A 57,671-nucleotide genomic window follows, 5' to 3' on the forward strand; every position below is an offset into this window, starting at 1 on the left:
ATATTTTCCATCTACACAAATCTGCAGCGAATGCGGTGAGAAAAACGAAAACATAGCAGGAATAGGAAATATTGGAATACGGGAATGGGACTGTCCACATTGCAATGCTCATCATGATCGTGATGTTAATGCTTCAAAAAACATCCTTAAAAAAGGATTAGAAATGGCCGTAGGGACTACGGTGCAGTAAAATACCCTAAAAAACATTGATATGTTTTTAGGTTTGCGAATCCCCGACCTCTAAAAGGTCGGGGAGGTTCAAAATGTTGCAGACCATTTGAAAGATTATTCTGAAGAGGAAGAATATCAAAGGTCTGCTTCAGGCAGATATTATTATTCCTGTTTTGGTTTGCTTCGATATTATTATAGGAAAACTACTCATAGGCATCTTCCTTTCTCAAATGCACATTCTGTTCTAATAGAACATTTAGAAAATTCTAATTTTGTTGAAGAACAAAAATTAGGTTTTAAACTAAATGCATTACGTTTAAATAGAATCCATGCCGATTATAAAGGTAATTTTGATAAGAAAACTGTTGTTGAATCTAAAGATTTGGCTACTGAAATCATTGATTCAACTAATAAATTAATTAAAAATCCTTTATATTCTATTTTTTAATTAATTCTTTTTATTTTTTTACTCATCACTGAAAAAAGACCTTTAATTAATTAACCATTGGAGCCGTATTAATATGCAAAAAGAAAAGTTCAATCAATTGTATAATTTATATGAAATACCTAATCCTAAAGAAATCTACGATTTTTGTAATATCCATGAAGGTTTGGTTGAAGGTTTAATCACCGTCAAGCCAATGATTGAAAAGTATTTTCCTGATTTCGATTGTGTTCTGGAATTATTTATAGATCCGGAAGAACCTTTAGACCACATTCAAATCATTGTCCAGACTGGTGAAGAGGAGTTCAATCCGGAAACTTTTCAAAAAATTAAAGATTTGGATTGCGATATCATTGACAGTAAAGATTTGCCGGTAAGTGTTCATTCATTATTTTTAGTTGTTGATTGAATCTTTGATAACTAATTTAATATACTTGTTTTAATATATTATTCTAATAAGGGATATAATGTCAGACGATAAAATAAATATGAATCATGGTGCTGGTGGAGAGGTAATGGCTAATCTGATTGCCTCCACAGTATTGGACAACATTACAAAAAAGAGCGTTAATGGCGGAATCAGTTTAGATGCTTTAGATGACGGTGCATCTATTCCTATTGGCGATTATGAAATTGTTATGACTACAGACGGTCATACGATTGATCCTTTATTCTTCCCCGGTGGAGATATCGGTAGAATTTCAGCAGCAGGAACGATAAATGACGTTTCTGTTATGGGCGCAAAGCCGCTGGCTATTTCAAACGCAATAATCATGCAGGAAGGATTTCCAATAGAAGATTTGGACAGGATAATGAAATCCTTAAATGAAACCTGCGAGGAAGTTGACGTTGCAGTAATTACCGGCGATACAAAGGTAATGCCTCAGGACAAGCTTGAAGGCATTGTCATGGTCACGACAGGTATCGGAATAGCCAAAAAAGGTGAGGTAATCCGGGATTCTACCCTTGAAGTTGGGGATAAAATCATTGTTACTGGTAGCTTGGGCGACCATGGAATGAGCCTTATGTCTTTCAGGGAAGGCTTCGGCTTCGATACCGACTTGAAGTCTGATGTGGCTCCGATGTGGAACATAATCAAAAAGGCATTGGATGTCGGCGGAGTTACGGCCATGAAAGACCCTACTCGTGGTGGTTTTGCCAACGCAATTAATGAAATGGCTTCCAAATCCGGAAACGGAATCGTTCTCGAACAGGACGCAATTCCAATAAGGGAGGAAGTGCATGCGGTTTCTGAAATGCTGGGCATCGATCCGTTTGAAGTGGCCAATGAAGGAAAGGTTGTAATGGGCGTAAAGGCCGACAAGGCCGAAGAAGTCCTTGAAGCAATCAAAGGCGAAAAGTATGGTGAAAATGCAGCCATCATTGGCGAGGTTGTTGAGGGAGAGTATGTTATTGTCAATACTCCAATCGGCGGAGAACGTATTTTAGAGGCTCCTATTGCCGATCCAGTTCCTAGAGTTTGTTGAGGTGTTAAAAAATGGCGACTGTATTTACAAGAAGGGTAATTGCATATGTTATAGATTTCTTTGTCGTATCCGCATTCATGTGGATTATTTCTTATCTGTTATCTTTATTCGTAAATCCGAACAATTACTATTCGGTTTATATGTATTTCCCATTTGTTGTTCCTGTTTTAGGTTTAATCTATTTCATATGTCTTGAAAAGATGAAAGGAGCTACCGTCGGAAAGGCTTTAATGTATCTGCGTGTCATTTCCAGAAACGGTAATAGAATTTCATGGATTCAGGCCATAATCAGAAACCTGACCAAGGTTTTCTGGTTCCCGGTAATCTTTGACTGGGCTATAGGCAGAATTTTAGGACGCAAAGACAGGATTTTAGGGTTGTTTACCAAGACAATCGTTGTAAACGAAATTGAATAGCTGATTAAAATGATTAAAAGAGTTCAAGTTTTATGGTATTTAAACAAGGACGATTTGGAAAACTACTGCCTTGACTTCAAGCCCTACCAGTCACACAAGCTGGACGGTTATGAAATCTATGATGTTGACGAAGATTTGATATACGATTTGTGTGACAGGGACCCTGACAGGCTTGAGCCTCTAGGTTACTTTAAAAACAGGAAGGAAGTTGAAAACTACATCAGAGACTACATTACCAACAACGAGTTCGATTTGGAAATAGGTTCACCGGAACTTAACTCAAAAATAGACGATGCCATAAAAACCATCGATTTTACAGAAGAGGGCTATTACATTTCAGTAGGCGACGGGGATATCGGCGACGGTGAAAACAAAATTACCCACTGGTACGATACCCTCAAAAAGGTATATAACAGCTCATCAAAGGATAACGTCTGGGTATTGATGGTTACAGGTTATGATCCTTATGAACTGTCACTTACCGGAAGAACCCTAGCCCACATTTTATCCGATATCTTAAATCTCAATGAGGCTTCACTTGACTCTTTAATTCCGAATAAGGGAAGAATCAGCGTCGAGGAATGGAATGAAATCTTGGATAAGATGTATAAGAAAAACAAGCTCTATCTGGGATTGAATAGAGCTATCTGAATTCTTCTTCCAAATCTGCTAATAAAAGGGGATTAATCATCATTATTTTAGCCATGCACTCTTCAAAATCGTCCTCTCTGTCAAGCTGTGCCAGAGCCATTGATTTATGCAATAATGCATCTACATTTTTACTATCTATTTCCAGGCATTTATCATAACATTCAATGGCCTCTTCGAATCTTTCTTCCATTAAGAAATATTCTCCTTTTTCACATAATAGTCCTATGTCTTTGGGATTTATCTTTTCAGCTTCACTGAAACATTTTTCCACTTTTTCATTATCATCTAAATCCATATACATATTTGCTAAATTAGTATATAGGATTATTTCTTCAGGATCAATCTCAATAGCTTTATCATAGCATTTAATTGCACTTTTATACTGATTTCTTTCAAAATAGATTATTCCTTTTTGTGACAATGCGGTACTATTATTTGGATTAATCTTTAATGCTTTATCTAAACATTTCATTGATTTTTTATTTTTATGTAATTGATATAAAGTAATGCCTTTTGTAGTCCATAATTCATCATTTTTCGAATCAATTTTCAATGCTTTATCAATGACATCTAATGCTTCTTTATATTCTTTTAATTCAATTAAAACGTTGGCTTTTTTATTCAATACTTCAGTTTGATTAGGCAAAATTTTCAAATATAAATCATAGTAGTGAATAGCCTTATCATAATTGCCGATATTATTATGGAATAAAGCTTCCTGAAACAGCTCTTCCGGATTATTCTCATCAATTTCTCCATTTACTATGCTTTTTATGTCCACATTTTCATTAAATTCAGACAAAAAGGCATTGAATGCTTCTGAAGATTTATCTTTAGTCCCAGAGGCATTTAGGAAGAAGGATTTGAAGAATAATGCTTTTTCATATTCATGATTGTCCTTATCAATATCATCCAGCATTGAGATGGCTTCATCGATTTTTCCATCATCAAACAATTCATAGGCTTCATCCAAATAGTCATCCATCGGGGTATGGGCAACCATGAAACCGTTTTCATCAAATGTGAATGTAGGCAGGCTTTCCATGGTATCACAGGTTGAAAACTCCTCATCGAAATGTCCTAAATCACACATTTCCCTAATATCATGTGCTTTGTTTGAAACGGTTGACTTCTTGGTGTTGAAATAGCTGCAGATGTCATCGGGAGTTTTATATGGCTCGAATGACTTGTCAAAAAGGAAATTGATTTGACCGATTGCATATACTATAGCACTTGCCCAGATTTCCACTTTTCCCCTTTTGAAAGGTACATCATGCTTTCTTGCAAGTTTTTTAACCAGCTTGATGCATAATTCCTTATATTCATCATTTAAATTATCATCACAGAATGATGAGACCAGCTCGATAATATGTTCTTCTCTTTCCTTTGTATTTTCATCTTTCATAATTAGCACCGCTAAAGCTTTGATTTTTTGCATAAACTTTTATATCTGCAGGATCTGCATTTGTTGGGGTTTTTGGTGGCCATGAAAGGCTTTATGCCATCAATCAGTGAATGCATTCTTTTAATCGTGAATATGATTTCCTTTTCTGTGTTTTCATCGAATTCTTCAATCCAGAAAATGTTGTCCGTTCCCCTCTCCCGCAGACAGCATTTAATCTTTCTTTTATCCATTGTCATGTCCTTGAATGCAAGAGAGTATGCCCTTACCTGATTAATCGTTGATGGATAGGCTTTTGTGCCAGGTTTGTCATCTATAATCACAATTTCATCAGGCGTCATCCATATTTCATCGATAAATCCTCTAATTCCGTATTTTTGAGACATTACAAAGCATTCCCTGGTGAGTGTGGCTTCTGACTTTGACATTTCAACAACTTCATCGAAGCTTGCAGGCGTTGAATCCTTTCTGAAATCTCTTTCAAGCCTTTCGTGAACCTCGGTTCCCTCAAGCATTGCACCGGTAGATTGAGTTTTTATGCCTTTTATACTTTGGAGATATCTGGTATTCACAATATCCCTGCATGTTTAACCAGCTAATTGGGAAATTGTTTTTTCCTTCAATTATTTGAATACCTTTAATGGAAGGATGTATTTTGTGAGAGTATTCCTTTAAGATAATTGACTTGTTTTCCATCATGTTTTATCCTTATTTTCTTGATGGTCTCTTCAGGATAAGTCCGGTCAGCTTGGTAATTTCATCTAAAGGATAATTGTCCTTGTACATGGTTCTTGCAACTCTCTCAAGGCCCTGTTTTCTTCCGTCCTCAAGACCCTTCTGATATGAGACTTCTCCGGCTTCCTTAAGTCCTTTTTCATATCCTGCTTCACGGCCGATTTCGATTCCTTCCTTTTTTCCCTGTTCGATGCCCTGCTTCAGGCCTATTTCAATGCCTTCCTGGCGTCCCTGGGCAAGTCCGATGTCGATTCCACGTTCGTTAATGGTTTCGCCATCTTCACGGGTGTATAGAATCTCGTCAACGTCTTCAATTACCTGCTCGGCCATCTCTTCAGCCAGCTTGACTTTAATCTGGTCTTCAACCTGTTTTTGAATGATTTTTTTCACTTCGTCGCTGCGCATTCTTCGCTCAACTTCACGGTTGATGTAATCGTCATAGTTGCCAGATTCGATTCTTCTGTCTATTTCAGCTGAAATCTTGGCTTCAAGTTTTTCTTTAATTAATTCTTCGGTATTTATCTCATTAACCATGTTTTCAAGTGATGACTTATCCATAAAAATATCTCCATTAAGTAATTATTATATTTGTTTTGGTGATATTTAAAATTTTAAATATGAATTTTTTCAAATATTTAATTAATGAATTTTGATGATTTAAATATAAATGAGGATATAAAATCAGCCATTGATAAAATGGGTTTCAAAGAACTGACTCCCATTCAAAGCAAGGCCATTCCTGATACCTTAAAGGGCAGGGATGTTATAGGCCAGGCTCAGACAGGTTCGGGAAAGACGCTGGCCTTTGCAATACCGATATTGAACAAGATTTTCATACCTGATACATCACCTCAGGCCATTGTCCTTTGTCCGACAAGGGAGCTGTGCGTTCAGGTCGCCGAAGAGATAAAGAAACTGTCTAAGGATATGGATAAGGTAAAGGTGCTTGCAGTCTACGGCGGGCAGGCAATAGGAAGACAGATTCGCGCTCTGAACAAGGGAGTCCATATAGTTGTCGGAACCCCGGGCCGTGTAATAGACCACATCAACAGGGGAACGCTTGATTTAATCGGCGTTGAAACGGTGGTTTTAGATGAAGCCGATGAGATGCTTGACATGGGATTTCGTGAAGACATTGAGCTGATATTAAGGTATACTCCAAAGCAAAGGCAGACCTTGCTTTATTCGGCTACGATGCCCGGCGAGATCAAGAAATTAACTAAGTTATATCAGAAAAATCCCCGATTCATCAAGATTTCAGATACGAAAGAAACCATCCCCAAAATCAAGCAGTTCTACTTTAAAAGCGATGACAGAGATAAAATCGATGACTTGTGTAAGATAATCGAGTACTGGGATTTCAGCTTATGGCTTATCTTCTGCAATACGAGGCGCAGAGTCGATTTCGTCTACAGGAATTTAAAGCGTGAGGGCTTTCAGGTGGACAGCATTCACGGCGACATGACCCAGAAGGTTCGTGACAAGGTAATGAACAAGTTCAGAAACGGAAACATCAATATTCTGGTTGCAAGCGACATTGCAGCCCGTGGAATCGACGTAAGCGAAGTGGAGGTTGTCGTAAACTATGACATTCCCCAGAATCCTGAAGACTACATTCACAGAATCGGGCGCACAGCACGTGCCGGAAGTTCAGGATATGCCTTCAACATTGTGGCCAGCTACGAATCCCATGACCTGGTCAAGATAAGAAAAAAGTACAATTTATACATTAAGGAAAAGAAGGTTCCCACTTTCGCTGAAATCGAAAGGAAAAAGAATAAAAAGGTAATGGATGAAGTTAAAAATTTAATAGAAAACAATGATTTGAGCGATTACGTTTCCGTAGTTGAGTCATCCAAAATGGACTGCATTGAAATCGCCGCCGCACTGCTTAAAATGATGAGAGAAAAATGATTATTTTCTTCCATCTATAATGTTGTATTTGATTTTTTCGGCTTCAAGCTCGCGAACGAATGACTTTGTCATGTCTCCGACGCACAATGCAAGGACATTCAATCCTTTTCTTGCGGCATTTGCGGTTGCCTGAGGAGCTGCAAATTCAATGTCAACGGTCAAGCCGAGCTTATCTGCAATGACTCTTGAAATTGTACCTGCAACAGCTATCTTGTCGATTTTCGCTCCGCTTTTAGTGCCGTTTTCATAGACGTCCTTAATCAGTGCGAAATCAGCCACTTTGGATCCGCCTTCCTTGATGGTCGGCAGGTTAATGACCGTGGCCTCTCCGACAGTCATGTCAATCAGACCGGTGAGATTGGTCAATGCAACGTCATATCCGCTTTCGGCATCCTCCAAAACAATGCCTGTTGCGTTTTCTTCTTTTTTGTGTGCGTATAAAATACCGTCTTCCATGTAAAGACCGACATCATCATCCTTTTTCAAGTCTTCACCAGCTATTGCCGGCCAAATTGTCTTGTAATGATTCATGGTCTCCAGAACGGAATCTGAATATTTTCTTAAGCTTATCGCATCCCTTTTGACTTTGTCAATACCCGCTTGGGTAATCTTATACGGTGATCTACCGTCTTTTGAAGTGATATAGCCTAACTCGATTAAAGTTTTGATATTTTCTGAAACAGCCTGTATTGTGATTCCTAAAGTCTGAGCCAAATCTTTCTGTTTAAGATGAGGGTCATTTTTTGAGATTTCACTGAGAATTTGAAAGTGAGTCAGGGCACCTCTTTTTTTAAAAGCTTTCATATCATTCATCTCTCTAAAATTATTTTGATAAATTTATAAATTTACATTGATATTTTTCCATTTAATGATATATTAAACTTTTGGATAAACTCATCCTTTTTTGCAAGAGGTATGTATGCGCCGCATGCCATGGCGTGTCCCCCTCCGCTTCCTCCGACTTCACCTGAAACTTCCCGGATAATCTTTCCGAAGTGAATTCCGTCATAAGAAAGGAAACGTGAACATCTTAAAGACACCTTAAGCCCGTCTGAGTCCTCAATCTGTGTAAATCCGATAATCGGCTTTCTCCAGTTGCAGAATCCTAAAATCATTCCGGTAATGGTTCCGACTATTTCAGGTTTTATGCCCGTTCCGTCAAAGTACTGGAGGTTTTCAAGCTCTATGATGTTGTTTCCGTCTGCAACTTTCTCCATTGAGGTTGCGAGGTTGTAGCGGTGCCTTCTGCTTATTTCCTCAAGCTCAACGAGCGCCCAGTCACGGTCGCCTTTCAATACTTCCATGGCAATTCTTTCCTCATGGTTTCTTCCGCATGCGTTCATCGCCGTTGAAAACTCGGAACCGTCCCTTAAAAAGCTCGCAGGATCTTCCATCAGGAACGTATATGAGTCACCGATTAGTATTTTTGGAATGTGCTCGTGATACCTTGGAGGAACCTCGTTTAAAATCATCCTGTTCAAGGCGTTGTAAAGCTTTCCCTTTTCAGCGTCCGTTAATTCGGATAAGGTTTTTCTTCTGATTCTCTGCTGAATCTGGTATAAAATCATGAATTCGTCCTTGTCCAGATAGCTCGGCAGTGCCTGAGCCTTTCTGATTGCGTCAATTTCGCCGTTCAATATTGCCCTGTCCTGTCTTGTTAAGGTATAGTTTTTGGATTCCTCACATAAAATTCCGATTTTTTCCAAAACGTCCTTTTCTTCAGGGCTTACCCTTTCAAGAGTTGAGTCAATGCCCAGTTCATCAAGAAGGGCCTTTGCCTCATTCTGGTTGTTTGTAATCGGCAGCTTGACGTCGCTGAAGTATGATAACGCGATGAAGAGTTCCCTGGTGTTTCGCCCGTAAATGTTTAAGTCATTTTCGATTAATTCCAAATAGCCTTCGTTTATTGCGTCATCCTGAATGATTCTGTTCAATCCTTCAAAGTGTCCCGTGCTTGTGTTCTGCATGTCTCCGATTGCTGATAAAACCCCAATCCAGCTTAAATCACTATATCCAAATTCTTTTGCAAGAAAATAGCACAAACCTCCGCCGCATACGTAATATGACCCGTCGATGCCGTGATGAATCGGATTGATTTCAAGGTAAGTGTAGTCCTTGTCGTCTTTATAATCTAAGTCTCTTAAGGGAGGATGATGGTCTAAAATCAGAATGCTGTTGTTTTCAGTGGCTTTGGTATCAATCAACTGGCCTGAACCCAAATCGGAAAAAATCGTCAGTTCATGATTTAATTCAATGTTGTCTAAAACGTCCAAGTTGACGAATTCGATTTCATGGGGCTTGCTTAATCGATCAAGAATCGTTGAAAGGATTGCTCCAGAACAGATTCCGTCACAGTCGATGTGTGAATATACTTTAATGCTTTTAGAATTTTCAATCAGCTCTTTTGCCTGCCTGTACTGCTTTTGCATCAGCTCAGGAATTTCCATTTCAATCATTTCCTGATTTCAGCAATCTTCAAGCTGACCTCTTTTAGAAGCTCAAGCTTTGTGCCTTCATACTCCACAAGGGCACGGCCTGATTTCTCATACCATTTGCCAGGATACGCTCTTTCCTTATCGAGAGTGTATGTAAAGCCCAGTCTTTTTAAGGCTCTTTCGATTTCGGATAGCGTAGGGCTTGAAACGGCAATTTCCTTTGATACTTTTCTTCCCTGGGATAAACTCAGGTCCTTATCTAAATATTGTGGCCATATAGTAATCATTATTTAATCTCCTTTTCAAATATTTCCAGTGCGTCCTTTACAACCAAATCCATATTATAGTATTTGTATTTGGCCAGACGGCCTGCAAAGATAACGTTTTCCTCTTTTTCCATTTCTGCTTCGTATAATTTAAACTTATCCAGATATTCCTGTGTAGGATAAGGATAACATTTCTCACCGTTAAAACCGGGATATTCACGCATGATAGCGGTTTTGCCGTCAATCTTTTGTGAGGTGAGCTTTTTAAACTCGGTAATGCGCGTAAAGTACGGGTCATTCGGATAGTTGACGACTGCAACTTCCTGATAGGAATCCTCATCAACGATTTCCCAGACAAAGTTCAGGCATCTGTATAAGAGCTCTCCATACTTGTAATCGTAAAAGTAATCGATAGGACCGGTGTAGATTAATTTCTTATCGTATTTGATTCTATCGATGTAGTCTTTATAGTCTGACTTGAGCCCGACATGGATATTGTCCGATTCGATCATGCGCTCGCACATTTTTGTAAATCCGTCTTTGGGCATTCCCTGATAGGCGTCTTCAAAATACCTGTCGTCATGATTGAACCTGAAGGGAATCCTTGATATAACGTCAGAGCTTAGGTTGGCCGCTGATGTTCCCCACTGCTTTTCAGTGTAGTTTTTAAACAATTTATTGTAAATGTCCCTTCCGGCATTTGCTAAAACGACGTCTTCAGATGACTTAATCTCTTTAATGTCTTCCTTGTGCTCGTCAATCCATTCCTGCATGGAGTTTTCATCCAAATCCAAATCATATAATGCATTTAAAGTATCAATACAGATTGGCATAGGGACGAGCTTTCCGTCAACGCAGCTTAAGACCCTGTGCTCATAGTCGATCCATTCGGTAAACTGTGAGAGGTAATCGTAAACTTTCTTTTCTTTTGTGTGGAAGATGTGCGGTCCGTATTTTTGAATTAGAATATCATTTTGATAGTAATCATAAACGTTTCCGCCTATGTGGTCTCTTTTTTCGATTATAAGTACCTTTTCATCCAGTTCATTGGCAATCCTTTCGGCTAAGGTAAGGCCTGAAAGACCTGCTCCAACTATAACATAATCAAATTCCATTAGTATCACGCCTTTGAAGTGTAAATTGCAGTTTCCAGTGCAGTTGTCATTGAAGACAAAAGCATCTTTGTTTTCATATCGGTCTGGTGAATCTTTTTAAGCTTGTTTACTTTGCTTAAAAGCAGCCTGTTTTCATCCTTGGTAAACGGCGAATGCTTCCATGTATTCATCCAGTGCAGGAGATGGGGATTGACCGAAACGTTCTTGACATCCTTTGAAAAGCCTTCGGTTTTCTTTCTGCAGTAAATGTAGGATTCCATTAATTCATCAAGCAGCCTGACGTTGACGGTATTGGTAATTGACTTGTCGTCAGGCAGATCCCTAATGTAGTAATCGTAGCACATGAAATTGTTTAGATAAACGATTCCCTTTGCGTTTAGGAGGGCTTCCAGGGTAAATGCCATGTCGTCACCTGAAATGAAAGGCTGAAAACGGATGTTATTATCCATGATTAATTCTCTTTTATAGATTTTACTCCATACTGAAGGAGCCATTTTCAATAAATCAGGTTCCTGTTCTATATTGTCGATTATGATTCTGTCAATCGGACCGTCCCTTTTATAGGTCACTTCCAGGTCTTTACCGTAGAGAATCCTTTCGATGAAGTTGTCCCATACAAAGTCAGATACATTTAAGAAATTCGGGTTTTCAAAGGTCTCATCGGGATAGGCATGCTCCAAATCGTCCTCATACGGTGAATAGGACTTCTGGACGTATCCTCCGTATTCGAATATTCTTCTGAACCTTGCAAAGGCCATGTCCGCATCGTTTTCCTTGACCGCATTGTATAAGGTTTCACAGGAATCCGGAGTGTATCTGTCGTCCGGGTCTAAAAACATGATGTAATCGCCGGTGCACGCTTCAATTCCGGTATTTCTTGGCGTGTATGCCGCTCCAGAGTTTTGTTCATGATGTATTGCAATGCAGCAGTCGTATTTTTCTGCGTATTCGTCAATGATTTTATCTGATCCGTCCGTTGAGCAGTCATTGACCATTATTATTTCCAAGTTCTCATTTCCGATTGTCTGATTTATTAAAGAGTCGATTCCTCCTCTAAGGTGGTCTCCAACATTAAAAATTGGCAGGATTATGCTTATCTTATCCTCCATTAGAATCTCTCCAGCTATTGAATAGTAGTTCCATCATATCGGGAACAGTGTAAGTGTCAGGGTAAATGTGGGTAACGTTGTATTCATCAAGGACATTGGCAGTAATTGGGCCGATTGCAACGGTTAAAAGATTATCTGATAACAATTCAGCTATTTTTTCATTGTCGTCGGATATCTTAAAGAAGTTGTGAACCGTCAGAGGGCTTGTAAAAGTAATCGCATCGATTTTTCCGTTTTCGATTTTATTTATTAAATCCTTCACGCTTTCATCGTCCATCGGAAAGAGTGACTGATAGGCTTCAGCCAGAATCACTTCGTTTCCAAGTTCCTCTAATCCTTTAGGTAAAGTGTCCCTTGCAGAGGCAGTCCTTGGAATGCCAATTACTTTTCTTGTAATGTTTCTTTTCTTGAACTCCTCAAGAAGGCCTTCGGCGGTAAAGTCATCAGGCATCAAATCAGGTTCGATTCCCTCTTTTTTTAGCAAGGAACCTGTCTTATTTCCGATAACGGCAACTTTACATTCCAGTTCATTAAAGAAATCAGGGTAGAATTTGTTGAAGGAATCAATGGTTGTTGGAGAGGTGAAGACAATCCAGTCCAGTGAATCCTTGTTTTTAACCAGTTCTTTTAATGAATCGGTATTTACAGGCTTTAAATCCAATGTCGGTGCAAGCACTGCACTTCCACCTAAGTTTTCTACAATTTCACAAGCTTTTTTAGCTCTGTCAGCAGGTCTTGTAATTGCAACAACAGGTTTTTTCGTCATGATTTACCCTTTTTGATAATTTATTAATGTTATATATTTTAATTTTGTTTGCTTATATTATTTTTGCAATTTTTAATATTGGTTAATGATGAACGTTATTTTTATTAGGTGGAATGGTTTTAATTTGATGATATGGTTAATCAAGGCCTAAAGCTTCGTTAATTTCTTTTAATTCTTCTTCTGAGTGAAGCTCTTCTAATTGGTCTCGATCGAAACTATCTTCCATTAATCCTCTGTTAACATATCTCCAAATTAATTCATCAACATCAATTTTGAATTCTTCAGCCTTTCTTTCTGCCAATTCTTTAAGTTTTTTATTTTTGATTTCATATTTTAAATACATTTAAAGTCTCCTTTAAAGTGTGGATATTATCAATCACTTTAAACCCTTTAATTTTTTTAAAATCCCCGTCAAATGAAATGATTCTATTAAGATGTTCATTCAACATTGTGTTAATAATTGTACAATCGCTGTAATTAATGTTATTTCCATACCATCCATTAACTTTTAAAGATTCTAGATAATCCTTTTTTGATAATTCCACGAATTTATTGTCAGTTATAAGATTATTATAAAGTTGTTTTATGGATATGTCTGTTCCAGCAGTCCAGTTTATTGTTTCAATAAGAATAGTAGTATTAATTAAAGTACGTTCATCATGTTTTCTAAGATATTTTTCAATTTTTAATGCTTCTTTATGATGTCTGTCTCTATTATCCATCAAACCTTTGAAAAATCCTGTATCTAGAACTATCATTTAATCTCCTCCAGTTCAGTCATTGGAGTTGTGAATTAATCCAATGTATTTTTCAAAGTTATGTTTTCTTGGAAGAATTCCTCTTTTCTTATCTTTTTCTACTTCTTTTCTACTTTTTTCTAATAATTCTTCTTCACTTAGTTGCTTTGGTTCATAGTAGCCATAATCCACGTATAGTCCTCTTCGAATATAGTGATTGATTAATTCATCAAGGCTGATGTTTAATTCATTTGCCACTTCTTTTAATTGTGTTTCTAACATCTTATCACTTATTATTGTTTTTTTATCTGACATTAAAACACCTCTATTAGTTAATTATGTTTTTCAAATAATTAATATTTATGAGACGGTTTTTTCCAAGTTTTATACTTGAAATTATACTTTTTAATGCAGACAGTTAATTAGATAATATTATGTTTTAATGGTATATAAAATTTTTTAATTTATGTAATTATAAATAATGTTATATATTAGATTAAAATACTTAAATTATGCTAAATTATCCTATTTTCAATAAACTAATTGAAAATTGTATGGTTTCAAGTGTATTCATCCAGAATCAAATAATTGTTGCGATTGTAAACAATTATATATGATGAAAATCAATATCTATTCAGGTGATTATTATGGCAAATGTTTTAATTGCATATTTCTCAGCAAGCGGCGTTACAAAAGGCATCGCCGAAAAGATAGCTGATGAAAACGGTTATGATATCTTTGAAATCGTTCCAGAAGAGATATACACTCCGGCGGATTTGGATTGGACAGACAAGAACTCAAGGTCAACTAAGGAGATGAATGACAAGTCATTCCGCCCTCCAATCGCTGAAACAGTTGATGTAAGTGGCTATGATACTGTCGTAATCGGGTTTCCGGTATGGTGGTATACGGCACCTACAATCATCAATACTTTCATTGAAAGCGTTGACTTAAAGGGAAAAACGATAAAGCTTTTCTGCACTTCCGGAGGATCAGGAATAGATAAATGCGTAAGCGACCTGGCTGATGCATACCCGGAACTCAGCTTCGCAAAAGGAATGAGATTTACGGGTGACGTTTCAAGAGCAAAAGAATGGATTGAGGGATAATATGGCAAAAAAAGTAGTGGTAATCAGCTCTTCACCTAGAAAGGGCGGAAACTCAGACACGTTATGCGATGAATTCGTTAAAGGAGCAGTCGACGGCGGAAATGAAGCGGTCAAGTATTTCCTTGAAGACTTTGAATTCGGCTCATGCAAGGCGTGCATGGCCTGTAAAACCCCTGAAAGGGAATGTTTCCAGGAGGATGAACTGTCCATAATACTAGATGACATGATGGCGGCTGACGTTATAGTCTATGCCACGCCGATATATTACTATTCAATGACCGGAACACTGAAAAGGTTCTTTGACAGGTGTTATCCGATTTTCAATCATTTGAAGGACAAGGATTACTATATCATTACCTCAGCAGGTTCATCAAATGGAAATGCCTTAACTGGAATTCGTGATTTCATAGGCTTTTCTCAAAATCCGACAGAAAAAGCGGTATTCACGGTTATCGGGGACGTTTCATCACAGGATGATTTAAAATCTGAAGTGTATGATGCAGGTAAATCCTGCTGATTTTATTCACACCCAATGCACCCAATTTTTGATTGGGTGTATTGGCAATTTTATTGGGTGTGTTAAATTTGATTTTGTGATTAATTTTTTTGATAGTTATTTAATTATTTTATGTTTTATTTAATTATATTTTTAATTATTATTACTTTATATATAAATAAAAATTTAATTATTATTTTATGATTTTTTATGAATGTTATAAATAACATACCCAATTTTTTCTACATTTTATTGATTTGTATTTTACATTTGAAATATTTATTAAATTAATTTTTTTTATTAAATAAGTATTATAAAGATTTAATTTTTAATATAAATTATTTATATGATTTATTAAATATATATTTAATCAAAAATTTTATATACTTTAAAAATATATATTAAAATTGTTTTTATAAATTTTTATTAATTCAACCATTTCAAATGTAAATGTATTATTGAGGTTTTTTCATGAAATATAAAATTTTTCTAAGTAGTACCAGAGAATTTGAAAAAGAAAGGAATTTCATTAAACAGGAAATCGAAAATGATTATTTATTAAATCGATTTTTTGAAATTTTTGCATTTGAGCAAAAATCTGCATCAGGAGATTCTCCAGAAAAATTGTACTGTGAAGAGGTTGTTAATTCAGATATTTACGTTGGTTTAATTGGTTCGGATTATGGGAGTATATTGGAATCCGGAATATCTCCTACGGAACTTGAATATGATTTGTATAATAAAGCTCATAATGATGCTTTAATTTATATTAAAAATGCTAATTTCAGGGATGATAAAACAAATGAATTCATTAAAAAAGTTAGTAATGAGCACAGTTATCAAAGATTTAATGATCAATATGGATTATTTAAACAGGTTCGTAGAAGTTTAGGTGATTTCATCCTTAAAAATTTAAAAAACTATAAATCATTTGACTCAGAGATATTATCTAATTCATCATGTGATGATGTTGATGTGGAAGCATTAGAATTATTTTTTAATGTTTTAGATTATAATCCTATTGAAAAAATAAGGGATGAAAAAGGTTTAACAAAAGTATTATCAACTATCAAAGCAGGAGATTATGAAAATGGTGAGTTCAGATTAAATAATAGTGGCGCATTATTCTTTGCTAAAGATATATCTAAATTTAATATTGCTCATGAAGTTAAAATGGTTCGTTTTTTTGATAATGAAGGAATAAAAACGTTTGAAAAAACCGAATTAAATTCTTCATTATTAAAAATTTTGAAAGAAGCAGAAACATTTTTCTATAAGGTAACAATCAATATTTCTGAAATTAATGGATTTGAACGAGAAACTACTCATGAATATCCTTTTGAAGCTATTAGGGAAGCATTAGTCAATGCTTTAGCCCATAGGGATTATTCTATAACTACTGCTCCAATTACATTTTACATTTATAATGATAGGATTGAAATTACAAGTCCCGGACGTTTAGTATATCCATTAAAAGTTTCTGATTTGGAAGATAATGATCCAGTCCATAGAAATGAGCTTATATGCAATATATTTTCAAAAACAAAGTATATGGAACATGTAGGTACTGGTATTCGCAGAATGAAAGATGCAATGATTAATCATGGTTTAAATGAACCTGAATTCATTGAATCCGGTGAATTTTTTAAAGTAATTTTCTGGTTAAATTCGAGTGATAATATTCTTAATTCAAGACAAAAAATGCTTTTAAGATTGAATATTGATGAAATCAATAAAACGGAGTATATGAAATTATTTGATGTTTCTGTAAATACTGCATCTTCGGATTTAAATCAATTGGTTGGATACGGCTATTTTGATAGAATTAAAAATGGCCGTGCCGTTATTTTCAAAAGAAAATAAGGTAGGATAGAAAAATAATTCTATCCCTTATATTCCTGGCCGTTAACCAAAAGCTTATGGCCGTTTAAATCGATTTTTCCTGAGTTTTCAAGGCTTGAAACAGAACTGTCACCTGTAAGCGTCCAGGTTGAGCCGCTGTCAATGACGAGTGTTGTGTTTCCGGTTGAGTTGATTGCACCTTCGAATTTAGCGTTTTTCATGTTGAATGCAAGGGAGCTGATTGAATCGACGATGATGTTTCCTTTAAGCTCCTGATTGCTTGCCGTCAGGTTAACGTCTCCTCCGTTTGAGCCTTCAGTTCCCCACTGGTTCTGGCCTGAAATGTCAAAGAGTATTCCGCTTCCAAAGTCAAATGTGGAGGATTCAAGGATGATGTTTGCCTTTGTGTTTGTTACGTGAAACATCGGAACTTCCTTGTAATAGTTTGAAGACGGATCGACTGAGAGCTTGGAGTCTTTACAGTTAAAGACGGAGGTTCCCACATCAGCATCTCCGCTCATGCTCTGATAGATGAAGACTCCTGCAAGGTCAACGTAGTTATCGCCGTCCTTACGGTTTCCTTCACCGAAAGCGTTCAGCTGGCAATTTTCAAGGGTAATTGAGTTTTTACCTTCAATGCAGGCAATCTGTGAAACGTATGCCGTACCCATTGATTCTTTAACGGTGATGTTTCCCGTCGAATAGATTATCGGTGAGCCACGTCCGGACTCCTTGCTGACACCTGTGTTTATGATTGAATTTTTAACGGTAACGTTACCTTCTCCACGGTCGGTTGCAAGGCCTGCGCAGCTGTTTCCGTCAGTGTTTATTATCACGTTTTCGGCGTTGATGATTCCTCCGAAGGTTGAGTCAAGCCCACGGGATTTGTCCTGATGGGTCGTAATCTTTACGTTCTTGATGTTTGCTGTAGTCTGGTTTGTTCCCTCAGCGGTCTTTTGAAGCTGTTCCGGTGGCTTTTCAGGAGCTTCTCCGCTTCCTGCATCTGGTGGGGTTCCTCCTCCCATGCCTCCAGGTGAGCCCTGTCCGGTATCTGTATTGGTTACGAATATTCCGTTTGATCCCTTGGAGTTGGTATTTATTTCACAGTTTTCAATCGTCAATTGGCTTTTGTCCTTAACTAAAACGGCCGAATTGACACCGTAAAAGTCAGCGTCGTCACCTGAGCTTTGCGTGTCTCCGGTCTTGTTTATCATGGAGTTTGTTAACTTCAATATTCCTGAATTGTTTACAAAAATTGTGTTCTCGTCACTTTTGTCGGATTTGAAAAGTCCCTTGTCGGCGCTTTGGCTGTCGCTTTCCACCTTAAGGACTCCCTTTTCATCCAGAGCGTTCGCATCAACAATAACGCTGTCGGCAGTCATTGAGGATGTACCTGTTCCCGAAAATGTTAAATAGCCCGCTAGTATGATTAATACAACGGCTATCGCTGCAAGTATCAATATTTTTCTGTTCATGGTAATTAGTTTATTGTTCAATATTTTTAATTATTTTGAAATGCAATAGTTAACCATGAGTAAAAATTTCAGCTATCTTGATGAGATGATTCATGGCGGTGAAGAGGAGATTGTTCTGGAATGTGATATCATTTTGGACAATACTGAAGAGATGAAATATCTTGAGGGTATTGATTTAGACGTTGACGATATCGTAATTGACGGCAATGGCTTTAGCATTGATGCCCGTGGAAGGACACGGATATTCCTTTGTAGCGGTGAGAATCTTACTATTCGAAATATCGTGTTTAAAAACGGATTTGCCCGTGAAAGCGGCGGGGCGATAATGCTTGAAGGCGGTGAGGTGGTTCTTGAAGAAGCTAGATTTTCTTTTAATTCCTGCGGTGAGGATGGAGGAGCTATACACAATGATGAAGGTTCCTTGACTGTAAGGAAATGTGAGTTTAGTGATAATAATGCCGGAGACTTTGGCGGAGCTATCAACAACTGGGGCGATTTGGCTATAATTGGATCGGTGTTTAAGGAGAATAAGGCAAATTACGGTGGTGTTTTGTTTAATGCCGGTGATTTAAACGTAAAGGAGTCAGTATTTTCTTTAAATAATGCAAATCGTGGTGCGGTGATATACAATGAGGACGGTGATTTAACTATTTGTGAATCATCATTTAATGATAATGTTGCTAGTGAATGCGGAGGTGCTATAATTAACAGAAACTGTGACATGAGCATTTCCAAGTCTATTTTTAATGCTAACAGGGCAAATGACGGCGGTGCAGTGCATACTACCGGTGAAGTGAGGGTTATTGAATCTTCATTTGAGGATAATGTGGCTTCCAGTAATGGCGGAGCGATTTTTGCCGGCAGGGCTGATTTGGCCGTTAAGGATTGTGAGTTTTCAGGTAATGCGGCTGGTGGCAACGGCGGAAGTTTGTATGCATATGATGGTGAAGCAAGTGTTTTGAAATCTTTATTTAAGGCCAATAAGGCAGATTTTGGAGGAGCTTTCAGTAACGTTAAAAACGTGATTGATATTTCAGATTCTGAGTTTATTGATAATTTAGCTAATGAATCAGGAGGGGCAATTTATCTGGAGAAATCCGATTGTGAAGCTAGTGATTTAGCTTTTAGTGAAAACAAGCCCGATGATGTCTTTGAAAAATAGGATATTAGTATTTTTGGTTAATAATTAAGAGGTGTTGGTCATGAGATTAGGTGAGAGGATTAATGGCTTATTTAAAAAAAGGGATGATGAAATTAATGCAGATATTATGGAAGAGGATAACGGGGGTTTCGTATTCATTTCCCACTCCCACAAGGACATTAAAAAAGTCCGCAAGATTAGAAACATGATGGAGCATTCCGGATTTGAGCCGATATGCTTCTTTTTGAAATGCCTTACCGATGATGATGAGGTTGAAGATTTAATCAAGCGTGAAATCGATGCAAGGGAATGGTTCGTTTATGTCGACAGCCCAAATTCCCGGAAGTCCAAGTGGGTTAAAACGGAAAGGGACTACATAGAATCGATTGGAAGCAAAAAGGTCATAAACGTGAAACTGGATTCAAACGCACCGATGGAAAGCGTTTCAAAAATCCTATCTAAAGGATTGACGATTTTCATCAGTTATTGTGCTAAGGACGGTGAAATCGTATGGTCGCTATATCACAAGCTGGTTGAAAAGGAATTTCGGGTTTTCTGCGCTCCTCTTTCACTTGAAGAGGATTCTTATGTGGAGGAAATAATTGACAATATGGAGTGTGCATGTGAATTGGGACTGATTCTTGCGGTCTTTTCTAAGGATTCCGTTAATTCCTCATACTTTAAAAGGGAAATTGACACTGCTTTTGGCAGCAATGGATTAATAGTTCCCCTCTACATTGGTGATGTTACGGATAATCTGCCTGAGGAGTATGAATTATATCTTGGTGATGTGGATGGCATTGAGGTTGAAGGCGAGATTACAGAAGAGGTCCTTGATGATGTTGCAGAGCAAATTGCAGTCATTGCACGAGACCTAATTCAGTCACAGCTGGATGAGCTTGATTGATGTTTGTGTTTTTGGTATTGAATAATTGATTTTGGACTGAATTATTTTGATGGTTGGTTCTTTTTTGTTAATTTAATTAAAGTTACTTTTGATAATTTTGACACTTTATGTTCAATTGTAATTTTAATCATCATGTTATCTACATTAACATCAAAAATCATAATATAATGTTGGTTAAGGAGACCCGATTGAATACTATGACAATTTTAGGGTTCTTGCAATGTTTTTGTTTATGGTATGGATTTTAATCAAGATTCTTTTTGTTGGAAGTATTGCAGCTGATGGATTGGGGATAAATCAGATTAATCCATCATTATGATGCTTTTTGAAATTAATTTTCCCCTTTTGCATTTTGGACATTTGGATTTATGTATTAACTCTTTAATTTTATTCCTGCATGCAGGACACTTTTGCGGGATTTTTTCTGAAAACATTGTGTTGTCCGATTCATCAAATTCAATAATTTTTATGCTGTTATCATATTTTTCAATATCTTTAATAATGTCATCTTTTTTGAATCCTTCAATATTGTCCCAAATTCCTTTAATTATAAATATTTTAACAAATTTATTGCAATGGTAGCAATAACGTTCATAATAAAAACCATTTGCAGGATGGGCTCCCATTTGCATTGACGTTAACATTAAATGGGGAGTAACCTTAATGTTATGCTTTTCATCAATCATAAATATGTCATTTTCACGAATATATGTCCATCCGCAATTATTACATTCATAGTCTATTCTTTCACCCATAAAATCACCAATTAATTTAATTAAACACCGCTAACAATTTTTAAATACGGAATCTTGCTCATGATGTATGGTATTAGCCAGCTTAAAAATACTATTAACACGAACATCAAAGGGAAGAGCAGGTTTGATCCTGGATTATGGTAGGATAGTGCCTTAACGACTATTACGTGTGAAAAGTACATGCCGTAACTGCAGACACTTAAGGAAATGATTGCTTTTCCAATGAAATTGTCTTTTATTGTGTTAAACACGTTTAATTTATCAAGATACATGATGAATAGGAACATGCCGATTCCCATGAATATGTTTGTAATGTTGAGATATCTTGGTGACAACAAATCGATTTTTGAATAATTAAAGTATACGAAAACAGCCAGTGAAACTAATAGTATTAATAATCCCAGAATGCACATGCTTTTATCACTTAACTTGAATTTCTTGTTGGCCAGGTAATATCCGAGCAATGGGTATCCGACAAAGCCTGCAAACATGTCCAGGTTGAAATACATCCATAAGGGATAGCTGTGGAAAGTGTTTAAAATCATGATGAAAGACCAGATTGCTAAAAAGTATTCAACTCCTTTTAGCTTGTAATCCTTTACGAATGAGTTAATAATTGGAATGAAAAGGTAGATACCTATTAATGTCCAGAAATACCATGTGATTGAAGGCTCTCCGATGAAAACGTTCCAGATGAATTTTGAGTTGTATCCATGGAGATAAAGCTGGCCCAGAATTAATATTATCCAAAAGATGAATGGATAGATGATTCTGGCAAATCTCTTTTTCAGGAAAGCTCCCAGACTTGGATACTCTCTGTTTAATAGTAATGCTCCACTAATCATTAGGAAAATTGGCACACCGATGTCTCCAATGTCGTGGAAGGTTAATTGAGCTATTACCTGTGCTTGTGTTGTTAAAGGTCCAAAAAAGTGATCTACATGACAGATTATAACAGCTATTATTGCAAAAGCTCTTAGTAAATCGTAATAGAAGATTCTTTCTTTTTTGGTTTTCATAATATTTTATATGGTTAAGTATACTATTTATTAGTTTTTCAAGGAATTTGATGCAAAATTATATTTGTTTAGATTCAAAAAATTATATTTGGAAGATTATTTATCACACCCAATTTTGATAATTGTCTTCGGCTAATGATTATTAGGTGATTTTTTATGAGTAAAGTAAAGGATATGTCTCTTGCGCCGGAAGGTGTCAGGAAAATCGAATGGGTTCAAAAACACATGCCTGTTTTGGAACACATCAAAAAGGAATACGAAGAAACCCAACCATTTAAAGGGATTACTATTGGGTCATGTTTACACTTGGAACCTAAAACAATCAATTTGGGATTAACATTAATGGCTGGTGGAGCTGAAGTTGCTATGACCGGATGCAATCCACTGTCCACTCACGACGATGCAGTGGCAGGGGCTGCTGATTTAGGTTTAAATGTCTACGGGTGGAGAGAACAGGATGATGAAGAATATTATCAGACCATTAACATGGTGCTTGACCACAAGCCTGATATAATCATCGACGACGGAGCAGATATGATTATGGTTCTTCACAACGAAAGAAAAGAGCTGTTGAGCCATATTAAAGGAGCATGTGAAGAAACCACAACTGGTGTGCACAGATTGCAGGCAATGCATGCTGACGGGGCGTTAAAATTCCCTGTAATCGCAGTTAATGACGCTTACACAAAATACTTATTCGACAACAGATATGGTACTGGACAGTCCAGTTTTGACGCTATAATGGGAACCACCAACATGGTAATCGCAGGTAAAACCGTTGTGGTCTGTGGATATGGCTGGTGTGGCCGTGGACTTGCGTTAAGGGCAGCAGGGTTAGGTGCCGATGTCATCGTAACCGAAGTCGATCCAATCAGAGCTTTAGAAGCAAGAATGGATGGATACAGGGTAATGACCATCCGCGAAGCCGTAAAACAGGCTGACTTGATTATTACTGTAACTGGAAACGCAGACATTATCTGTGGTGATGACTTCAAATACATGAAAGATGGCTGTATGCTCGCAAACTCAGGACACTTCAACGTTGAAATTAATAGGTTTGATTTGGAAGCCATTTCAAGTGAAGTTAAAGAGGTAAGGGAAAGTATCGAAGAATTTACTACTAAAGACGGACGTAAGCTTTATTTATTGGCTGATGGCCGTTTGGTTAACTTGTCAGCAGCACGTGGACAGGGACACCCTGCTGAAATCATGGACATGAGCTTTGCCGTACAGGCATTGTCCGCAAAACATATTCTTGAAAATGATTTATCTGTTGGGGTAACCAAGGCTCCTGATGAAATTGATTACAATGTCGCAACCATGAAGTTAAAAGCAATGGGAATCGAAATCGATTCATTAACTGACAAACAGAAAGCTTATATGGCAAACTGGCAGGAAGGAACATAAATATTGGTGATAATATGAGTGAAGTACACAGAACATTCACATCAGAATCTGTAACCCAAGGGCATCCTGATAAGGTTGCTGACATTATTTCTGATGCAATATTGGACGCATACATGATGCAGGATAAAAATTCACACGTAGCATGTGAAACCTGTGTAACAACAGACTTTTGTATGGTATTTGGTGAAATAACATCCACTGCAGATATATCTGATGAAGAAATAGAAAAAATCATAAGGGACACAATCATTGAAATCGGATACGATAATCCTGATTTGGAATTTGATGGCCATAAATGTGAAGTCGTAAACAGACTCCATTCACAATCTCCTGATATTAATCAGGGCGTAGACCGTGGAGATGATGAATCAGGAGCCGGAGACCAGGGTATGATGTTCGGTTTCGCAACTAATGAAACGGAATCATTAATGCCTTATCCAATTGACTTAGCACGTAAATTAACTAATAAGTTAACAGAACTTAGAGAAAGCGGTGAAATCCCATATTTAAGGCCTGATGGTAAAGCACAGGTATCTGTTAATTATGATGGGGAAGGCAATGTCGTTTCATTGGATGCAGTAGTTTTGTCAACCCAGCATGATGAAACAATGTCAGACAATCAGGAACAATTAAAAGAAGACATTCGTGAAAAGCTCTTTAAAGCAGTCATTCCGAATGAATTAATGACTGAAGATACCAAAGAACACATTAATCCGACCGGAAAATTTGAAATAGGTGGTCCTCACGGAGATGCAGGCCTCACTGGCCGTAAAATCATCGTGGACACCTATGGTGGTTATGCTCGCCATGGGGGAGGAGCCTTCTCAGGAAAAGACTGCACTAAAGTGGACAGAAGTGCATGTTATATGGCAAGATACATTGCAAAAAATATTGTAGCAAGCGGTCTTGCTGAAAAATCTGAAATCCAGCTATCTTATGCAATAGGAGTAGCAGAACCGACTTCCATTATGGTAGATACCTTTGGAACCGGAGCAGATATTGGAGATAAGGCGATGGAAGAAATCGTACGTGAAAACTTTAAATTAACTCCTGATGGAATCATTGAAACTCTAAATTTAAGAGATACTGGCTATAAACAAACGGCTAAATATGGTCATTTCGGTATTGAAGGTCTTCCTTGGGAAGAAACGGATAAAATTGAAGATTTAAAGAAATATATTAAAGACTAAACTTACTTTTTAAAGTAAGTTTTCTATTTTTTTATTTATAACTATTTTTTGATTTAAAAAAGGAAATTGGTTCGAAATTTAGTCGTCTGCTAAATTATCGAAGTATCCTTGAATGAATATAACTGGTGTTCCCGTATCTCCAGAACCACAGGTCAAGTCACATAGAGAACTGATTAAATCTCTTAATTTTATTGGTGTCGTACCTTCTGTAATATTTTGTCAAGTTAAATCCTTATCTTAATGTCTGATTTATTCTTTAATTGCTTCTTTTAATTCATCATCTTTTAAATTGGTGAATTTATTATCAAAAATATTTAATTTGATTTTATTTGGAGTTCCTACTAATCCTGTGTATGTGCTAGGAAACAACAGGATTGGCTAATTCTCAAATCTGTCCTACAGAATCCTTAAATACTCTGTCACCATAAACCATTATTTTTGTCTTTCTATTACTCATGGTTAATGTTATCGGAAATGTAGTGAATTAACGTTTTTTAACTATTCTGAAAAGAATGGAGAATCTTAAAATTATTGTTAATAAAAAAGATTCTCCAATTCATAATATACTTTCATTTAATAAAAATTTTTGATTAAACACCCTAACAGTTTTACATAATAGATTCTGATTATAATGTATGGTAGCAAATAGTTTAAAATACATTAACACGAACAGGCAAAATAAAAAATTAGATTTTAAATCATATAAGGCAGTTCTTAATATAAATAAACTTTGTTTATCTAGTATTCTCCAAAATCAATTATTTTCCAGTTATGATTAAATCTTTCAGAAATAGGTGGGATTTCCATATAATTACCATAAAAAACTTTTAAAACTTCATCATATCCAACAGGAATATTTGCACATGTGTCTTCAAATTTAACTTTTAAAGCCTGATTAAAGCAAGATTTATGGAAATCTCTTTCTATCCAAACTCCTTCCCCCGGACTACAAAGCATTTCACATTTTCCCTGATATTTTTTTATTAATTTAGTAAATATTTTTAAAGCAATGTTTGGAATATTAAAATGTCCAAATAAAAATTTTATTCTGTGTCCTATAAATTCATTGGTTTTGGAAGTGTATACATCACATTCAACAGAATGAGTAAGGAATATTAAGAATTTTACAAAATAAACTGTTTTTATAAATAAAAATCTTTCAATCTTCTTTTCTGGAATTTCATCTAATACATTAATATCGATATATATTCCAAAATCATATAGAGTACATTCTTGTTCTTGTTGTTTTAATTTGGTATTTTTTAAACAGAGTAATGTTTTTGGAGTATAATTGTCATCATCAATTTTAAATCGTTTTTTCAAGTTTGATATATAATATTTTCCGTTTTCTTTATCTAAAATTTTTAATAATTTCTCATAATCCTCTCTAAGCATAGCTACATCAATTTCATCATCCCATGGGATAAATCCTCCATGACGTACTGCACCAATAGTTGTTCCCGCATGGAGAAAATACTGTATATCATTTTCATCACAAATTTCAATAAAATCTTTAAATATATCCATTATTACAGTTTGCAAGTGTTTTAATGTATCTGGGTCATAATCTTTATAGTTAGTGTTATTTTCATTCATGGACATTAAAAAAACACCTTATAATTTTAATTTAGGTAAATTTTTTCACATATGTATTATAAAGTTTAGAGCATTATTTTATTTAAAAGTTATTGTTAAATATTGTTTTTTATTTTTTAGGTTCTTTTAAAAATTATTTATGGATTCGGAAAAACTATTTTTTTTTATTTTAATTGATATTATGTGTTTAACCCCGTATTTTATCTAATATTGGTTTTTCAATTAAAAACCAACTTATCGTTGCAAAGATAATTGTTAAAATCATGCAAATGAATGAATATATCAGTAAATTGTGTGGAATTGAGTGTGTATTCCAAAAACATGCAACTACAACTTGAATTGGCCAAGCATATATGTAAATTCCGTAAGAAATATCATTTTCCTGTATCCATCGTGGTGACTTTAATTTTACTGAAATAAATAATAGTATATATATCATAGGAATTGCGCAGATTTCCATAGCAATAAAATAAGGCATAAATCTCATTATTATAAAACAAAAAATTAGCATTATACTTAATATCTTCCATGAAGTTTGTAGATTCTCACTTATTAGATAAACTGTTGATCCTCCTAGAAATATTGATAAGAAATAGATAGCATAAGTATATAAATGCTTATTAAAATAATTATCATTGTATTTTCCATTAATAGCAAAATCTAATATGGATAATATTGTTAATAGGATATATAATCCAAATATAATTTTAACATAATTTTTTTTTAAAATTTTTAACTTATTTAAAAGCAATATTATAATTGCAATTACAATGTAACATCCAAATTCATATTTTAATGTCCATGCAGAACCGTTCCATGTAGTTGCAGGAGTATTTATTAATGTTGTTCCTAAATTCTGAAAACCAAATGGAAGGGAGTATATGAAAAATTTAATTAAGTCTGAATCTTTAAGAAAAGAAATTATATCAAAAGTTCCACTATTATTTATTGAAAATGTTAGGGGAGCAAATAAAATCATTGTCATAATTATTGAACACAAAAATGCAGGATAAATTCTAGCAAAACGCTTTTTAAAGTAAGATTTAACATCATTTTTTATTGCAGATGAAATAATTAAATAACCAGAAATAACAAAGAAACAAGGAACTGCTAATCTTAGGATATATGCATAATTATTTGTTTCAAATCCCAAAAAAAAATAAGAATGATAAATCAGAACAAAAGACGCTAAAATTAATCTTATTAAATTCAATGAATTATTTCTATTTTTTAATCTCAACATAATTGTCACTTTTGATATTTCAGAGAAAGTATTAATTTAAAACTAATAAATTTATCCCAGATACTTATTTAATTAATTTATTTTTCTTATTTTAAAAAATTATCATATAGTACTTATTCATTTAATAAAACTTTTTTATAATATGTATCATTTTTATTTGTTTTTTCATCATCAAATTTATATGTTAATTTGTGGAAACAAACACTATTCTGAAGTGAATCCCAAATTGAATGGTCATATATTTCAAATAACTTACTCTGTAATATATGTGGTGTTGAATTGTCCACGGGAACAATTTTGTTCCAAGTTTCAGGATAAAACTCCAAGACGATAGTCATAAAATGATGTAAAATAAAATAATCAATTTGATAATCATTTTTTTCCCAATATTTATAAAGAAGATATCTGGTTGCTAGCAATACCTTGTTATTACTTTTAGCACTAATCAACCAACTTGAGTTAAATGTTGATCGAGCATATTTATTTAAAGTTAAATGTTGATAAAAAAATAAATTTGAATTATTTATATAATCTGGAATGTTTGAACTTGAACAAAATACAGTAGCATCTAACCATAATCCCCCATATTTTATTAATAATTCTAATCGAAGTAAATCAGAGATATGGGTATTTGATATGATTCCTTTTTTCCATTTTTCTATTATGAACTGTGGAAATGTAATATAGTCAAACATGTTTTCTTCTGTAATTAGAATTACTTCTTTATCTTTTAAGTTATCTTTTGCAGAAGTATAACAAATTTTAACAATTTCGGGTGCATTTTCAATCCCTTGAAACCAACAAAACCACACTTTATTGGATTTTTCATGAAAAACATTTTCATCGTAGTTTTCATCGAATTCAATTAAATTTGCATAATACTTATTTTTTAATTGTCTTTTAATTTTGTATTCAACACATAATCCCATTATTTCGTATGATTTCTGATTTTTACCTAATAATATTGTTTCAACAGCCATAGTAGTTATGGTGTGGTTTTTAATATGGTGTTTTATTAGATTTAAATAATGTATTGACATTTGTTTTAAAGAATTTTCCATTTTAATCATTTCCTATAATATTAATATAGCTAATTATTACACATAGATGATTAATTATAGTATAAATCAAATATTTCAATATTATTTATTTTCATTAGTTTTCCAGTATTTTAACTTTATTTATATGTTAAAAAGTATAAAAATTAAACTCTAAATTGTATTATATCAAATAAACAATATATATTTTAGGATTAATTATATATCTGATGAATATAATTTATAGTAATATTCTTTGGTATTATATTTAATTGTTAATTGTTTTTTACAAAGTTTGTGGGAATAATTCCTGTAAAATAATGCATAGAATAACTAAAGAATAAAAAAATTATTATGGTCTTATAATGGGATTATATATGACTTGATTCAGAATCATTTTTTTGGGTTGTTTTGATTACGCACAACAGTAAGAATCTATTTCTTCATTGTTTTGTCCATTGACATTTTAAAGATTATTCAAAAAAATATTTTTTCATTGAATTCTTAAACTTTAAGTTGGTGGAATATTAGTAAATTTTATTAAGTAATATGTTAAATATCTTTATGTATGTTAATGAAACTTAAATATCTTTTTGATTATTTTAAATATTTAGAAAATCCGTTTGAAGCTCTAAAATTTAAATTTGGGGTTTCTGAAAATTACACCATTAAAGTTAAAAATATTGATTCAACAGTTACTTTAAATAATGTAAAAGTACTTAATCATTTAATGGCTAATTTACCAAAGATAAAACCAGATAAAATTCCTAATTTTTTAATTTATATTAAAAATAGAGATAATGATGATAAATATTTGGAGATTGGGGATATTAAATTTATTAATATATATAATTCTGATTTTATTAAAAATCATGGGGATGAATTTTATAGTCATTTAATAGAATTTTTCACTGATGATGTTTTTGAAATATTAGATTATAAAGGTAGGCATGTTGTTGACATTGGAGGTAATATTGGAGACACTCCTTTATTTTTTGCTAAAGCAGGTGCAGACGTTATTAGCTTTGAACCAATTAAACATTTATATGACTTAGCTGTTGAAAATGTTGAACTAAATGGAGATGTTAAAAACAAAATTATATTAGTTAATAAAGCAATTGGTGGGAAAAGAGGCATACTTCATTTTGATGATTCCTCAATTATTGAGTATGTGGGAAATGATCAGAATCATGTCATGGAAGTGATAACTATATCTGATTTATTAGAACAATTTGATTTTACACCAGATATTTTAAAAATGGATTGTGAAGGTTGTGAATTTGAAATTATATTAAACAGTGATTTATCCATGTTTAATGATATAATTTTTGAACATCATCAAAGAATTGTTGATAAAGATTATAATCTTCTTGTAAATGAACTCAAAAAACAAGGTTTTGAAATACAACTCTTCGAATTAGAAGGAAGTGATTGTAAATTTGAAGAACAAGGTATGATATATGCCCACAAATAGTATTTTTCTTATTCTTTATTTTTTGTTATATAATTTTTATTATTATATGGATATTTCAAAAATTTATTTATATGTACCTTAATCGTGAATTGGAGGGCAAAACACATATACTTACCCAGGAATGTGGAAAATATTAGAGAAGTTTCTCTCTTTAAATATTTAAATTAATTTTTACCTAAAATTTCTTTTATTACATATTTATCATCCTTATCAAATAGTTTTAATAAGTAAAGAGTTGCAAAGTAAATAATTATTCCAACTGGTAGGGCTAGCCACATATTTAAGTTTAATAAGTGGAGTGCAATTGCTAGTATTGTTGAACCTATTATTATTTTTCCAATATCATAATATAATTTTTTATTTGGCTTTTGACCGGATTTATATATTACATAGAATTGAATAATTAAGATTAATAAATCACTTAATACTGTTGTAATTGCTGCACCGGTATATGTTAAATATGGAATCATGATGAGATTTAAAGTAAAATTAAATGCCGCTGCAATAAGATAAATTTTTGTAACGCTTACTTCTTTGTGTGATGCATTTAATAGACTATTACAAGGACCATTAATAAATAACAAACACACCGTCCAGATTAAAATAGATAATGGTGCAGAAGCAGCATCGTATTTATGACCATAAATTAATCGTATAATGTCCAATGAGTAGAGCACGGTTCCAACAGCTATTGGGACCATTATAAGTGTTAGATATTTGATAGATTTCTCAAAACTAACAATGAGTAACTTTTCATTATTTTTATAAAGTCTACTCATTACAGGGAAAATAACTGATCCATAAACTGAGTAAAATAATGTTAAAACTGAGATTAACTTATAAGTTGCATTATAAACTCCAGTTTCATAATTTCCAACAAGATGCGTTAACATTATCATATCAATGGAGTAATAAATTGAAAATAAAAGTCCAGTTACTGCGAAAGGGATGGATACTTTAGTAATTTTTTTACAAAAATTTTTATTTATTTCATATTTTGGTTTGGTAATATGTTTTACTAAAACATAATATGAATAGATGCATGTAATAACATTAGCCAGAAGATAAGCGAATGTAATTCCATAAATTCCCAAATCACTGAATATAGCAATGAGTATAAAAATTAATTGTAATAGATTTAATATTGTATTTCGAATTCCTTGATATTTTCCTTCTTCAAATGCTTGAAAACAACCGATTATTAATTCATTTAATGATAAAACAATTCTTTGAATTAAAAAAAGCAATGTTACACATATAGTTACTTCATCTGATTTCATTAAGATTAAAATAACTAGTGTTAAAAAGATTGTTCCAATACTAAAAATACCCTTTAATGGAATAGCATTGCCAACATATTTAGGAGCGGAAGAATGATCTGTTGAAATGTGCCGAACAATATGGGTACTAATCCCCCAATCCATTGTAAAACTTATTATTCCAGTTAATGAAATAGCAAAGCCTAAAATACCATATTCACTAACACTCATGTATCTGGCTATTAAAACAGTCCAAATAAATCCACAAATACATGCAATAATTTGTGAAACCAGTATCCAACTCATATTTTTAAATATTGTTTGCACTTGACTCATAAAATCATTTTATTATATTTATTTTATAAATATTTTTTTTTAAATTCACAGTTTATTTAAAACTTAATTAATATAAGTATGAATATTATGATAATTACATATAAAATTATTAATTAGTATTTCGTTTAATTTTTCTAATGAATGTTATTTTCCTAATTGTATTCAATGTTTTTAAACTTATAATTGCATATTTAAATTTTTTATCCAATATAAATTGATTAATAATATTCGCCCATTTTTCATCTAATTTAATTTTGAAATCAATTTCTATTTCAAACTCATGAATTTTTTTTAAGAGATCTATAAATTCTTTATTAGTTACATTAAGATAAGAACATTGAACTAATAGATAAACAATATTGTCTTTAAAAATGTCATTTGCTAAATGAAGTTTATTTTCATTTTTTAATATATTTATTATAATGTAATTTGCAGATAACATTTCTTCAACATATCCTATTGAACTAACATGAGATAATGAATCTGATTTAATATTCCAATAATATCCAAAATAGTTTTTTAAATAGATTAATTTTTTTGATTTTAAAAAGTATTGTATCATGAAAATAAAATCATCTGCTGATGTGTTTTCTTTGAATTTAAGTTCATTTTCTATTATAATTTGTTTTTTGTAGATTTTATTCCATACAGAAATATTGTTAAAAAGTAAAATGTCATCATTTTCAATGATTATATGGTCATTATTTTCAATTCCGTTAACATAATCAATATTGCTTTTTATCTCACTTAATGAATCTACAATGACTCTGTCACAGCATACTACATCAGCTTTTTCATTAATCATGGTTTCATATAATTTTTTACACATATCAACATCAATTTCATCATCATTATCCATAAACATTATATAATCGGCGGTTGCTTTTTCTAAACCAATATTTCTACCGAAACCTGGGAAACCATGATTTATTTCAGAATAATATGGGATAATATTATCGTATTTTTCAGCATACTGTTCAATAATTTTTTTAGATTCATCTTTTGAGTTATCATCAACTAAAATCAATTCAATATTATTAAATCCTATACTTTGATTAATTACTGAGTTAATTGTGTTATCTAAAAATTCCTCTGCATTGTAAATTGGAATAATTAATGAAATTAAATACATAAAACACCTCTATAATGATTTTCGATATAATGTTAATATAGGGCTATTTCTCAACATATTCAAAAAATTCATATAATAACTTGCGATTGTAAATTGTTTTTTCATTATTAATTTATTTAATATTTTTAACCATGTTTGCTCCATATTCAACTCAACATTTAAACTTTTTTCAAATTCATAAAATTTCTTTAAATATTTCTTTTTATCCCCATTATAATTCAATAAGCGCAAAAAGAATGGGACTGACCTTTTTGAAAATAAATGATACAAAATATCCGGCCGATTTTTACTTTCAATAACTTCTTTTGTTTTTATAAAAGAACATAATGCAGATTCAATGTTTTTTTCATTTGACTTCATGGAATGTGAAGTTTCTTCATTAGTATGATATTTATATCCATGATAATTATTTAAGTAAATCATTTTTTTAGCATTTAAAAATTCAGTAATTGAAAATAATATGTCTTCACCGGATGGGAGCTCTTCAAAATATAAATTATTGTTTTTTAAAAATTGATGGTTATGAATCACATTACATACAGAGACTTTATCACAAGGAAGATCTTTACTGCAGTCTAGTTCAAGTTCTTCAATATTTTTATCATAATGATAATCTAATCTTGAGAAGTTTGTACCTATCATTTGATGATTACATTTAACTAATTCAACATTTTTTTCTTCAATTTTATTAAATAATGTTTCACACATATCTTCTGCATATTCATCGTCAGGGTCTAAAAACATTATGTATTTGCCCGATGCTTTTTTAAGACCAGTATTTCTAGGTCTTGCAGCACCTCCTGAATTAACATCATGGTAGATTGCAATAAAATTGAAATATTTGTCTGCATATTCTTTAATAATATTTTTTGAATTATCTGTAGAACAATCATCAACCATTATTACCTCAATATCATCTAAATCCATAGTTTGATTCAATATTGAATTTAAAGCTCTTCTAAGATAGTTATCTACATTAAATATAGGGATTATTATTGAAATTTCATACATTAAATTACTTCCACCCAATAACTTTCCGTTTTTCAATAATTATTTCTTTAATTGGTTTTTCTGAATTCATAAATAAACTTGAAGTTCCAGAGACGAAAATTGTTGATCCTTGAGCATACAATTTTTCTGCATGTTCTATAGATACGTTACCATCAGATTCAATTTCTAAATCTAGATTAATTTCATTCAAATATTTTCTCAAATCACCCACTTTTTCTATTGTTTCTGGAATTAATTTTTTTCCAGCGAAACCTGGGGGGGTGTGCATAACTAAAATACCATCTATTTGTGGGAAATATTCATCTAATTCATGAAAATTAGTTTTAGGATTAATTGCAATAAATTTACGTGCACCAAGTCTTGTTAAATAATCAATGCACTCTTGAATTTTATCATTATTTTCAAAGTGAAATGATACTTGGTCTCCTTCACGTATGTCGAACCAACTCATTTTTTCTAATGGATTATTTACTAAAAAATGGTAATCAAAAGGGATTTCTGTAATTCTTCTCAAGCTTTTTACATAATCTGTTCCTAAAGCAAAGTTTGGAACAAATTGACCATCCATAATATCAATATGTAAATATTCCAAGTTCACTTCTTTAAATTCTGTTAAAAAGTAAAATAATTTGTCTAATCCAGCACACATCATTGATGCTGAAAGTTTTCCTTTTTTATTCATTTTTAAACATAACCTTTAATTTTTTTTCATTAGCATCTCTTAAATAATCAAATGCTTCAGCATATTCATTCATAGAGAACTCTTTACTTATCAAGGATTCAAATGAGATATTTCCTCTAACCATCAAATCTAAAATTTCTTTCCAATCATTAACACTAGTATTATAACTTGAATTCCAAATTCCTTTTAAAATAATTTGTTTTCTTAAAATTTTCCAATATATTTGTTTGTCTAAATAAACATCATCTTTTGGGTTTCCAACTAAAATAACAGTTCCAAAATTGCCTGTTAATCCAATTGATTGATTTATTGATTCATTGTTTCCAACAACTTCAAATACTTTATCAAAGTTTTTATCTTCAAGTTCATTTGTTAATAATGTATTTAATCCTAATTCTTTTGAAAATTCTAAACTTTTAGATGATCTTCCAATTACAGTAACAGTAGCTCCTTTACCTTGTGCAACTAATGCTATCATCATTCCAATTGTTCCAGTTCCACTGATAGCTATTTTTTCTCCTTTTTTAATGTTCCCTATGTTTACGGAGTGTATTGCAACTGCTCCAGGTTCGCAAAGTGCAGCAATTTTATAGTCAAGTGAATCATCAAATAAAACCAAGTTCCATTTTGGAACAAGCAAATATTCTGAATATCCTCCATCACATCTGGACCCAAAATAATTGTAATCAGAGCATTGTGCATATTGTCCTTCTTTACAAGCATCACATTCAAAACAAGGCATTAACGGAAATATTGCAGTCTTTTTACCTAACAAATCTTCATCTTCATCGTTCACTGCTACAATCTGACCAGACATTTCGTGACCAGGAATAGTTGGAAAATGATAAGTTCCATTTACAAATACCCTTTCAATGTCACTAGAACATATTCCACAATATTTAATTTTAACTAAAACATTATCTTTTTCAAGTTTATATGTTTCTTTTTTCTCAAACCTCAAATCTCCAATTCCGTATAAATTTAATACATCCATAGTTTTTGGAATCTCTTCAATTGTTTTCATAATCCACCTTTCTTTAGTATTATGTGTTCAGCAAGTTCTAAATCCGCATCAGTTGTTATTTTAAAGTTTATAGTATCTCCTTCAATCATTTTAATTGGATAATTATTTAAAGTACAAACCTGTGATGTTCCAGTAATAATTTCTTTTTGTTCTTCAGTTAATTTATTCTCAAGTTCAATAAATGTTTTTAGATTAAAGCTATCTGGGGATTGGCCATTAAATAACGTTTTTCTAATTGGAATTCTATCAACATAATCTCCATCTGTTGATAATAATATTGTATCATTAACAGGTACTGATGTTACAGTTGCACCATATTCTTTTGCCCCTTCAATATTATCTAAAATAATTTTTTCAGTAACAAATGGTCTTACACTGTCATGAATTACAATAATATCATTATCATAAATTTCATTTAACTCAATAAGTTTAATAACATTGTGAATTGAATCGATTCTTTCATTTCCTCCTTTTACAAGAGTAATTTTAGATATAACATCTTTATTAAAATATTTTTCAAGTAATGAATTCACATAATCTTTGTAACAATCATCTATGGCGATATAAATATAATCAAAGCAATTAATTTCCACAAAAGTTTTTAATGTATAGATTATTATGGGTGTTCCTTCGATTTCATAATATTGTTTTGGAACTTTGATACTCTTCATTCTGCTCCCAGTACCGCCCGCTAATATTACTGCATAATTCATATAAACATCTTCTAATTATATTTTAGTTTTACTAAAATTAGTTATATATTAATATTAATTATATTTACTTAAAAATGTTATTATTCCAAATACCCCATAATTAAATTTACAACTTTTTCAGTGGAATGACCATCACAAGATTCCATGTATTTATCTTTAAATTCTTTGTAATTCACTTCGTTTTCTAAATTATTCAATGTGTCTAAAAGTTCATTAAATGTTTTGCAGTAATGTCCTGGAAGGTCTTCTGGAAATTTAAGATATATTCCTGTTTTTGATATGTATTCTTCAGAATCAGTACAATAAAATATAATTGGTTTGTCTAAAAGTAAATAATCAAAAAATGCTGAGGAATAATCTGTTATAAATACATCTGCTCCCACCATTAATGAGAGGTAAGAAACATCGCCCAGATCTATTATTCGTTCATAATTTTTAGGTACAAATTCAATTTTATCATGTATCTGTAACGGATGTCTTTTAACTAAGAAAACAGAATGGGTTTCGGTTAAATACTGGTTTAATTGCTCCCAATCGATTCCATAATCAAAGTCTAATAACTCCATATGTTCATATCTTCTATAAGTTGGTAAATACAATATTATATTTTTATTTTCTAGTTCTGGAAATTTCTCTAAGAATTCATGTTTTAATTCGGTTTTGTTATTTATAAGTAAATCGGACAATGGATAACCTAATGGTTTAATACGATTTGGTGAAAGTTTAAAACAATTTTCAAAATGGTCTGAAACGTGAGGAGAACTAATAATAAATGCATCATACTGGGCATGAGTATATTCTTCAATAATTGGATGATTAGGTAACGCTAATGCAACTTTTTTAAATGCTCCTGGCCCATGCCATAATTGGACTAATTTTTGATTATTTTTTAATGGAATATATGCAAAATAACGATAATTATCATCCAGAACAATTACTTTGCTTGTCATTATAAAAAAAGATATATGAAAAATGTCTCTAAGAGTGTGGGGCATAGGTTTTATTATAACTTTTTTATCACAAGTTAAAGCATCATATACTAATTGATCGTTTTCCATTAATGTTGCATTTCTAGGACTTCCTAAAAATAAAACTCTTCTCTTTACAGGTAAAATTGAGCTAATTATTTTAAATATTGAATTAATTATTTTTAGTGAAAAAGGTTTACTCATAGTATCAATTTAGATTTTGTATTTTATATTATTTAATAATTATAATTTTTATGGTGTGAGTTAAATTTTTTAATTGAACAAAAAGATATATAGTAAATTAATAAAATATATTTATTAAACTACATAATGGAGAATATAAAGTAATAAGTTAGTTTTATTTATTATAATTAAAGTAGGAGACTTTGAAATGGCACGATTATATGGTGACAATGAAGATATTAACTCAGAAAAAGTAAAAGATTTTTTCAACGAAAGAGCTAATAAAAAAGTGGATAGTGATTTATCTATTGTTTTATTCCAAGATAAAGAAAATTCTGAAAGAAGAAACAGTGAAGAAAATGCATTGTTTTTAGAAAATATTGATTGTTCTGATAAAAAGGTTCTTGAAATCGGTTGTGGAATTGGCAGATGGGCCGAATTTTTTAAAGATAAATGCCAATGTTACTTAGGTTTGGATTATTCTGAAAATCTTGTTGGCATTGCTAAAAATTCTCATAATTTTGATAACTGTAATTTTCAGGTAATGTCTGCTTTTGATATTAAAATTGATGAATTGCTTGTTGAACCACCTTTTGATGTTATTTTAATTAGTCAAGTTTTAATGTATATCAATGATGATAATTTGAAAGTTTTGATAAATGAGATTAATACTGTAATTTCAGATGATACTCAATTATTTATAACTGAACCAATTTCATGTATGGATTCAAGATTAACCCTTAAAGACTTTTATTCTGATGAGTTAGAAGCAGATTATAATGCAATTTATAGGACAGAAAATGAATATCGAGAATTTTTCCAAAAGTTAAATTGCAATGAAATTAACTCTTTTGATATATTTATGGAATTGAATGAACGATCTGAAACTCAATATATGTCATTTGTCATTAAATAAACATGGGATGATTGAATGGACGCTATTATATTGGCTGCGGGAATGGGTAAACGTTTAAAAGGCCTAACAAAGGATAAAACAAAATGTATGATTACTGTAAATGATGTCACATTAATCGAAAGAATGCTTACTCAGCTGGATAATTTAAATCTTGAAAAAATTGTTTTAGTTGTAGGATATCATGCTGATAAATTAAAGGAGTTTATTTCTACTTTAGATATCAAAACAAAAATAGATTATGTTTCAAATGAAATTTTTGACAAAACGAATAACATCTATTCTCTATTTTTGGCAAAGGATTATTTGGAAAAATCAGACTGTTTGATATTGGAATCCGATTTGATTTTTGATGATGGAATTCTTGAAGATTTAGTTGGTGATGAAAGGCCTAATTTAGCTGTTGTGGCCAAATTTGAAAGCTGGATGGACGGAACTGTAGTTACAATTGATGATGAAGATAATATTGTAAATTTCTTGTCAAAAAATCAGTTTTCATTTGAAGAGATTACGGAGTATTATAAAACAGTAAACATTTACAAATTCTCAAAAGATTTTTCCAAAAATTTCTATATTCCATTTTTAGAAGCATATACTAAAGCTTTGGGATTAAATGAATACTATGAACAAGTTTTAAAAGTAATAGCTAATTTTAAAGAGTCTAATATTAAAGTTAAAAAATTGGATGATGAAAAATGGTATGAAATTGATGATATTCAGGATTTAAATATTGCAGAAAGCATTTTTGCAGATTATGATGAGAAATTAGAAAAATATTCATTAAGATATGGTGGATATTGGAGATATCCACACATGATTGATTATTGTTATCTTGTAAACCCTTATTATCCACCAAAATTTTTAATAGAGGAGTTAAAATCCAATTTTGAAGATTTACTTGTAAATTATCCTTCAGGCATGGATATTAATTCATTGCTTGTAGCCAAGTATTTCGGTTTGGATGTTGAGAATATATGTGTGGGTAATGGTGCATCAGAAATTATCAAATCATTAATTGAACATGTTTTGGGTGAAGATTCTAAATTAGGTGTTATAATACCTACTTTTGAAGAATATCCCAATAGGATGAATCCAAAAAATATCATAGCCTTTGATTCTTCTGTCAATGATTATAAATATGGTTCCGAAGACATTATTGATTTCTTTGATGATAAAGATATTTCCATGTTGGTGTTAATCAATCCAGATAATCCTTCGGGTAATTATATTTTTAAAGAAGATGTCTTTAAATTAATTGAATGGTCAGATGAAAAAGGTATTTTATTGGTAGTTGATGAATCTTTCATTGACTTTGCTGATGCAGAAGAGGATGCCACATTTTTAAATCAAGCAATTTTAGATGAAAACCCTAATTTTATTGTTGTTAAAAGTATATCTAAGTCATTCGGAGTTCCAGGATTAAGATTGGGAATTTTAGCATCTTCAAATTTAGAATTAATTGATTATATTAAGAAAGATTTATCTATTTGGAATATTAATTCTTTTGCAGAATATTATCTTCAGATATTTGAAAAATATAAATCAGATTATGAAATTGGTTTGGAAAAATTTAAAAATGCTAGAAATAAGTATGTTGATGATTTAAAAGCTATTTCTAATTTAAAAATCTATCCTTCACAAGCCAATTATATAATGTGCGAAGTTTTATGTGATATTAGTAGTTATGAACTAACAAATATCTTATTGAACGATTATAATTTATTTATAAAAGATTTATCAGATAAAAAAGGTTTTAATGGTGAATCATTCATTAGAATAGCTGTTCGTGATGAAGAAGATAATTTATTGTTAGTTAATGCATTAAAAGAGATTTTGAATTAAATAATTTCAATAAATTATTTAATTTTTAATATTTTAGATTTTTAAGATTTTAATTGAGTTCAATGAAATAAATCTCTTTGAAACTGCATTGTTTGTAAGTGAAAACTTGGTAAAAATGGCCAATGAATATGCAGACGAATTAATTGTTGACATAAGATGCTAAACCCTGAAAACGCTAAAAATGTCTTGGGCGGAAACATTATCCAGTTCCTCTCCAATCTGGATTTTCTGGATTTAAGCAAGGTCACTTTCAGAATTCTGGTTAATAAATACAGTCTTGCAGATACTAAAGAAATCAGTGATTTAATAAAACAATATTCCCCCAAAAAAATTGAAATTTTTAAACTTCACAATCTGGCTAAAAGAAAGTATGAACTTTTAGAAAAGGATTTCTACTCTGAAAGGGTCACGGATTCCCAAATCAGCGATTTTAAAAATCAGTTACAAAAAATCTTTGAAAATGTGGAAATCATTGAATTTTAACAAAATGCCAATCGCAAACATTATACCTACCAAAATATAACTAATAATTATGACAGATAAAAATGAGTGGGGAAGCAACCTGTCATTCGTTTTTGCAATGATAGGTTCGGCAGTCGGACTTGGAAACATTTGGAGATATCCTTACGTGCTCTATTCAAACGGGGGAGGAGCCTTTTACATCCCGTACATCGTAGCAATTCTCATAATGGGAATTCCATTCTTAATCCTTGAGTATGGCGTCGGATACAATTTCAAGTCTTCATTTGCAAAAGCGGCAAGAAAAATCAATTCCAAATGCGAATATCTGGGCTGGTTTCTGCCGGTTGCCGTATTCATGATAATGATTTACTACTCAGCCATTCTCGGATGGGACGGAATCTATATGATGCTAAGCTTCACCAAGGGCTGGGGAGCCGATCCTAACAATTTCTTTACCACAACGCTTCTTCAGTCTTCAGACTCATTCATGGGACTTTTGAACTTCATTCCGGTAATAGCTGTTGCAATGCTTGCCGGATGGATTATAATCTGGTTTATCTCACACAGGGATTTGGAGCAAGGTCTGGGAAAGGTATCAAAGATTTTAGTCCCATTATTATTCATAATAATGATTATAATTGTGGCATTTTCACTTACATTGCCCGGTGCGTCAATCGGCCTTGCAGAGCTTTTCAATCCGGACTGGTCGCTTCTGACTCATTTTGAAATCTGGATGGCTGCATTCGGCCAGATCGTGTTTTCCTTAAGCCTCGGCATGTCAATAGCGTTTACCTATGCAAGCTACGTTAAAGATGACGCCGATTTGATAACAAACACAATTTCAATAGCTCTTGCAAACTCATTATTTGAAAACTTCGCAGCTTTAGGGGTCTTTTCCATTCTGGGCTACATGTCACTTCAGTCAGGAACTCCGGTGGCGGATCTGGTTTCACAGGGAACCGGTCTGGTATTTATTGTCTATCCGACGGTTTTCAACGTTTTAGGCCAGTGGGCATACGTTTTAGGACCGCTATTCTTCCTGACAGTTTATCTGGCAGGCCTTACAAGCATCCTCTCCACAATCGAGCCTTTGTCATTTTCAATACAGAACAAGTTCGCATCTACAAGGTCAAGAACCATGACTGCGCTCATCATAGTCGCTGCGGCAATATCCATGATTTATGCAACCTCGTTCGGAGGGTCCCTTTTAGGCTTTGTCGATACCTTCATCAACCAGATTGCATTGCTTTTGGGTGTTGTCATTGAATGCATTGTCTTTGCCTGGATATTCAAGGTCGAAAAGCTAATCGATTTTTTAAATTCCAAAAGCAAAACAATAAAATTAGGCAAATGGTGGCTTATTATCGTCAAGTACATCCTTCCGATTTTCATTTCAATCATCTGGATTGGGGGAATGTTTGACGTTGCAAAAAGCGGTTCATATGAGCAGCTGACGTTCACGGTTATCTCAGCGGCAATACTTCTTTCGGCCACTTTAATCTTCACGATTCTTCCCGCAAAGAACCCCGACTGGGATGAGGCTGAAGAAAGGGTTTGATTTAAAAGTAAAATTAATTGATTTAGTGTTCAAATGGTTGAACACTAGTTTATAAATAACTGTTCAAATACTTGAACACTATATTCAAAAATTGATATTTCTAAAATTGAATGTCTATTTTGAATTTCTGTGTTTTAAGGATTTTTTCAAGTGGTATGTCGTATTGTGCGCTTATTTCTTCGGGTGTGTTTTTTTCAAGGAGTTTTAGCATGATGTTTTCTTCTCCTTGTTCTATTCCTCTTTTTTCGGCTTGGTCTAATTTGTTTGCAAGCAGTACGTTTGCAAATTGTTCTTCAAATGGCCTTAATTTTAATGCTGACATGTTGAAACCCTTTAATATGTTGAATATCTAAATTGGTGTATCTATTTAGATTCTTCTATTTTGCGAATTTTTTCAAGTGGTATGTCGTATTGTGCGCTTATTTCTTCGGGACTGTTTTTTTTAAGGAGTTTTAGTATGATGTTTTCTTCTCCTTGTTCTATTCCTTGTTCTTTTCCTTGTTCTTTTCCTCTTTTTTCGGCTTGGTCTAATTTGTTTGCAAGCAGTACGTTTGCAAATTGTTCTTCAAATGGTCTTAATTCTAATGCTGACATATCTAAACCTCCAACTGCTTCTATTAATTGTTCTTCATCTTCCACATGCCTTCCAACCCATAGTCTCAGGCATTTCTTTGCTACATATAATACCCATTCGTCGCCAATTACATGTTTGTATAATTTAACGCATTCAAGTATTGTATCAACAAAGTTTATATCATTTTGGTACTTTGGAAGCCAAATCAAATCAAGAATCTCAAATGCACTGCATTTTTCTTGTTTTTCTATTTTGTATTTGAGATTATTTAATCTTATGCTTCCACATCTTTCTTTTGATTTAATCCATTTTGGATTAAAAAACATTAAATCATTGGCGAAATCAACTTCTTTGATGGGTAAGTCTCCTGTGTAGAATATGAATGGTTCCACATATCTTTTTGTTGCTGCGTGTGTGCTGATGCAGTACTCATAATCCCTTCTCATCAAATCAGCATCAATGCTTGAATGATGTTCAATATTTATCAGATTCCCGTTTTTTCTTTGTCTGACGGAATCTAAATTCAGGTTCTTATATCTTTCGGATACAAATCTTGACTCATATCCTCCAACAATATCATCTAATTTCGTTAGATATTCCGGATATTCCTCTAATTGGGACATGCAAATGATATGAATCTCATCTTCAGCATCACTTCGAACAGGGACATATTTGCCTTTAATTTCTTTTGCCATATGTATTCCTCATTTTAATTTTACACATGTTTATATTGGATTTAAAGCCTTATAAACCTTTGTTTTTTCAATTAAATTATGTTGTGAGGTAAATATTGCTTTTACTGAGTAAAATTGTCCTGTGTTTGTAAAATTGACCTCATCGAGTAATATTTCATTAAATGGTAATTATTGTCATCACAAGTAAAAGTCATTTCAAGCAATAATTTAATAACATAGTAAAATCAAATTACTCATCAAGGATACTAATTATCTTGTTAAAGCATTCTATGGAGGTCTGTAATGAACGGTAAAAATCCAAATGATTCAAGCGTTTTAGTATCTAACTTGACAGATTACGATTCAGAAGATGAAAATATAGTTTCAGAAGAAATTAAATTCAATCATCAGGCCGGAAGCGGACATTATAGGGAAATCCAATATAAAGACGGCGGATTCAGACAATTCGACGTTGATACCGGCAAGCTGATTGGCTCGTCTTACGAATCAGACCAGAAATATCTGCCTAAAATGGAATAATCGAGGTGAAAATGTGAATAAAAAGATTATCTTTGCGCTATTGATATTTGTGTTTGCATGTTCCTTTGCATATGCCGCTCAGGCAAGCCAAATTGAGATTACAAGTCCGGATACCCTTAAAAACGGTGATTTCTTTAACTTAACCTTAACTGCAAAAGACGGTTCTCCAATTGCCGATCAGGTAGTTGACATTATCGTAATTGCAGAAAGCGGTGAGCAAAACCATATTAACTTCACCACTGATAAGGACGGTAAGTTAGGATTTGGTATTGCAGGCGTAAATCCTGGCCAATACACTTTCAACTGTACCTTCAACGGTACCGCTGACTTTGAAACCTGCAATGCATCTCAAAAATTAACTGTGACCGCATAGTTAATTTTTAAATTTTTTATTTTTTGATTTTTATGATTTTAAAGGACATATTGGATTATTTTGACATTAATGTCAAGCTGCCCGAATACCTGTACTGTGAGACGTTCAGCGACGTTTTCCTAAGGGGCGAGCTTAAAAAGGAGAATGGCAGATATATTATCGTTGCCGAAACCCGAAAGGATGTTATCCACACCATGATTATCGATTCAGGTGATGACTATCCCGTTGTAATATCATCCGAGCTTCCAAACGGCAAAACCAACGGCATCAAGTTTTCTAAAACCGAAGGCGATTTGACCTACATTTAACTTATTTTGCAAAAGCTTATTAAAGTGTAATTCGAATAATTAGAATTATGAGAAAATCTAGTTTATTTTTAATGTTTTTAATTTTCCTTCTGGCTTTGGGTTTTGCGGCCAGTGAGGAAGTTAAGGATGAAAAAATGTCTTTTGATTTGATTTTTAATACGAACGTCTTAAATGATACTTTAGAGATTCATGTTGTCCTGCCCCATGATGCGACAGGAAGCGTCCTCTATACAATCGACGGCAAGGATTACAGGGTCAACGTCAAAAACGGTGATGCACCATTGAACGTCAGCGATTTGAATCCGGGCAAATATGAGCTTAAGGCCAATTATTCCGGTAATGGAAACTACTCTGATATTGAAAATAAGACAATGGTTACGATTCCTGAAGTGGGTAAGCTTGCGCTGGGTGACAATTCCACAAATAACGATACCAATCCGGTAAAAAACGTTACAAATAAAACTAATAATGTAACCAATAAGACGGATTCCAAGAATGTCACGAATAACGTTACAAATAAGACTGATTCCAAAAATGTTACAAATAACGTTACTAATAAGACCAATACTAAAAATGCTACTAATCTGTTAAATAGCGTTACCAATAAGACTAAAAATACTACTAATCTGTTAAATAACGTTACCAATAAGACAGATTCCAAAAATAACACAAATCCGTTGAAAAACATTACAAACAACACTGCCAATCTCTTAAATAACGTTACCAACAAGACTAACAATACAGTTATAAACAATAATACGACTGTTGTTGTCACGGACAATCAGACCGCAAACAATACTGCAACCGGCAACGATAAAGGAGTTGATAATATTTCAGAAGTGGCCCATAATTCGCCAAAGAAACCTAAGATCAATCAAAATAATAACCCGTACAAGCTGGATGCTAAAACGGGTATTCCAATCGCATTAGTTATACTCGCTATAGCTATATTCTTAGGAGTTAAAAGATATAATTTGTAAAAAATGAATCGAAATTATCATATTAATTTCGATACTTCTTTTTTTATTTCAACAAAAAATGAGCCGGTGGGTGGTTTACTGATTTTACTTGCTTTTTAGAGTATTGATTTTGGAAGGTAATTTTTTGCTGATTTTTAAAGTTTCAACAGTTTGCTTTTAATAATTTTCAACATCTACATGTCTTAGATGAAAAATATTGATTTTACATGATGATGTTTTCAAATAGCATTTTGCTGTTATGATTATGGGTTATTTTTTTAGAGTATGCTATTTAATTGAAGCTAATTTGATTTAATTTGAGTGTTTTTCTTTTCGGATTTTCTAATGTATTATAATGTCTGTTTTGATTTGAAGTATTTTAATCTTTTTTTCCCTGCTGATTAAATTTTCACCTTTTCATTAGAATATTGATTTAAGGAGGTTATATTATCTGAAAAGAAACTAGCTACTTTATATACTACTTTGGAATTATATATTTTCGTAAATTTGATATTTGCTGGCATTTGCATCTTGACTTTTAATGGTCTTGATGTTTATCAAATCTTGATATTAATTAGTTTAAAAGCGTGATAATATGACATCAGAAGTGTTAACTATGAATAAAAGCGCTATTGCTATGGCGGCTGATAGTGCGGTGACGGTAAATGGAAGTAAAACATATAATGGAGTAAATAAATTATTCATGCTCTCTCAGGATAATCCTCCAATGGGCATGATGATTTACGGATCAGCGGATTTTGAAAAGATTCCGATGGAAACATTAATTAAAGAATATCGCAAAAGAACAGATTTTGAGGAAAAAGATATTATTTCAATTAAAGATGATTTCTTAGAATTTTTGGGCAAAAATACTCCAAATTCGGATTTCGAATCAATGATTGAATCAGGATTAGAATTATTCAAACCCCTTATTGTTCGTCAGATGGAAAATTATGAAGGTTCTTTGGTTGATTTTTTAAAATCCAGAGTTACTCAAGATTTGCCGGACTTTTTAAATGACTATAATCAGATTATAAAACAATACGATAATGAATTTGAAGAAATCATTCCTGATTATGTTGAAGATGAGCATCATGATGAAATTGTAACTTTATTGAAAAATATCTTTTTCAATTATTTAATGAGAATGGGCACTGGTATTGTTATTTCCGGTTTTAATACTCAAGATCTCTTTCCTTCAGTTGTAAAATTTAACATATGTCTAAATAATTCTGGGAAAATAGAAATTGTTGATTATGAAGAATTGATTAATTATGATGGAAGTGGAATATTTCCTTTTGCCCAAAAAGATGTTATAAATACCTTTTTAACAGGCATTGATTCAACTATGGAGAATGCAATTGTAGAACTATTTAGTAATTTTCTTGATAATCATCTGGAAAAAATACGTGTAGAGTTTAATTCAAATGATGAAATTAAAAATAATTATCTATCTCTAGTTAATCAAATTTTAGATAATTTTTCTATGAGTTCTGATATTGGGGTGGAGGAGTTTATAAGAGATATTGCAAAATTAAAAGATAATTATGCATATCCTATTTTAAATTCTGTGGCAGTATTACCAAAGGAGGAATTAGCTAACATGGTAGAATCTCTAATTCGCATTACATCTTTAAAGCGTAAAATGGATTCAAATTTGGAAACTGTTGGTGGGGATATAGATGTATCTATTATTTCTAAAGGAGATGGTTATATTTGGAAAAAGAAAAAACATTATTTTGATGTGGAGTTGAATCCGCAATTTTTTAATAAAAATAAGTAAATAATATAATTTAAATAATATTGTATTCATATAGAAACATAATGATATATATTTAAGGTGATTAAATGGTAATATATTATGCAAAAGAGGATCCTAAATATGAATTTTTTGATGAAATAGCTTTTATAAATTTAGCTATAAAATTATCTAATGAATCATTTGAGAAATTTATTGAAGAGTTTGATAAGAGGAAACATTGAGTATTTTAGTGTTTTTTTTAGAGTATGATATGTTATTTCATACTTTTTAATAATTTTTGCTTGTTTTTTTGTGTTTTAGTAAAGTATTAATATTGCTTGAAATATAATTTATTTGGTGATAATTTTCTTTTTTAAGAATTATGCCATTACCATAGATTTTGTGTTTAATTAATAGTTTTTAGGTGATTACATGGTAATATATTATGCGAAAGAGGATCCTAAGTATCAATTTTTTGATGAAATAGCATTTAGAAATTTAGCAATTAAAATATCTAATGAATCTATTGAAAATATTAGAAAAGAGTTGGATAAGAGGAAAGATTGAGTATTTTAGTGTTTTTTTAGAGTATGATTGTTATGTCATACTTGTTATCTATTTCATAAACAAGTGATATTGATAAAAAAATTAACAAGTCTGATTTAGCAATGCTCCCAAAAATGGACTCTTCACGACCTATCGTCAAATCAAAACTACACTTAATAATTTTGATACTTTTTTTATTATCTATTAATTTAATTAATCCTATATTTCAGTTACTTGATTTCAGCAGAAATTTCCAAAAGATGGGCTCTTTTTACAGCTTAAATGGATAATAATAAGCACTTAATTTAAACAAATAAGGATATATTTAATTTTATATGCTAATCAAGCAATAATTAAAATTGAATGGCTAAAACAACGAATATATCATCCATAAAAACGGAATTTTTTTTCAAAAATCAGATTTCAAATCAGCAAGTCCGAATTATCCATTAATTAATATTATATAAGATTTAAAACAAAGTTAATTGTATAATAATTCAAAAATTAATTTGTTGATATCATGGAGAAAAAAGAGTTAATTAACCAGGGTAAAGTGAAAAGTGTTTTCACCACGGATAATGCCGATGAGGTCATTATCGAGTTTCGTGACGATATGACTGCCGGTGACGGCGCTAGAAAAGAGGTCATGACCAATAAGGGCGCTTACAATGCAGTCATTTCAGCTAAAATCTTCAAGGTTTTGGAAAATGAAGGTGTTGAAACGCAGTTCATCGATTTACCAGAAAACAATGTAATGTTAGCTAAAAAGCTTGAAATGATTCCTATTGAAGTCATTGTAAGAAACATAGCTACCGGAAGTTTAGTTCGTAAATATCCGATTGAAGAAGGTAAAAAACTGGATCCTCCAATCGTGCAGATGGATTTCAAGGATGATGAGTACCACGATCCTATGCTTAACGATTCGCTGATTCAGGCATTGGGCATTGCCACTCCCGAAGAGGTCGACATCCTGACCGAAAAGGCATTGAAAATCAATGATGTCCTGACTGAATTTTTCAAGGATGCAGGCATCATTCTGGTCGATTTCAAGGTTGAATTCGGTAAGGATTCACAAGGTAACATCCTATTGGGTGATGAGATTTCCCCTGACGGATGCAGGCTCTGGGATGCTGAAACCCTGGAAATGCTTGATAAGGAACTGTTCAGAGAAGGCAAGGATTCAGAAGTCATGGATGCCTACGTTGAAGTTTACAATAGAATTATTCCCGATGATGAAAAGGTGATTTAAATGTTATTTGATATAGAAGTTAAAATTTCTCTTAAAAGCGGTATGTTGAACCCTGAAGCCAGTACAATCGAAAGGTCTTTAGCCTTATTGGGCTATGAAGTCAAAAACGCCAAGACCGTTGACATTATCAAGTTCCAGATGGAAGGCGAAGACAGGGAAGTAATCCGTGAAAACGTCGTTGACATGTGTGAAAGGCTTTTGTGCAATCCTGTAATTCACAATTATAAGATCAACGTTATCCCACAGAATATGGCCTGCGGTAAATAAGGTGGTTTAAGTGAAAATCGGAGTAATTAGATTTCCCGGAACCAATTGTGACAGGGACGTGGCCCACGCCATAGAACTGGTCGGCATGCAGGCAGAATACGTCTGGTGGAACAGCGACGATTTGACTGACTTTGACGGCGTTGTCATTCCCGGTGGATTTTCATACGGAGACTACTTAAGGGCCGGCGCAATGGCATCAATAACTCCCGTAATCGATGGAATCAAGGCGCTGGTTAAAGAGGAAAAGCCTGTTTTGGGAATCTGTAACGGAGCTCAGATATTGGGTGAAATCGGACTTGTTCCAGGAATTTTCATCACGAATGAAAACCCTAAATTCAACTGCGAATGGGTTGACCTGAAGGTTTCCTCAACAAGAACTCCCTTCACAAAGGATTTCAAGAAAGGACAGACCGTCAAGATTCCTATTGCCCATGCGGAAGGCAGGTTCTACACCGAAAACATTGACCTGTTAAAGGATCAGGACCAGATTGTATTGCAGTTCAAGGACAGAAACCCTAACGGTTCAATGGAAGCAATCACAAGCGTCTGTGACGAATCAGGACTTGTATGCGCAATGATGCCTCACCCTGAAAGGGCCTGTGAAGAGATTTTGGGCTCAACGGACGGATTGAATTTCTTTAAGGGATTTTTATAGACAAAAAGTGATTTAAATGGTAGTTTATTTAATCGGTGCCGGACCCGGAGATGCGGACCTGATAACTCTAAAGGCGGTAAAGGCTTTAAACAAGGCCGATGTTGTTTTATACGATTATCTGGCCAATGAGGAAATATTGGCACATGCTCCTGAAGACGCTGAAAGGATTTATGTCGGAAAGAAAGCCGGTGAACACTACAAGACCCAGGATGAAATCAACGAGTTAATTATCGATGAGGCCAAAAAGCATGAAAACGTTGTAAGGCTTAAGGGCGGTGACCCATTTGTCTTCGGCCGTGGCGGAGAAGAGATACTGGCATTAATGGAACATGATATCAAGTTTGAAGTTATTCCTGGCGTAACCTCAGCTATCGGTGCGCCAACGTCACTGGGACTTCCTGTAACTCACAGGGCGGTTGCAACGTCACTTACAATCGTAACCGGTCATGAAGACCCGACCAAGCCTGAAAGTCAGGTGCACTGGGACTATACTGCCGACACGTTAGTTATATTAATGGGAATAGGCAATATTAAAGAAAATACTTCTGAGATTATGAAGTACCGTGACAAGGACACTCCGGTATGCGCTATAGAAAGCGGCACCCTGCCTGATGAAAACGTTATATTTGGCACGTTAGAAAATATTTCCGAAAAGGAAATCAGGACTCCGGCCATTTTAATCATAGGGGAAGTCGTAAAGCTTTATGAGGATATTTATAATTATTAATTGGTGTTAACATGTGTGGTATTGTTGGTTGTATATTGAAGGATAATGATAGTAATGCTGCCCCTATTTTATTTGACTGCATTTCAAAGCTTGAATACAGGGGATACGATTCCATAGGGCTGGCTACTTATGAAAATGAAAATATTTACGTTAAAAAGGACGAAGGTAAAATCAATGAGGTTAACAAAAAGCTTGATTTGCCGGACATGCCGGGAAGTTTTGGCATAGCTCACGTAAGGTGGGCTACACATGGCGACCCTTCAAAGCTTAACGCTCATCCTCAGCTTGACGAGGAAAATGAGATTGCAGTGGTTCACAACGGAATCATTGAAAACAATACGAAGCTTAAAGAGGAGCTTATGGCTGAAGGACACACTTTCAGATCTGATACCGATACCGAAGTAATTCCTCATCTGATTCAGAAGTTCATGGATGAGGGCCTTGATTTGGAGCATGCGGTTAGAAAAACCATAGAAAAGCTTGAAGGGGCTTACGCAATAGCTGCAATATCCTTAAGGGAACCTGACAAGATTGTTGCAACCCGTAAGGACTCTCCATTGATTGTGGGGCTTGGTGAAGACGGATATTACCTTGCATCCGATTCTCCCGCAATATTAAAATACGCAAGAGACATAATCTATCCTGAAAAGGGAGAAATCGTCATTTTGGATAAAAGCGGTGCTGTCGTTCACGACGAATTCGACAATGTAGTTAACAAGGAGATTGACACCATCAACTGGACGCCTGAAATGGCTGAAAAGGAAGGATACGACCACTTCATGATTAAGGAAATCAACGAACAGGCAACTGCTGTTAGAAACACCCTAACCCAAAGGGAAAACATCGAAAATATAATTAAAGACTTTGATGACATCACAAGAATTTGCTTTGTGGCCTGCGGAACCTCATATCACGCTTCACTTACTGGAAAGTACTTGATTGAATCTCTTGCCGGAATCCCGACTGACGTGATTTTAGCATCAGAGTTCAAGTTCTCACAAAAGACATTGAATGAAAATACATTGGTCATTTTCATTTCTCAGTCCGGTGAAACTGCAGATTCTCTGAAGGCGCTGGACGTTGCAAACGAAACATCAAAGACTCTAGGTATCGTTAACGTTGCAGGTTCATCAATCACAAGAAGAGCACAGTATGTCATACAGACCCAGGCAGGTCCTGAAATAGGCGTTGCCGCAACGAAAACCTACGTTTCACAGCTGACGGCAATCTATTTATTTGCTGCACTGATGGCAAAGGACGAAAACCTATTAAACGAGCTCAATAATGTTCCTGATTTCATTGATGAGGTATTAAAAGACGTTGAGTCAATAAAGTCAATGTCTAAAAGGTACAATTACGCAAAGGACTTCTTCTACCTTGGAAGGGGCTACTCATACCCGACTGCTCTTGAAGGAGCCTTGAAATTAAAGGAAATCTCATACATTCACGGCGAAGGATACGCTGCAGGAGAGCTCAAGCACGGCCCTCTGGCACTGATTGATGAGGGAATACCTGTTGTTGTCGTTATTCCTCCGGGAGATTCCCACAAAAAGACAATGAGCAATCTTGAGGAAGTGAAATCACGCGGTGCAAGGGTATTGGCATTCGGTGCAGCTGATGATGAGGAACTTGCCCTGAAGGCTCCTGAAGTCTTTAAAATCAACCCTGAAGTTTCTGAAATTATCGCGCCCCTGGTCTATATTGTGCCGCTTCAGTTATTGTCATACTATATTACAATCGAGAAGGGCTTTGACCCTGATAAACCAAGGAATTTGGCGAAATGTGTAACTGTGGAATAAGGACTTTAATTTCCAATTCCATTAATTTCCTTTTTTTATTTTCATTTTAAAATAATATTATCTCTTTTTTATCCAATTCTTTTTTTCGAATATGGTCAATAAGCCAGTCATTGAACATTATTCAGTCATTTCAGATTTAATAAATAAGCACTAAATGACTTTAAAATTGATAAATACTCATTAATTGATTGTTTCTATAAACTACATAAAATATGCTATATATCAATTCCCTTTAATTTTGCTTTATTTGGGCTATTTGGCTTTATTTATCGGCTTTTTGAAAATAAAAAGCTTTTTATAAGAAAACCTTCAAACACTTTATGTACCCGATACAAAACCAGATTTTGTATTGATATGTTAACGAGGTTAATACATGTTTAACAGAAAAATTAATTTATTATTTATAACGCTTGTTTTCATGTTGTCAATATCAGCTGTTGCAGCAGTTGACATAACTAACAGCACTGATGATATTGAAACAAGTGATGCGGATGAAGAACCCCCATCGGGGATTTCTTTAAATGTATCAGATAAGATATCCATTAGTCAGGACGACTATTCTTTAGAGACTATGGATTTATTAATGTATTATAAGAACGGATCAAGGTATCAGGTAACATTAACGCAAGGCGATAATCCTTTGCAAAACGCTACAGTGATTATCAACGTTGCAGGTGTCGATTATGCCAGGGTCACTGATTCTAATGGTGTTGCATCTCTTGCAATCAATCTGAATCCGGGAAACTATTCCGTTTCCACCAGATACAATTATGAATTGAGCTACATCAGTCTGGACAGTGACATTGAGATTCTGCCTACATTATCCGGTGGAGATGTAGTTAAGGTCTTTAAAAACGACACTCAATACTATGCCAGCTTCTTGGACAGGAACGGAAATCCTTTAGCCAACACTGAAGTTACTTTCAACATCAACGGCGTATTCTACACCCGTAAGACCAACGAAAACGGTGTTGCACGATTGAACATCAACCTTAACTCCGGTGAATACATATTGACTGCGATTCATCAAAACGGTCTGATGTGTTCCAACAGGATTACGGTTCTTCCTTCAGTAAGCGGATCCGACGTTACGAAGTTTTATAAAAGCCAGACTCAATATTATGCAGGCTTTTTGGATGCCACAGGCAATCCTCTGGCCAATAGTGATGTTACTTTCAACATCAACGGCGTGTTCTACACAAGAACTACCAACGAATACGGACTGGCAAAGCTGAATATCAATCTCTTGCCCGGCCTTTACGTTTTAACTGCAATTAATCCGATAAACGGTGAAATGACATCAAACATTGTAAGCGTGCTTCCGACGATGATTACTTCAGACGTTGAAAGCGACAGCTTTAACTGTTCATTCAACGTTATTCTGATTAACGATGACGGTTCTGTGGCTTCAAACAAGGAAATGAAGATTTGCGTTGACGGTGAAGAATACTACGTCACAACCAGCGCATACGGTATCGCTTCCCTTGAGCTGAACCTGTCAAGTGGAGTTCATGACGTTAAATCCTGTGATTTATCAAATGGGCTTGAAATATGTAATATAATTAATATAACCGCTGTAGAGGAAATTGAAGAGGAAAACGAAACTGTTGTAGTTCATGAAACTCTGTATTACTCAATTTACGGTGTTTCACCTGACAACAAAACCATAATGGCTATCGGAAGACCTTCAGCTCCCGGCGAGCTTTCAGAATACGGATACAAGTTCTACGTGACAGTATTTGAAAGGGTATGTCCATACTGCGGAAGCTCAGAGCTCTACTGGAGCATTTTCTGGGCAGGTGATGAAACCACAGATTATGGTGTTTTCCCTGCAACCGGATATAAGGAAGGCGGAAGCGCCGAAGGCCATATCTTCTGTGCAAACTGTGACGCCGACTGGAGTATTTTCGGAAACGAGCACGTATATGACGGAACAACATTGAATGTCATATCCGAATCAGTTTTATCCTCAAAAGCAGCAGCTTACATGTTAAAAAATGGTGAGATGATTTACGAATAATCGCCGTTTTTTACTTCTTTTAATTTTTTAGCCATATCCAATATTCTATTTCTTGAATTCTTTTCTAAATCCTGTTTTTCTGAGTATGTGTTTTCTATTTCGACGATGTATTTGGCTTCAGCAGATGTCGTTGAAGGAATGTTCATTTTAGCGAGATTTCTCTCGACGCGCCTTTTAAGCTTCTCGTCATCCATTTCCTGTGCCAGAAATATAGGCGTTTTAACCGCTGATGAAATCTTTTCCGTGTGCCTTTTGGCGTGCCTTTCCTCGGTTCTTTTATCCAGAATGTATTCGCTTGAGTTGTCAAGACCGGGATCTCTGAACGGTATTCCAACGTCTGATAGGGCAATTCTTATCTCATCGTTTTTAGGAAGTGCCGTATCAAGCATTTCCTGGGAGGGGCTTGCAAGGGTTCCTCCCTGCTTTCTGCCGAAAATGGGTCCAAGGCCGATATAAAAGTCAGCCTTAATGAAACCCGCCCTTACCGGCGCTGCTGATGTATAGGTTGCAACAATGCCCGTGTCTTTAATTATCCTTCTGAACTGCTTAAAGAATTCAAGCGAGAACAGTTCCGGAGCCATGTTCTGGCTGAAGGGATCAAGAAATATTGCGTCATAGCTTTTATCATCAAGCCTTTGGACGGTTTTTCTGGCATCCTCGATGTAGACGTTAATGTCAATGTTAGATGGAATCTCTGCCGTTTCAAGTTCCAATGTTGCATAATCTTGTTTAATCAATTCATTTTCAATGGCCTTTCGGGTAATGTCATGTGCTTTAATCGGTGACGGCACCAGAAGCCCGCAGGCTAAAGTGGCGGCTGAAATCTCAACCATGTCTATTTTTAGGTTGGAGTCCTCAGAGTGCTTTAAAAAGTCATCAATCGCCGCTGAGCTGTTGTATCCGAGTCCTGCGCAGATGTCTAAAATGGTGATGTCTTTGGTGTAGTCGAATTTCATCGGTTTGATAAATTTCTCAAATGCCTCACTAATTGCACCTGTAGATGTATGTAGCGTTTCAATTTTATGATTTATTTCCTTTGAGTTAATAGAATAGGATCCATCGTCCGTTAAAACAAAGTAATTGTTGTAAGTATCAAAAAAATTGAGCCTACTTTCATTATTTCGACTACTTCTTTCCTCATCGAAACATCGATTAATCAAATCGAAGATATCGTCATTAATTACCCGGGCGTTTTTTTCATAATCCATTGTATCAATTATAATTTTAACTTCAACTGTTAAATAGTTTTATTTACATAGTAATGTTATGGCTTCGGAAATAATTGAAAATATTGCGGAACTTTTTGAAAAGCTGGTGCTTTGGGGATGTCACTTTGTTGTTTCAAGCGTAGAAAACCGTGATAACAAATCATTCGCTTTAATTCTTTCATTTCTCTTCCCGGGAATCGGAATTTTATATTTGGGAAACCTTCCTAAAGGTCTTACAATATTTTTCGTAACAGTCATTCTTGTTCCGTTAAGGATTTACTCAAGCTTCGGTCTGATGTTTTCGGTATTATCCTTCGTAATTTGGCTTTACGGTTTGTATGCAACCAATATGGAGTACAAAAAACTTTATGGATAATCAGTTATCTTAATGAAAACATTTCTTAAAGCGATTGTTTATTAATTAGAGTCATGTCAATTAATGTTTGCTGATTTTAATTTAAATTACATTTTATATTTTAGTGTTAATCATCCTTAGGCCTTTAGAATTATTTTTCGATTATCAAGCTTAATCTGGTTAAATCAGGTTTAAACTAAGTTGTTTTTGATAAATTAAGCTCCATTAATCCGATTTTGGCTGAAATTAACTTAAAGTTTACTGATGTTACTTTTATCACCGAAACATTAATGGCTTTAATTTTGGCTTTTGGGTTTCTTAAAGTTTTCAGATTCCTTTAATTTAACTGAATCCCTTTAAAAAAGCTTTTCAATTTTAAGGGCTTTTTAAGATTGATTCGGTATTTTTCAATAAATTTTCAAATAAATGAGAAATCAACGTTAATATCTGATTAAAAAAAGCTTAATTAGGCGATAATTAACTTGATAAAGTAATCAATGCCTATTTCACCATCGGCACAATTAATCAAAGATACTCCCAAATTAACTAACTTCAGGTTACTAAAACAGGATTTGGGGACTTTTAAGACATTTGATTTTTCGCCTGAAATCGTTTTTTAGGCATTTTTAGCCCATTTTTAAATGAAAAACTTTATATACTACTTTTTTACTAAGGATTACTAACAATCTTAAGAAAATTCAAGGATTTGAGAAAAATTCTTTGATAAAATTTCATGATAAATCATGATTAATTCTTGAGGTTGGAGTTAAAAAAAGCGAGGTGAAAAGCATAAGAAATAACAGAAATATTGTACTGATGTTTTTGATTGTTATGTTATCTTTCGCTATAATCTCGGAGGTTTCAGCTGCTGCGCTTGACGACGCTGAACCTGAAGAGTCGGGATTGAAAGTTCCTATTGAATCAGAGGGAACTTCATGCGAAAGATTAATTGATGTTCCTGGCGAACATTCAATGGACGACATTCACTCCCATAATGATCAAACTTCATTTGGTTGCGCTCCGCTGGAGCGTGAAAACAAGAATCTATACGAACTCAAACCGGCAGCTCATGAAGCTGAAATAAATAATGCAATTGAAGGTGAAAAGATGAATAATTCTCCTATAATCGATTTAAACGTCTCCCATTCAGGATTTGATGAAAATATTCCTCCTATCAAAGAAGAGACTAATGATATCATGTCTGTATTAATCGGACTGGACAACATCTGCGTTGCATTCAAAAACAGCAGAAA

62 protein-coding genes and 1 pseudogene (1 of these 63 running past the window's edge) are annotated in these 57,671 nt (G+C 33.6%); 34 read left to right on the forward strand and 29 right to left on the reverse strand.

The genetic code is table 11. From position 1 onward, the window contains the following. The 6 genes from F3G70_RS08350 to F3G70_RS08375 all read left to right on the forward strand — a co-directional run. On the forward strand, positions 1–190 hold a 190-nt coding region (locus tag F3G70_RS08350), incomplete at its 5' end, for a zinc ribbon domain-containing protein (protein WP_149732253.1). Between the two features lie 87 nt (positions 191–277). Then, entirely contained in the window at positions 278–619 is a 342-nt protein-coding gene (locus F3G70_RS08355) for a hypothetical protein (RefSeq protein ID WP_149732254.1), read from the forward strand. Positions 620–692: 73 nt separating this feature from the next. Further along, complete coding sequence (locus F3G70_RS08360) at positions 693–1,025, forward strand: hypothetical protein (RefSeq protein WP_149732255.1); 333 nt, start codon at positions 693–695, stop codon at positions 1,023–1,025. A 58-nt stretch (positions 1,026–1,083) separates the two neighbouring features. After that, on the forward strand, positions 1,084–2,103 hold the full coding sequence (hypE, locus tag F3G70_RS08365) for a hydrogenase expression/formation protein HypE (protein ID WP_149732256.1): 1,020 nt from the start codon (positions 1,084–1,086) through the stop codon (positions 2,101–2,103). Between the two features lie 11 nt (positions 2,104–2,114). Beyond that, on the forward strand, positions 2,115–2,519 hold the full coding sequence (locus tag F3G70_RS08370) for an RDD family protein (protein ID WP_149732257.1): 405 nt from the start codon (positions 2,115–2,117) through the stop codon (positions 2,517–2,519). A gap of 9 nt (positions 2,520–2,528) precedes the next feature. Next, positions 2,529–3,170 (forward strand): hypothetical protein, encoded by a 642-nt coding sequence (locus tag F3G70_RS08375; RefSeq protein ID WP_149732258.1) that lies wholly within the window; start codon positions 2,529–2,531, stop codon positions 3,168–3,170. On the opposite strand, the gene F3G70_RS08380 is transcribed toward F3G70_RS08375, so the two are convergent. From F3G70_RS08380 to F3G70_RS08390, 3 genes and pseudogenes are all read right to left on the reverse strand, one after another. Next, entirely contained in the window at positions 3,163–4,575 is a 1,413-nt protein-coding gene (locus tag F3G70_RS08380) for a DUF6398 domain-containing protein (RefSeq protein ID WP_188118123.1), read from the reverse strand. The genes F3G70_RS08375 and F3G70_RS08380 overlap by 8 nt on opposite strands. An 11-nt stretch (positions 4,576–4,586) precedes the next feature. After that, positions 4,587–5,268: pseudogene (gene cas4 / locus F3G70_RS08385) on the reverse strand (CRISPR-associated protein Cas4). Between the two features lie 12 nt (positions 5,269–5,280). After that, entirely contained in the window at positions 5,281–5,865 is a 585-nt protein-coding gene (locus F3G70_RS08390; RefSeq protein ID WP_149732260.1) for a hypothetical protein, read from the reverse strand. Positions 5,866–5,949: 84 nt separating this feature from the next. Here F3G70_RS08390 and F3G70_RS08395 point away from each other — a divergent pair, with 84 nt between their 5' ends. After that, positions 5,950–7,221: a DEAD/DEAH box helicase gene (locus F3G70_RS08395; protein ID WP_149732261.1), complete on the forward strand. Its 1,272-nt coding sequence runs from the start codon at positions 5,950–5,952 to the stop codon at positions 7,219–7,221. Here F3G70_RS08395 and F3G70_RS08400 read toward each other — a convergent pair whose 3' ends face one another. The 9 genes from F3G70_RS08400 to F3G70_RS08440 form a co-directional block, all read right to left on the reverse strand. Beyond that, on the reverse strand, positions 7,222–8,025 hold the full coding sequence (locus F3G70_RS08400; RefSeq protein WP_149732262.1) for a DUF7839 domain-containing protein: 804 nt from the start codon (positions 8,023–8,025) through the stop codon (positions 7,222–7,224). It lies immediately after the preceding gene. 41 nt (positions 8,026–8,066) lie between these two features. Further along, positions 8,067–9,668, reverse strand: a complete 1,602-nt coding sequence (locus F3G70_RS08405; protein ID WP_149732327.1) for a single-stranded-DNA-specific exonuclease RecJ — start codon at positions 9,666–9,668, stop codon at positions 8,067–8,069. A gap of 5 nt (positions 9,669–9,673) precedes the next feature. Next, positions 9,674–9,943: a signal recognition particle subunit SRP19/SEC65 family protein gene (locus F3G70_RS08410; protein ID WP_149732263.1), complete on the reverse strand. Its 270-nt coding sequence runs from the start codon at positions 9,941–9,943 to the stop codon at positions 9,674–9,676. Further along, positions 9,943–11,037 (reverse strand): UDP-galactopyranose mutase, encoded by a 1,095-nt coding sequence (gene glf, locus F3G70_RS08415; RefSeq protein WP_149732264.1) that lies wholly within the window; start codon positions 11,035–11,037, stop codon positions 9,943–9,945. The genes F3G70_RS08410 and glf overlap by 1 nt, the downstream gene beginning before the upstream one ends. Positions 11,038–11,042: 5 nt before the next feature. Further along, positions 11,043–12,146, reverse strand: a complete 1,104-nt coding sequence (locus F3G70_RS08420) for a glycosyltransferase (RefSeq protein ID WP_149732265.1) — start codon at positions 12,144–12,146, stop codon at positions 11,043–11,045. After that, entirely contained in the window at positions 12,136–12,912 is a 777-nt protein-coding gene (locus tag F3G70_RS08425; protein WP_149732266.1) for a uroporphyrinogen-III synthase, read from the reverse strand. Before F3G70_RS08425 ends, F3G70_RS08420 begins: the two co-directional genes overlap by 11 nt. Positions 12,913–13,048: 136 nt before the next feature. Continuing rightward, positions 13,049–13,255, reverse strand: coding sequence for a hypothetical protein (locus F3G70_RS08430; RefSeq protein ID WP_149732267.1), 207 nt, complete (start codon positions 13,253–13,255; stop codon positions 13,049–13,051). Beyond that, positions 13,239–13,670 carry a type II toxin-antitoxin system VapC family toxin gene (locus tag F3G70_RS08435; RefSeq protein WP_149732268.1) on the reverse strand — a complete coding sequence of 144 codons (432 nt, stop codon included), beginning with the start codon at positions 13,668–13,670 and terminating at the stop codon, positions 13,239–13,241. Before F3G70_RS08435 ends, F3G70_RS08430 begins: the two co-directional genes overlap by 17 nt. Positions 13,671–13,685: 15 nt before the next feature. Beyond that, entirely contained in the window at positions 13,686–13,964 is a 279-nt protein-coding gene (locus F3G70_RS08440) for a hypothetical protein (RefSeq protein WP_149732269.1), read from the reverse strand. 332 nt (positions 13,965–14,296) lie between these two features. Here F3G70_RS08440 and F3G70_RS08445 point away from each other — a divergent pair, with 332 nt between their 5' ends. The 3 genes from F3G70_RS08445 to F3G70_RS08455 all read left to right on the forward strand — a co-directional run bounded on the left by F3G70_RS08445 (position 14,297) and on the right by F3G70_RS08455 (position 17,117). Next, positions 14,297–14,758, forward strand: coding sequence for a flavodoxin (locus tag F3G70_RS08445; RefSeq protein WP_149732270.1), 462 nt, complete (start codon positions 14,297–14,299; stop codon positions 14,756–14,758). Between the two features lies 1 nt (position 14,759). Next, positions 14,760–15,275, forward strand: a complete 516-nt coding sequence (locus F3G70_RS08450) for a flavodoxin family protein (protein ID WP_149732271.1) — start codon at positions 14,760–14,762, stop codon at positions 15,273–15,275. A gap of 450 nt (positions 15,276–15,725) precedes the next feature. Next, positions 15,726–17,117: an ATP-binding protein gene (locus tag F3G70_RS08455; protein ID WP_149732272.1), complete on the forward strand. Its 1,392-nt coding sequence runs from the start codon at positions 15,726–15,728 to the stop codon at positions 17,115–17,117. 20 nt (positions 17,118–17,137) lie between these two features. Here the strand turns inward: F3G70_RS08455 and F3G70_RS08460 are convergent, their stop codons facing one another. After that, positions 17,138–18,571: a hypothetical protein gene (locus F3G70_RS08460; protein WP_149732273.1), complete on the reverse strand. Its 1,434-nt coding sequence runs from the start codon at positions 18,569–18,571 to the stop codon at positions 17,138–17,140. A 55-nt stretch (positions 18,572–18,626) separates the two neighbouring features. Here F3G70_RS08460 and F3G70_RS08465 point away from each other — a divergent pair, with 55 nt between their 5' ends. Next, the gene (locus F3G70_RS08465) at positions 18,627–19,733 is read left to right on the forward strand and encodes a hypothetical protein (protein WP_149732274.1); all 1,107 of its coding nucleotides are present in this window, start codon (positions 18,627–18,629) and stop codon (positions 19,731–19,733) included. Between the two features lie 40 nt (positions 19,734–19,773). After that, the gene (locus F3G70_RS08470; RefSeq protein ID WP_149732275.1) at positions 19,774–20,619 is read left to right on the forward strand and encodes a toll/interleukin-1 receptor domain-containing protein; all 846 of its coding nucleotides are present in this window, start codon (positions 19,774–19,776) and stop codon (positions 20,617–20,619) included. A gap of 302 nt (positions 20,620–20,921) precedes the next feature. Here the strand turns inward: F3G70_RS08470 and F3G70_RS08475 are convergent, their stop codons facing one another. Beyond that, positions 20,922–21,374 (reverse strand): hypothetical protein, encoded by a 453-nt coding sequence (locus F3G70_RS08475; RefSeq protein ID WP_149732276.1) that lies wholly within the window; start codon positions 21,372–21,374, stop codon positions 20,922–20,924. A 20-nt stretch (positions 21,375–21,394) separates the two neighbouring features. Beyond that, positions 21,395–22,393 (reverse strand): acyltransferase, encoded by a 999-nt coding sequence (locus tag F3G70_RS08480; RefSeq protein ID WP_149732277.1) that lies wholly within the window; start codon positions 22,391–22,393, stop codon positions 21,395–21,397. Positions 22,394–22,549: 156 nt separating this feature from the next. On the opposite strand from F3G70_RS08480, the gene F3G70_RS08485 reads away from it, so the two are divergent. Both F3G70_RS08485 and metK read left to right on the forward strand, forming a co-directional pair. Beyond that, the gene (locus F3G70_RS08485) at positions 22,550–23,800 is read left to right on the forward strand and encodes an adenosylhomocysteinase (RefSeq protein WP_149732278.1); all 1,251 of its coding nucleotides are present in this window, start codon (positions 22,550–22,552) and stop codon (positions 23,798–23,800) included. 14 nt (positions 23,801–23,814) lie between these two features. Beyond that, positions 23,815–24,990, forward strand: a complete 1,176-nt coding sequence (gene metK / locus F3G70_RS08490; RefSeq protein WP_149732279.1) for a methionine adenosyltransferase — start codon at positions 23,815–23,817, stop codon at positions 24,988–24,990. A 78-nt stretch (positions 24,991–25,068) separates the two neighbouring features. Here the strand turns inward: metK and F3G70_RS12500 are convergent, their stop codons facing one another. The 4 genes from F3G70_RS12500 to F3G70_RS08510 form a co-directional block, all read right to left on the reverse strand. Then, positions 25,069–25,203: a coenzyme F420-0:L-glutamate ligase gene (locus F3G70_RS12500; RefSeq protein WP_223166051.1), complete on the reverse strand. Its 135-nt coding sequence runs from the start codon at positions 25,201–25,203 to the stop codon at positions 25,069–25,071. Positions 25,204–25,728: 525 nt separating this feature from the next. Further along, positions 25,729–26,592, reverse strand: coding sequence for a LicD family protein (locus F3G70_RS08500; protein WP_149732280.1), 864 nt, complete (start codon positions 26,590–26,592; stop codon positions 25,729–25,731). Positions 26,593–26,773: 181 nt separating this feature from the next. Next, a complete protein-coding gene (locus F3G70_RS08505) occupies positions 26,774–27,829 on the reverse strand; it encodes an acyltransferase family protein (RefSeq protein WP_149732281.1) in 1,056 nt (351 codons plus the stop codon). 113 nt (positions 27,830–27,942) lie between these two features. Continuing rightward, positions 27,943–28,899: a capsular polysaccharide synthesis protein gene (locus tag F3G70_RS08510; RefSeq protein WP_223166048.1), complete on the reverse strand. Its 957-nt coding sequence runs from the start codon at positions 28,897–28,899 to the stop codon at positions 27,943–27,945. A gap of 541 nt (positions 28,900–29,440) precedes the next feature. Between F3G70_RS08510 and F3G70_RS08515 the strand changes: the two genes are divergently transcribed. Further along, on the forward strand, positions 29,441–30,340 hold the full coding sequence (locus F3G70_RS08515) for an FkbM family methyltransferase (protein WP_188118125.1): 900 nt from the start codon (positions 29,441–29,443) through the stop codon (positions 30,338–30,340). Positions 30,341–30,504: 164 nt separating this feature from the next. On the opposite strand, the gene F3G70_RS08520 is transcribed toward F3G70_RS08515, so the two are convergent. The 7 genes from F3G70_RS08520 to F3G70_RS08550 all read right to left on the reverse strand — a co-directional run bounded on the left by F3G70_RS08520 (position 30,505) and on the right by F3G70_RS08550 (position 37,669). After that, on the reverse strand, positions 30,505–31,905 hold the full coding sequence (locus tag F3G70_RS08520) for a flippase (RefSeq protein ID WP_262492220.1): 1,401 nt from the start codon (positions 31,903–31,905) through the stop codon (positions 30,505–30,507). Positions 31,906–32,044: 139 nt separating this feature from the next. Further along, positions 32,045–33,067 carry a glycosyltransferase family 2 protein gene (locus tag F3G70_RS08525; RefSeq protein WP_149732284.1) on the reverse strand — a complete coding sequence of 341 codons (1,023 nt, stop codon included), beginning with the start codon at positions 33,065–33,067 and terminating at the stop codon, positions 32,045–32,047. A 9-nt stretch (positions 33,068–33,076) separates the two neighbouring features. Then, the gene (locus tag F3G70_RS08530) at positions 33,077–34,078 is read right to left on the reverse strand and encodes a glycosyltransferase (RefSeq protein WP_149732285.1); all 1,002 of its coding nucleotides are present in this window, start codon (positions 34,076–34,078) and stop codon (positions 33,077–33,079) included. Between the two features lie 4 nt (positions 34,079–34,082). Continuing rightward, the gene (locus F3G70_RS08535) at positions 34,083–34,760 is read right to left on the reverse strand and encodes a ribulose-phosphate 3-epimerase (RefSeq protein WP_149732286.1); all 678 of its coding nucleotides are present in this window, start codon (positions 34,758–34,760) and stop codon (positions 34,083–34,085) included. Next, positions 34,753–35,784, reverse strand: coding sequence for a galactitol-1-phosphate 5-dehydrogenase (locus F3G70_RS08540; RefSeq protein WP_149732287.1), 1,032 nt, complete (start codon positions 35,782–35,784; stop codon positions 34,753–34,755). Before F3G70_RS08540 ends, F3G70_RS08535 begins: the two co-directional genes overlap by 8 nt. Further along, positions 35,781–36,497: an IspD/TarI family cytidylyltransferase gene (locus tag F3G70_RS08545; RefSeq protein WP_149732288.1), complete on the reverse strand. Its 717-nt coding sequence runs from the start codon at positions 36,495–36,497 to the stop codon at positions 35,781–35,783. The genes F3G70_RS08540 and F3G70_RS08545 overlap by 4 nt, the downstream gene beginning before the upstream one ends. Positions 36,498–36,577: 80 nt before the next feature. Next, positions 36,578–37,669, reverse strand: a complete 1,092-nt coding sequence (locus tag F3G70_RS08550; protein WP_149732289.1) for a CDP-glycerol glycerophosphotransferase family protein — start codon at positions 37,667–37,669, stop codon at positions 36,578–36,580. 187 nt (positions 37,670–37,856) lie between these two features. Between F3G70_RS08550 and F3G70_RS08555 the strand changes: the two genes are divergently transcribed. From F3G70_RS08555 to F3G70_RS08570, 4 genes are all read left to right on the forward strand, one after another. Then, a complete protein-coding gene (locus tag F3G70_RS08555) occupies positions 37,857–38,564 on the forward strand; it encodes a class I SAM-dependent methyltransferase (RefSeq protein WP_149732290.1) in 708 nt (235 codons plus the stop codon). 15 nt (positions 38,565–38,579) lie between these two features. After that, positions 38,580–40,403 carry an aminotransferase class I/II-fold pyridoxal phosphate-dependent enzyme gene (locus tag F3G70_RS08560; RefSeq protein ID WP_149732291.1) on the forward strand — a complete coding sequence of 608 codons (1,824 nt, stop codon included), beginning with the start codon at positions 38,580–38,582 and terminating at the stop codon, positions 40,401–40,403. 156 nt (positions 40,404–40,559) lie between these two features. Continuing rightward, complete coding sequence (locus F3G70_RS08565) at positions 40,560–40,886, forward strand: hypothetical protein (protein WP_149732292.1); 327 nt, start codon at positions 40,560–40,562, stop codon at positions 40,884–40,886. Positions 40,887–40,935: 49 nt separating this feature from the next. Continuing rightward, positions 40,936–42,423: a sodium-dependent transporter gene (locus F3G70_RS08570; protein ID WP_149732293.1), complete on the forward strand. Its 1,488-nt coding sequence runs from the start codon at positions 40,936–40,938 to the stop codon at positions 42,421–42,423. Between the two features lie 100 nt (positions 42,424–42,523). Here F3G70_RS08570 and F3G70_RS08575 read toward each other — a convergent pair whose 3' ends face one another. Beyond that, entirely contained in the window at positions 42,524–42,745 is a 222-nt protein-coding gene (locus F3G70_RS08575; RefSeq protein WP_149732294.1) for a hypothetical protein, read from the reverse strand. A gap of 41 nt (positions 42,746–42,786) precedes the next feature. Then, positions 42,787–43,692 carry a hypothetical protein gene (locus F3G70_RS08580; protein WP_149732295.1) on the reverse strand — a complete coding sequence of 302 codons (906 nt, stop codon included), beginning with the start codon at positions 43,690–43,692 and terminating at the stop codon, positions 42,787–42,789. Positions 43,693–43,974: 282 nt separating this feature from the next. Here F3G70_RS08580 and F3G70_RS08585 point away from each other — a divergent pair, with 282 nt between their 5' ends. The 13 genes from F3G70_RS08585 (at position 43,975) to F3G70_RS08635 (ending at position 54,855) form a co-directional block, all read left to right on the forward strand. Continuing rightward, on the forward strand, positions 43,975–44,211 hold the full coding sequence (locus tag F3G70_RS08585) for a hypothetical protein (protein WP_149732296.1): 237 nt from the start codon (positions 43,975–43,977) through the stop codon (positions 44,209–44,211). Between the two features lie 13 nt (positions 44,212–44,224). Next, positions 44,225–44,584, forward strand: a complete 360-nt coding sequence (locus F3G70_RS08590; RefSeq protein WP_149732297.1) for a carboxypeptidase regulatory-like domain-containing protein — start codon at positions 44,225–44,227, stop codon at positions 44,582–44,584. Between the two features lie 32 nt (positions 44,585–44,616). Further along, positions 44,617–44,892: a hypothetical protein gene (locus tag F3G70_RS08595; protein ID WP_149732298.1), complete on the forward strand. Its 276-nt coding sequence runs from the start codon at positions 44,617–44,619 to the stop codon at positions 44,890–44,892. A gap of 71 nt (positions 44,893–44,963) precedes the next feature. Then, positions 44,964–45,872 (forward strand): Ig-like domain-containing protein, encoded by a 909-nt coding sequence (locus tag F3G70_RS08600; RefSeq protein WP_188118127.1) that lies wholly within the window; start codon positions 44,964–44,966, stop codon positions 45,870–45,872. Positions 45,873–46,446: 574 nt separating this feature from the next. Beyond that, positions 46,447–47,634, forward strand: a complete 1,188-nt coding sequence (locus tag F3G70_RS08605; RefSeq protein WP_223166049.1) for a hypothetical protein — start codon at positions 46,447–46,449, stop codon at positions 47,632–47,634. A 65-nt stretch (positions 47,635–47,699) separates the two neighbouring features. Next, positions 47,700–47,834, forward strand: a complete 135-nt coding sequence (locus F3G70_RS12425; RefSeq protein WP_262492221.1) for a hypothetical protein — start codon at positions 47,700–47,702, stop codon at positions 47,832–47,834. 190 nt (positions 47,835–48,024) lie between these two features. Next, on the forward strand, positions 48,025–48,159 hold the full coding sequence (locus tag F3G70_RS12430; protein ID WP_262492222.1) for a hypothetical protein: 135 nt from the start codon (positions 48,025–48,027) through the stop codon (positions 48,157–48,159). A 499-nt stretch (positions 48,160–48,658) separates the two neighbouring features. Continuing rightward, positions 48,659–49,387: a phosphoribosylaminoimidazolesuccinocarboxamide synthase gene (gene purC, locus F3G70_RS08610; protein WP_149732301.1), complete on the forward strand. Its 729-nt coding sequence runs from the start codon at positions 48,659–48,661 to the stop codon at positions 49,385–49,387. Then, complete coding sequence (purS, locus tag F3G70_RS08615) at positions 49,388–49,654, forward strand: phosphoribosylformylglycinamidine synthase subunit PurS (RefSeq protein ID WP_149732302.1); 267 nt, start codon at positions 49,388–49,390, stop codon at positions 49,652–49,654. A gap of 10 nt (positions 49,655–49,664) precedes the next feature. Next, positions 49,665–50,309 (forward strand): phosphoribosylformylglycinamidine synthase subunit PurQ, encoded by a 645-nt coding sequence (gene purQ, locus F3G70_RS08620; RefSeq protein ID WP_149732303.1) that lies wholly within the window; start codon positions 49,665–49,667, stop codon positions 50,307–50,309. Between the two features lie 16 nt (positions 50,310–50,325). Next, the gene (gene cobA / locus F3G70_RS08625; protein WP_149732304.1) at positions 50,326–51,036 is read left to right on the forward strand and encodes a uroporphyrinogen-III C-methyltransferase; all 711 of its coding nucleotides are present in this window, start codon (positions 50,326–50,328) and stop codon (positions 51,034–51,036) included. 11 nt (positions 51,037–51,047) lie between these two features. Further along, complete coding sequence (gene glmS, locus F3G70_RS08630) at positions 51,048–52,835, forward strand: glutamine--fructose-6-phosphate transaminase (isomerizing) (protein ID WP_149732305.1); 1,788 nt, start codon at positions 51,048–51,050, stop codon at positions 52,833–52,835. 418 nt (positions 52,836–53,253) lie between these two features. Further along, positions 53,254–54,855, forward strand: a complete 1,602-nt coding sequence (locus F3G70_RS08635) for an Ig-like domain-containing protein (protein WP_223166050.1) — start codon at positions 53,254–53,256, stop codon at positions 54,853–54,855. On the opposite strand, the gene F3G70_RS08640 is transcribed toward F3G70_RS08635, so the two are convergent. After that, positions 54,846–56,063 (reverse strand): MnmC family methyltransferase, encoded by a 1,218-nt coding sequence (locus F3G70_RS08640; protein WP_149732307.1) that lies wholly within the window; start codon positions 56,061–56,063, stop codon positions 54,846–54,848. The genes F3G70_RS08635 and F3G70_RS08640 overlap by 10 nt on opposite strands. Before the next feature lie 58 nt (positions 56,064–56,121). Between F3G70_RS08640 and F3G70_RS08645 the strand changes: the two genes are divergently transcribed. Together F3G70_RS08645 and F3G70_RS08650 are read left to right on the forward strand one after the other, a co-directional pair. Beyond that, entirely contained in the window at positions 56,122–56,439 is a 318-nt protein-coding gene (locus tag F3G70_RS08645; protein WP_149732308.1) for a hypothetical protein, read from the forward strand. A gap of 810 nt (positions 56,440–57,249) precedes the next feature. Then, positions 57,250–57,671 carry the 5' portion of a hypothetical protein gene (locus F3G70_RS08650; RefSeq protein WP_149732309.1) on the forward strand. The gene runs 406 nt beyond the window's last position, so the window shows 422 of its 828 coding nt (coding positions 1–422); it begins with the start codon at positions 57,250–57,252; the stop codon falls past the right edge of the window.

The organism is Methanobrevibacter millerae, from assembly GCF_900103415.1.
Taxonomy (GTDB): Archaea; Methanobacteriota; Methanobacteria; order Methanobacteriales; family Methanobacteriaceae; genus Methanocatella; species Methanocatella millerae.

What these genes read in the sequence shown, in the direction of transcription:
- F3G70_RS08360 (WP_149732255.1), top strand. Translation starts at nt 693, where the DNA reads ATGCAAAAAGAAAAGTTCAATCAATTGTATAATTTATATGAAATACCT.
- hypE (WP_149732256.1), top strand. Translation starts at nt 1,084, where the DNA reads ATGTCAGACGATAAAATAAATATGAATCATGGTGCTGGTGGAGAGGTA.
- F3G70_RS08370 (WP_149732257.1), top strand. Translation starts at nt 2,115, where the DNA reads ATGGCGACTGTATTTACAAGAAGGGTAATTGCATATGTTATAGATTTC.
- F3G70_RS08375 (WP_149732258.1), top strand. Translation starts at nt 2,529, where the DNA reads ATGATTAAAAGAGTTCAAGTTTTATGGTATTTAAACAAGGACGATTTG.
- F3G70_RS08380 (WP_188118123.1), bottom strand. Translation starts at nt 4,575, where the DNA reads ATGAAAGATGAAAATACAAAGGAAAGAGAAGAACATATTATCGAGCTG.
- F3G70_RS08390 (WP_149732260.1), bottom strand. Translation starts at nt 5,865, where the DNA reads ATGGATAAGTCATCACTTGAAAACATGGTTAATGAGATAAATACCGAA.
- F3G70_RS08395 (WP_149732261.1), top strand. Translation starts at nt 5,950, where the DNA reads ATGAATTTTGATGATTTAAATATAAATGAGGATATAAAATCAGCCATT.
- F3G70_RS08400 (WP_149732262.1), bottom strand. Translation starts at nt 8,025, where the DNA reads ATGAAAGCTTTTAAAAAAAGAGGTGCCCTGACTCACTTTCAAATTCTC.
- F3G70_RS08405 (WP_149732327.1), bottom strand. Translation starts at nt 9,668, where the DNA reads ATGGAAATTCCTGAGCTGATGCAAAAGCAGTACAGGCAGGCAAAAGAG.
- F3G70_RS08410 (WP_149732263.1), bottom strand. Translation starts at nt 9,943, where the DNA reads ATGATTACTATATGGCCACAATATTTAGATAAGGACCTGAGTTTATCC.
- glf (WP_149732264.1), bottom strand. Translation starts at nt 11,037, where the DNA reads ATGGAATTTGATTATGTTATAGTTGGAGCAGGTCTTTCAGGCCTTACC.
- F3G70_RS08420 (WP_149732265.1), bottom strand. Translation starts at nt 12,146, where the DNA reads ATGGAGGATAAGATAAGCATAATCCTGCCAATTTTTAATGTTGGAGAC.
- F3G70_RS08425 (WP_149732266.1), bottom strand. Translation starts at nt 12,912, where the DNA reads ATGACGAAAAAACCTGTTGTTGCAATTACAAGACCTGCTGACAGAGCT.
- F3G70_RS08430 (WP_149732267.1), bottom strand. Translation starts at nt 13,255, where the DNA reads ATGTATTTAAAATATGAAATCAAAAATAAAAAACTTAAAGAATTGGCA.
- F3G70_RS08435 (WP_149732268.1), bottom strand. Translation starts at nt 13,670, where the DNA reads ATGATAGTTCTAGATACAGGATTTTTCAAAGGTTTGATGGATAATAGA.
- F3G70_RS08440 (WP_149732269.1), bottom strand. Translation starts at nt 13,964, where the DNA reads ATGTCAGATAAAAAAACAATAATAAGTGATAAGATGTTAGAAACACAA.
- F3G70_RS08445 (WP_149732270.1), top strand. Translation starts at nt 14,297, where the DNA reads ATGGCAAATGTTTTAATTGCATATTTCTCAGCAAGCGGCGTTACAAAA.
- F3G70_RS08450 (WP_149732271.1), top strand. Translation starts at nt 14,760, where the DNA reads ATGGCAAAAAAAGTAGTGGTAATCAGCTCTTCACCTAGAAAGGGCGGA.
- F3G70_RS08455 (WP_149732272.1), top strand. Translation starts at nt 15,726, where the DNA reads ATGAAATATAAAATTTTTCTAAGTAGTACCAGAGAATTTGAAAAAGAA.
- F3G70_RS08460 (WP_149732273.1), bottom strand. Translation starts at nt 18,571, where the DNA reads ATGAACAGAAAAATATTGATACTTGCAGCGATAGCCGTTGTATTAATC.
- F3G70_RS08465 (WP_149732274.1), top strand. Translation starts at nt 18,627, where the DNA reads ATGAGTAAAAATTTCAGCTATCTTGATGAGATGATTCATGGCGGTGAA.
- F3G70_RS08470 (WP_149732275.1), top strand. Translation starts at nt 19,774, where the DNA reads ATGAGATTAGGTGAGAGGATTAATGGCTTATTTAAAAAAAGGGATGAT.
- F3G70_RS08475 (WP_149732276.1), bottom strand. Translation starts at nt 21,374, where the DNA reads ATGGGTGAAAGAATAGACTATGAATGTAATAATTGCGGATGGACATAT.
- F3G70_RS08480 (WP_149732277.1), bottom strand. Translation starts at nt 22,393, where the DNA reads ATGAAAACCAAAAAAGAAAGAATCTTCTATTACGATTTACTAAGAGCT.
- F3G70_RS08485 (WP_149732278.1), top strand. Translation starts at nt 22,550, where the DNA reads ATGAGTAAAGTAAAGGATATGTCTCTTGCGCCGGAAGGTGTCAGGAAA.
- metK (WP_149732279.1), top strand. Translation starts at nt 23,815, where the DNA reads ATGAGTGAAGTACACAGAACATTCACATCAGAATCTGTAACCCAAGGG.
- F3G70_RS08500 (WP_149732280.1), bottom strand. Translation starts at nt 26,592, where the DNA reads ATGTCCATGAATGAAAATAACACTAACTATAAAGATTATGACCCAGAT.
- F3G70_RS08505 (WP_149732281.1), bottom strand. Translation starts at nt 27,829, where the DNA reads ATGTTGAGATTAAAAAATAGAAATAATTCATTGAATTTAATAAGATTA.
- F3G70_RS08510 (WP_223166048.1), bottom strand. Translation starts at nt 28,899, where the DNA reads ATGATTAAAATGGAAAATTCTTTAAAACAAATGTCAATACATTATTTA.
- F3G70_RS08515 (WP_188118125.1), top strand. Translation starts at nt 29,441, where the DNA reads ATGAAACTTAAATATCTTTTTGATTATTTTAAATATTTAGAAAATCCG.
- F3G70_RS08520 (WP_262492220.1), bottom strand. Translation starts at nt 31,905, where the DNA reads ATGAGTTGGATACTGGTTTCACAAATTATTGCATGTATTTGTGGATTT.
- F3G70_RS08525 (WP_149732284.1), bottom strand. Translation starts at nt 33,067, where the DNA reads ATGTATTTAATTTCATTAATTATTCCAATTTACAATGCAGAGGAATTT.
- F3G70_RS08530 (WP_149732285.1), bottom strand. Translation starts at nt 34,078, where the DNA reads ATGTATGAAATTTCAATAATAATCCCTATATTTAATGTAGATAACTAT.
- F3G70_RS08535 (WP_149732286.1), bottom strand. Translation starts at nt 34,760, where the DNA reads ATGAATAAAAAAGGAAAACTTTCAGCATCAATGATGTGTGCTGGATTA.
- F3G70_RS08540 (WP_149732287.1), bottom strand. Translation starts at nt 35,784, where the DNA reads ATGAAAACAATTGAAGAGATTCCAAAAACTATGGATGTATTAAATTTA.
- F3G70_RS08545 (WP_149732288.1), bottom strand. Translation starts at nt 36,497, where the DNA reads ATGAATTATGCAGTAATATTAGCGGGCGGTACTGGGAGCAGAATGAAG.
- F3G70_RS08550 (WP_149732289.1), bottom strand. Translation starts at nt 37,669, where the DNA reads ATGAGTAAACCTTTTTCACTAAAAATAATTAATTCAATATTTAAAATA.
- F3G70_RS08555 (WP_149732290.1), top strand. Translation starts at nt 37,857, where the DNA reads ATGGCACGATTATATGGTGACAATGAAGATATTAACTCAGAAAAAGTA.
- F3G70_RS08560 (WP_149732291.1), top strand. Translation starts at nt 38,580, where the DNA reads ATGGACGCTATTATATTGGCTGCGGGAATGGGTAAACGTTTAAAAGGC.
- F3G70_RS08565 (WP_149732292.1), top strand. Translation starts at nt 40,560, where the DNA reads ATGCTAAACCCTGAAAACGCTAAAAATGTCTTGGGCGGAAACATTATC.
- F3G70_RS08570 (WP_149732293.1), top strand. Translation starts at nt 40,936, where the DNA reads ATGACAGATAAAAATGAGTGGGGAAGCAACCTGTCATTCGTTTTTGCA.
- F3G70_RS08575 (WP_149732294.1), bottom strand. Translation starts at nt 42,745, where the DNA reads ATGTCAGCATTAAAATTAAGGCCATTTGAAGAACAATTTGCAAACGTA.
- F3G70_RS08580 (WP_149732295.1), bottom strand. Translation starts at nt 43,692, where the DNA reads ATGGCAAAAGAAATTAAAGGCAAATATGTCCCTGTTCGAAGTGATGCT.
- F3G70_RS08585 (WP_149732296.1), top strand. Translation starts at nt 43,975, where the DNA reads ATGAACGGTAAAAATCCAAATGATTCAAGCGTTTTAGTATCTAACTTG.
- F3G70_RS08595 (WP_149732298.1), top strand. Translation starts at nt 44,617, where the DNA reads ATGATTTTAAAGGACATATTGGATTATTTTGACATTAATGTCAAGCTG.
- F3G70_RS08600 (WP_188118127.1), top strand. Translation starts at nt 44,964, where the DNA reads ATGTTTTTAATTTTCCTTCTGGCTTTGGGTTTTGCGGCCAGTGAGGAA.
- F3G70_RS08605 (WP_223166049.1), top strand. Translation starts at nt 46,447, where the DNA reads ATGACATCAGAAGTGTTAACTATGAATAAAAGCGCTATTGCTATGGCG.
- F3G70_RS12425 (WP_262492221.1), top strand. Translation starts at nt 47,700, where the DNA reads ATGGTAATATATTATGCAAAAGAGGATCCTAAATATGAATTTTTTGAT.
- F3G70_RS12430 (WP_262492222.1), top strand. Translation starts at nt 48,025, where the DNA reads ATGGTAATATATTATGCGAAAGAGGATCCTAAGTATCAATTTTTTGAT.
- purC (WP_149732301.1), top strand. Translation starts at nt 48,659, where the DNA reads ATGGAGAAAAAAGAGTTAATTAACCAGGGTAAAGTGAAAAGTGTTTTC.
- purS (WP_149732302.1), top strand. Translation starts at nt 49,388, where the DNA reads ATGTTATTTGATATAGAAGTTAAAATTTCTCTTAAAAGCGGTATGTTG.
- cobA (WP_149732304.1), top strand. Translation starts at nt 50,326, where the DNA reads ATGGTAGTTTATTTAATCGGTGCCGGACCCGGAGATGCGGACCTGATA.
- glmS (WP_149732305.1), top strand. Translation starts at nt 51,048, where the DNA reads ATGTGTGGTATTGTTGGTTGTATATTGAAGGATAATGATAGTAATGCT.
- F3G70_RS08635 (WP_223166050.1), top strand. Translation starts at nt 53,254, where the DNA reads ATGTTGTCAATATCAGCTGTTGCAGCAGTTGACATAACTAACAGCACT.
- F3G70_RS08640 (WP_149732307.1), bottom strand. Translation starts at nt 56,063, where the DNA reads ATGGATTATGAAAAAAACGCCCGGGTAATTAATGACGATATCTTCGAT.
- F3G70_RS08645 (WP_149732308.1), top strand. Translation starts at nt 56,122, where the DNA reads ATGGCTTCGGAAATAATTGAAAATATTGCGGAACTTTTTGAAAAGCTG.